Genomic DNA, 56,445 nt, shown 5'->3' on the forward strand with positions numbered 1-56,445 from the left:
TTCGCGGTACCGCCGCCGCACTCCCGGGCACATGGTCGGCGCCCCGCGGGGAGCCACCGGTGCGGCAGCACCACGAGGCCCGCGGGCAGGGCGCCCGCAGCGGGCCGCCGCCGGAAGGCCGGTGCTTCCAGCCCCTCCATCATCCTTCCCCTGCGTGCTCCTCCTCCAGCCGGAGTGTTTCGCCCATGAGGCTCCGGGCCGTGGCATTGATCGGCTGAAGTCGACTTCGTACGATGAGGAAACATGAACCGGCCATCCTCCGTCCGCGGCGACCACTGGACGTTCCTGACGAATCACGCCCGCGTCCTGATCACCCTCGCCCGGGACCAGGACTGCCGCTTGCGCGATGTCGCGGAGCTGATCGGCATCACCGAACGCGCCGTACAACTCATCGTCGCCGACCTGGAAGCGGCCGGGTACCTCACCCGGACCCGGGTAGGCCGCCGTAACCAGTACACGATCGACCCGACCGTCGCCCTGCGCCACCCGGCGGAAGCCGGCCACCCGGTCGGCGACCTCCTGGCCACCTTCCTGCACCGCGAGGACAGCTCGGCCGCCGAGCAGGAGGGCCCCGCCGCCGGGCCGGCCGCCGGCTGACGTTCCGGGGCGACGGCGGGCCACCGCCACGCGCCCCTGCGCGCCCGCCCCGCGCTCCCCCGGCGGGCCGGGCCCACGCGTCCGGACCGAGCCGGACGGCGCGGGCTGCCTGCCGATGGCACTGTGGGCTCATGGACGGCTACTGGTCGACCCTCCTGCTCGTCGGCGCGCTCATCGTGCTCAACGCGTTGTTCGCCGGGAGCGAGATCGCCCTGATCTCCCTGCGGGAAGGCCAGGTCAGACGCCTGGGCCGCAGCGACAGGGCCTCCGCCGCCCGGCTGGTGCGGCTGGTGGAGGACCCGAACCGGTTCCTGGCCACCATCCAGATCGGCATCACCCTGGCGGGCTTCCTCGCCTCGGCCACCGCGGCGGTCGCGCTGGCCGAACCCCTCGTGCCCGCCCTGGGCTTCGCGGGGCGGGCCGCGGAGCCGCTGGCGATCGGCCTCGTCACCCTCGTCCTGACCTTCGCGACCCTCGTCGCGGGCGAACTCGCGCCCAAACGCCTGGCCATGCAGTACGCCGAACGGTGGGCGCTGCTCGCGGCCACCCCGCTGGACGTGCTGGCCACGGCCTCCCGCCCGGTCGTGTGGGCGCTGAGCCGGACCACCGACCTCCTCGTCCGCCTCTTCGGCGGCGATCCGCGCGAGACGGAGGAGCCCCCGAGCGCCGAGGAACTGAGGGACATGGTCGTCGGCCACCGGGGCCTGACCGCCGAGCAGCGGACCATCATCTCCGGTGCCCTGGAGATCCACGAGCGGCCGCTGCGGGCCGTCCTGATCCCGCGCCGCCAGATGTTCACCCTGCCCGACGGCACGCCGGCCGCCCAGGCCCGCGTCGACCTGGCCCGCTCGGGCCACTCCCGCGCCCCGGTCGTCCGGGCCGGGCACGTGGACGAGGTCGTCGGCATCGTCCACCTGCGCGATCTGATCACCGCCGACGACGGCTCGTCCGTCGGCGCCCTCGTCCACCCCGTGCCCTTCTACTCCGACTTCATGAAGGTCTCGGAGGCGCTGCGGCGCCTGATGGCGGCCCGTCAGCAGTTCGCCGTCGTGGTGGACGAGCACGGCTCCGTGGGGGGCATCGTGACCGTCGAGGACCTCCTGGAGGAGATCGTCGGGGAGATCTACGACGAGACCGACCGCGACGTGTCGGCCGTGCGCGCCCAGCGTGACGGCACCCTGCTGCTGCCGGGGGGCTTTCCCGTGCACGACCTGCCCGACCTGGGTGTCGACGTCGGCGACCTGGCCCACGGCCCGTACACAACCGTCGCGGGTCTCGTCCTGGCCCGGCTGGGGCACCTGCCTCAGCGGCCGGGGGAGAGCGTCCGGCTCGGGGACTGGTCCGTCGAGATCACCGGCGTCGACCGGCACGCCGTCACGACGGTCCGCCTCCGGCCCCTGCGCCGCTGACCCGGCCCCTCCCAAGACCGGCGCCCCGCACCCGCGGGCGGCTCCTCGGGGCCCGCGCGGTGTGCCCCGCGGCAGGGCGCTCCCCACGCGACCCTGCTCCGGGCGCGCGCCGCGACCCACCGTACGGCCCGTACGGCACGGCCCTGTGCACGGCCCGCACGGCGTGGCCCACGGCCGGGCCCGCCGTCGGGGGCCGTGCCGGAGGGCAGCCGCGCCCCACGGGGCGCGCGGCGCGCACCGCTCAGCGCGCGGCCTGCTGGTCGGAGTCGTCCCGCTTCTCGGGGTGCGCGCGCAACGAACCGGGGTGTGCCTTGGCCGTCGGGTCCTGCCGGGTCTTGACGAGGCTGGCGACGGTGACGACCGCGAGGACGACGGCGATCACGGCGAGGCTGACCGGGGTGGGGATCTCGGGGACCTGCTCGCTCACGTCGACGTGCGCCCAGTGGAGGATGAGCTTGACGCCGATGAACGCGAGGATCAGCGCGAGACCGGTGGACAGGTAGACCAGCCGGTCGAGCAGCCCCTTGACGAGGAAGAACAGGGCCCGAAGGCCCAGCAGGGCGAAGGCGTTGGCGACGAAGACGATGTAGGCCTCCCGGGTGACGCCGAACACCGCGGGGATGGAGTCGAGCGCGAAGAGCAGGTCGATACTGCCGATGGCGAGCAGGACGATGAACAGGGGGGTCACCATCCGTCGTCCGTCGACGCGTGTGGTGAGTCTGCCGCCGACGTAGTGCGGGCTGACCGGCAGGAGCCTGCGGGCCGCCTTCACCATGACGTTGTCGTCGATGTCGGGGTCCTCGTCCCGGTGCCGGAACAGCTGCACGGCCGTGTAGATCAGCAGCAGGCCGAACAGCAGGAACATGAACGAGAACAGCGCCAGCAGGGTGGCGCCCAGCGCGATGAAGATCGCCCGCATGACGAGGGCGAGCACGATGCCGAAGGTCAGCACCTTGTGCTGGTGCTCCTCCGGCACGGCGAAGGTACTCATGATGATGACGAAGACGAAGAGGTTGTCGACCGACAGGCTCTTCTCGACGATGTAGCCCGCGAAGTACTCGGTGCCGTACTGGCCGCCGTACCGCAGGCCGAACCAGACGCCGAAGCCCACCGCGACGAGGATGTAGAACACCGACCACGCCGTGGCCTCGCGGAACCCGACCCGGTGCGGGCGGACGGCGGCCAGGATCAGGTCGACGGCGAGCAGGGCGAGGATCAGGCCGACGGTGGCGGCCCAGACGGTTGCGCTGATGTCCAGCACCTGTCCTCCATTTGTTGTCCGCTTGTTGTCCGCTTGTTGTCCGCTTGTTGTCCGCGCCAGGTCCCGGGGCCTGGGGCCCGGCTGTGCGCTCGGTCTCGGTGGGTGACGGATCCCGGTTCCCTACCGGTCGACGGGCGGTCGGTCCTGGTCGCCTGTGGGTGGTCGATGTGACCCCGCCGGTCCATGTCTCCGGTCGATGGTCGGTGACCGCCGGTCGTGCCTGCCGGTCGGTCCTGGTCTCCGGTCGGTGCGCGATGACCCGTCAGTCGTGCTCGCCCGTCGGGGCTCGTCACACCGGTCGATGGTGCTCCCCTTCGGTCGCCGATCCGCGGGCGGCCGCCCGCGCCGACCGGCGTCGGTCCGGCCCGGTGACGCGTGTCCCGGTGACAGCCGTCGCGGCGCCGGTCCCGGCTCACCGGGGCCGGTGCCGGTTCACCCGCGAGACCGCCTCCCTGCTCCGCCCCCGGTCCTCATTAACGGCTTCACTCCCGCTGCCCCGGGCGGGCCCGGTCCCCCGGCGGGCCCCCGTCCGGTGGACGCGCCGTGTCCGAGGTGCCGGTCGGTGCGGTGAGCAGCAGGACCACCCCCAGAACCGCCGAGACCACGGATGCAGCAAGGATGCCGACCTTGGCCTGACCGATCAACGCCGCGTCGGTGAAGGCGAGGTCCGTGATGAACAGGGAGACGGTGAAGCCGATACCGCCGAGCGCGGCGGCCCCCAGGATCTCGCGGCGGTGCATGTCGGCGGGCAGGGTCCCCCAGCCCAGCCGCCGCACCGCGTGGGCGACCCCGCCGATGCCGACGATCTTGCCGAGGACGAGTCCGGTGACGACCGCCCAGGTGACGGACTGCCCGAGGGCGTCGCCGAGCGCGCCGCCGCGGAGGTCCACCCCCGCGTTGGCCAGGGCGAACACCGGCACGACGAGGAAGGCGCTGACCGGGTGCAGCGAGTGCACGAGGTCGTTCAGGATGTCGCGTCCGCCGACGGGCCGGGCCGGTGTGAGCAGTCCGAGGGCGACCCCCGCGAGCGTGGCGTGCACCCCGGACTCCAGGGTGGCGAACCAGACCAGCAGCCCCACGGGGACGTACGCCCAGGGCGAGTTGACGCCCGCCCGCCGCATCCCGGCGGCGAGCAGCAGTCCGCCGACGGCGGCGGCCAGCCACCACAGCCCGACGCTCTCGGTGTAGAAGAGCGCGATGACGCCGATGGCGAGGATGTCGTCGACGATGGCGACGCTGAGCAGGAACAGTTTCGCGCCGGTGGAGGCGCGGCGGCCCAGGAGGGCGAGGATCCCGACCGCGAAGGCGATGTCCGTGGCCATCGGGATGCCCCACCCCCGGCCCGCCTCGCCGCCGCCGGCCAGGGCCGCGTACAGCAGCGCAGGCAGTACGACGCCGCCGACGGCGGCCAGTGCGGGCAGGGCCGCGACGCGGCGGTCGCGCAGCTCCCCGACCACCAGTTCCCGCTTGATCTCCAGGCCGATGACGAAGAAGAAGAGGACCATCAGCGCGTCGTTGACCCAGTGCTGCAGGTCGAGGCTGATGCCCGCCTCCCCACCGCCAAGGGTGAACTCCTGCTCCCAGAACTCGGCGTATCCGTCGGCCGCCGGACTGTTCGCCCACACGAGCGCCACCAGCGCGGCGAGGACGAGGACGACACCGCCCGCGCTCTCGGCGTGCAGGAACGCCCGCAACGGGGACAGGACCGCCAGCGTCGCGCGTCTGATGGGACCGGTCACGCCTGCCGTCGCCTCCTGTCACGGTGGTCGCGTTCGCCCGCGCGGGCGGCGCACACGTTCGCTCCGACTTTCACAGAGATCCGTACGGGCCGCAGCCGCGACCCACCGGACGGCGCGGTGGGCGCCCCGCGCGTCCCGCGCATGGACGCAGGGACCGGCGGCCCCGCCCTCCGGTCACGCGGGCGGCAGGCGCATCGGGAGGGCCGGGGCCGACACCCCACCGGGGGTCCGGCGCAGGGAATCGCTCCGCTTCGGCAGCAGTTCCCGTCGGTGCCGCGCGGCAGCCTGTCCGCGGCTCGGGCCGCCCGGTGCCGGTGACATCCCGCTCGCACGCGGCCGGTCGCCGCCGCGGGGCTCCGCGGCAGGACGCGGGCGGTGGACGCACCCGTGGGGGCGGCCCCGCCGATCCGGCCCGCGCCCCGTCATGGGATGACCAGGGCGTTCAAGCCCTGGTGACGGGCGGTACGGGTGCTGACTGCCGGGGGCGCGACTCCCCTCCGGACCAGGTGGGCCTGGCGGTGGGCATGGCGCACCCGGGGGCGCCGTGGCGGGTCCGCCGGGATCTCGGCCCGGCCTCGCCGGACGCTCTACGCCGAAGGCAGCGGCAATCGGCGGACGACGGTCCTGGACGCTTGGCCGGCTCCGCCGGAACCGAAGGGGGCGCGCGGCGCGGCGTACCCGCGCAAGGGGGCGGCAGGCCGTGCCCGGCCCGCGCTCGGGTCGTCGGCGAGGAGGAGCGGCGAGCCCGCCGGGCGGGGTCAGGCGCCGTACGGGCGGTGCTCGGCCGCCAGCCCGAAACGCGGGTGCCCGCCCGGTTCGCCGGGGGGGGCGGGGCGGCACGTGATCGCCCGGTTCGTGCACCCGGAGCACGCGGCGCCCACCGAGGACATCGCGCTCTACGGCAACTCCCACGGTGTGGCCCCGTCACCGCCATGACCGCCGTCCACGACGTGATGCAGACCCTCACCTGCGACGTGGCGGCCTTCTGCGTCGGCCGGGCCGCGTCCACGGCGGCCGCGCTGCTCGCAGCCGGCGCCCCCGGCAAGCGCCATGCGCTCCCCGGGGCGCGCGTGGTCCTGCGGCAGCCTTCCCTCGAAGGCCCGCTGCGCGGGCGACCCGTGGACCTGGACGCCCATGCCCGTGAGCTGCTGCGCCGGCGGGAGCAGATGGCGGGTCTCCTCGCCTGGCACACCGGGCGGGAGCCCGATCGGGTGCGTGCGGACCTCGCGCGTGACCTGGTGCTCGACGCGACCGGCGCACAGGCGCACGGCATCGTGGACGAGGTGCTCGCCGCCCGCGGGGAGGCGGACCGGTGACCTCGCCCCGCCCCTCGGAGCCGCCGCCCCTGCCCGCACTGACCCGGGCGGAGGGAGCCTACGTCGACGGCTACCTGGACGTCGTGGACCTGCCGGCCCGGCTCAGTCCCGCCCGCTGCTCGCACACGTACGGCGCACTGCGGGCGGCACAGGCGCTGGCCGCACGGGCCGCCGCGCTGCGCGACGCCCCGGCTCTGATGCACGAGCGGGGCGAGCACGAGGTGCACACCCCGGCCCTGGCGCGTGCGCTGCGTGCGCTGGACGGTGAGCGGCGCACCGGTCGCGTGACGCTGCCTCAAGATCCCTTGCGCTGACCGGTTTCAGGCCCGTCCGTGCGACGGGCCCTCGCCCGTTCGGCCGACGCAAACGGACGAACTTCGTACGGCGCGACTTGCGGGCGCAGTGGACGCAGTCGGCGGCGCACGGCCGCTCCGCCGCTGGTACGGGGCTCAGCAGCCCTACGCCACGGGCCCGTACGGAAGCGCTGTCCACCTGATCGGACCATTCGTGACGAGGCTCACACCGCCCATTTCGCTCTCGGGATTCCGGCGTCCGACGGGAAAGATCCGTCTCGACGACAAGCCCCCGCCGGCCCGGCGGGGCGGTCCGGGCGGACGCCGAGTCCTGCCGCCGCACGGACGCCAGGTCGACACCAGTGGATCGGCAGGAGTGGAGGACCCGAGCAGTACGGGACGGCCGACCGCGCACCAGCGGGGCCGGTGTCCCTTGGGGTGAAGCCGCGTCAGCGGCCGGGCATCTTCGTCCTGTCCGAACCCGACAGGCAATCCTTCACAGGCGGACTGACGAAGGGTACTGCCGTGCCGACGCAGAATCAGGTCCCGTCCCCCCTCGCCCCCGAGTCCCCCGCGGCGCCGCCCCCCGCGGAGGGAGCCGCGCAGCGCACCGGTGGCCACCACACCACCGGCCACCACTCCACCACTGCCCGGGTCGCCCGCGCCCTGTCCGCGCTCACCCTCGCCGCCGTGGGCGGGACACTGCTGACGCCCGGCGCCGCACCGGAGGCGCAGGCCGCCCCGGCCGCGGCGCACAAGGCGCTGAACGTGGCCGCGTCCAGGAAGGGCTCCCCGTACCAGTGGGGCGCCACGGGCCCCCACCGCTTCGACTGCTCGGGGCTGACGCTCTACTCGTACAAGCGGGTCGGCAAGAAGCTGCCCCGCACCGCTCAGGCGCAGTACAACAAGACGCGCCGGATCTCCAAGAACCACCGCCGCAAGGGCGACCTCGTGTTCTTCCACGGCCGCGGCGGCGTCTACCACGTGGGCATCTACGCCGGGAACAACAGGATCTGGCACTCGCCGAAGCGCGGGTCGTGGGTGAAGCTGGACCGCATCTGGTCGCGATCGGTCTCGTACGGCCGCGTGCGCTGACCCCGCGGACACAGTCGGCGCCCTGCCGAGCGGTACGGGGGCACGCGGGGGCACCGCCCCGCGAACGCCCCCGTGCCGTCGAGGTGCGACGCCGTGCCGGGCAGCAGCGGTAGCCGGCGGCTACGGCACGGGGGCGGGCCAGGGCAGGGCGATCCACACCGTCTTGCCGCCCTCGTCGGTCGGGGTGACCGACAGGCGGCCGCCGCGCTCGGCGGCCAGCCACCGGATGATCACCATGCCGCGTCCGTTGTCCTGTTGGACGGCTGCCGGGAGCCGCTGCGGCCAGCGCGGGTGGCTGTCGGTGACCCCGACGCGCAGCCGCTCCTCCCGCTCCAGGCGTACGTCGACGGTGAACGTGGGCGACTGGCCGAAGGTGTGCTGCACGGCGTTCGTGGCGAGTTCGGAGACGATCAATCGGACGGCATCACCGATGTCGGCGCCTTCCGGCAGGCCCCAGTCGGCCATGACGTCGCTGACGTATCTGCGAGCGGCGGACACCGAGGCCGGATCGCTCGGCAGAGTGACGGACGCTTCCTGGTGATCTGCCATGGCGACACTGTCCCTTTCCCGCCGGGGCCGGGTCTGCCACGCGACTGCGGGGGCTGGCACCATCGGCCTCGGACTGTGTGCTTCGCGTCGTCAGACTGCCACCGATGTCACCGGGGCGAGGACCGATCCACCAAGATATGCGGACGTCTGTCGCTCGATGCGGTGAACTCTGCCACGCGCGAGCGGATTCGCCGGATCCTGCGACCAGAAACGGAATGACGAGTTCCGTCCCTGCTCCCAGCCGGGAGTCACGTCACGTGCGGACCGGCGGCCCGGCGCGCCCTGCGGACCGCGGTGCGGCTTCACCCGCACGTGCCGGCACCCAGGCGGCCGGGCCCCGTTCCCGCCCCGGGACACGCGGCGCGGCGCAGGCCGCTCAGTCGAGGACGTGCCGCAGATAGGCGTGCGGCGCGGCGAGGAAGCGGCGCCAGTGGTCGACGAGTTCCAGTTCCCGCCAGGCCACACGGCGCATGCCGTGCACCCCGACCTCCACGATGTCCGCACCGGGCAGCGCGGTCAGCAGCGGGGAGTGGGTGGCGCACACGACCTGGCCGCCGTTGCGCACGAGTCGGTCGATGTGGCCGAGCAGTTCCAGGCAGGACGTGAAGGACAGCGCGGCTTCCGGCTCGTCCATCACGTACAGCCCCGGCGCCGCGAACTTGCTCCGGAACGCGGCGAGGAACCCTTCGCCGTGACTGACCTCGTCCGGCCCGACCCCTTCGCGCTCCAGTGCGTCGAGCGCCGTCTCGGCCCTCAGGAAGAATCCCTTGCGTGCGGACCAGCTGCCCAGCATGCGCCGACCCCCCGGGGCCGCGTCGAAGCGGATCCGCTCGCCCAGCACCGACTTGGGGCGGTGACTGGCGTAGCGCCAGCCGTGCGACCCGCCCCAGGAGTCCAGGCCGAAACCCTCCGCGAGCGCCTCGACCAGGGTGGACTTGCCCGAGCCGTTCTCCCCGACGAGGAAGGTGACCGGAGCACTGAACCGAAGACCGTCCTCCAGCAGTGCCCGCACACACGGCACCGACCAGGGCCACTCGCTCTCGTCACGGTCGGCCACATGTACGTACGCGTGTTCGATGATCACTGCCGGATTCTCCCACAAAGCAGGACGAGAACGTCCGGTGCGCTTGACCCGGACCCTCCGCCGACGGGACCCGGCGCGGTCGCGCACGCGCGCGGGCCGGGCGGAACCGGCCACGGGGCGGCTCGACCGCCGCCGGGATCGCGTAGGCGTGGGAGACCGGGACGCGGCGCGGGGCCCGGCGGTGCTGCTCGGCGGTCAGGCGGGGACACCGGCCCCGTTCAGGACAGCGGCCATCTCGGCCGCGGGCAACGCCGGGTTGGCGCCCGCGCTGGAGGCCAGTTCCGGGATATGGAGCGCCTCCCGCAGCCGGCGGAGCGGCAGGCGGGGGTCGCCGACCGCCGTCTGCCGCGTCCGGACCTCGGGGTCATGGCTGAGCCGTTCGATCAACGCGGGCGTGGCGGCCGGGTCCCGGACGGCCAGCCGGCGGTGGTTCCCGTCCGGGTGGTCCGCACAGCGTGCGGCGAGACCCTCCCGGGGGAAGCGAGGGTGCCCTTCCGCCATCCAGGCGGAGAACGTCCCACCGAGCCGTGCGAACACACGCATCAGGACCTCCTCCGGGGTGCCGGGATGGTGAACGCTGAGGCGGTTCTCCACCACCGGGTCCTCGACGCGTGCGAGGAGGCGCACCAGGTCGGGCGGCAAGTGGGGGCTCCGGGCGGCGGCGCGCCGGAGCAGCGGGTGGGCGGAGGTCGCGGCTCGACGCAGCACCTCGGGGTCGGCGAGCCCGTCCTGCACCCACTGCACGCCGTCGCCCCGGTCGAGGTCCCCGACCGTGAAGTCGATCGCCGCGCGCCGGGTGTCGTCCAGCTCGGGCCTGAGAGAGACCGCGAGCCGTACGGCTTCGTCGGGGTCGACGGCGAGCCGCTCCACGAGGTCGGCGGGCAGCGACGGGTTCTCGGCGAGGGCCGCCAGGTGCGTCCGCTCGGCGACGCACCGCTCGGCGACGGCACGGACGAGGAGCCCTCGGCGCAGCGCCTCGGCGGCGGCCTCCGGATCGCGGAGGAGCCGGGCGGTGACACGGGCGTCCCGTCGACACTCCCGCTGTGCGGCGGCCCGCCGTACGTCGGGGTCGGGGTCGGCCAGAAGAGCCGACCGCTCCCCCGGTGCCAGCTTCTCCCAGGCGCGCGCGGCTCTCCGGCGCGCTGCGGGATCGCCGTGCGCGGCCAGGGAGGCCACGAACTGCGGGGTCAGGTGGGGCGAGTCCAGCAGGGCCGTCCGCACGGCACGGTCTGGATCGTCGAGCAGGCGAGCGCACACGTCGTCCGGTAGCGGCGCGACCGTCGTCCGCGGGTCCCACCACTCGGGTCCGTACGCGAGGGCGGCCCGCACCGCGGGGGAAGGGTCGTCCACGAGGCGGGCCCGCTGGGCGGGCTCCGCCCCCGTGCTCCTCGCGAACGCGATGCGAGCGCCCGTGTGCGGATGGGTCAGGATCACCGCGACGGCCGGCTCGGGGAGTGCGGCCCGCTGGAGTGCGTGGCGGGGCGGGCCGTCACCGCCGCCGTCGAAGGCGAGCAGGCGCAGCAGCAAGGGTGCCGGGAGCGCAGGGTTGCGGGCGACTCCGTCCAGTGCGGACTCGTGGAACGCGGTCACGCCCCCTGCTCCTGTCCCCGTCGGCTGGTCCACGACCGCGGTCGGCCACCCCGTCGGGCCGTCCGGTGGGCGGGCTGCCGCGATCGGCCGGACAGCGACCCCGTCCGTCCGGCCGGGTTCTCGGTATGCCGGGTGCTCACCGCAGGTCGCGCCGAGCCGGCCTACGCGCAGGGCGACGTACGCAGGACGACAGCCACGGCCTCATCGATCAGCTCCTCCGTCAGGTCCGCGCGTGCGGTGAGGCGGAGGCGCGAGATGCCGTCGGGGACGGACGGGGGGCGGAAGCAGCCGACCGCGAGGCCCCCGGCCCGGCAGCCAGCGGCCCAGCGCACCGCCGCCTCCGGGGACGGGGCGTGGACGGAGACCACCGCCGCGTCGGGGCGGGCAGCCGTCAGCCCTGCCGCGGTCAGGCGGCCGTGGAGCCCTGCCGCCACCGCGCGGGCGCGCGCCGCGCGCTCCGGTTCGCGGCGCAGCAACCGCAGGGCGGCGAGGGCGGCGGCCGCCGCGGCGGGGGCGAGGCCGGTGTCGAAGATGAACGTGCGGGCGGCGTTCACCAGGTGCTCGACGACGCGGGCAGGACCCAGCACCGCTCCGCCCTGGCTGCCGAGCGACTTGGACAGGGTCACCGTGGCCACGACGTCCGGGGCGCCGGACAGGCCGGACGCGTGGGGGGCGCCCCGCCCGCCGTCGCCGAGGACGCCGAGGCCGTGTGCGTCGTCGACGAGCAGCGCGGCGCCGTGCTCGCGGCAGACGGCGTGGAGCGCGCCGAGCGGCGCCGCGTCGCCGTCGACGGAGAACACCGAGTCGGTGACGGCGAGGGCACGCCGGCCGGCGTGCGCGGCCAGGCTCTTGCGCACGGCGTCGGGGTCGGCGTGCGGGACGACCGCGGTCTCTCCCCGGGCGAGCCGGCAGCCGTCCACGAGGGAGGCGTGGTTGTCGGCGTCGGAGACGATCAGGGACCCGGGGGCGCTCAGCGCGGTGACGGCGGCCAGGTTCGCGGCGTACCCGGACGAGAAGACGAGGGCGGCCTCGAAGCCGCAGAAGGCCGCGAGTTCCCGCTCCAGGTCGGCGTGCAGCTCCGTGGAGCCGGTGACGAGCCGGGAGCCGGTGGCGCCCGCGCCCCAGAGGCGGGCCGCGTCGGCAGCGGCGCCGGTCACTTCGGGGTGGCGCGCCAGGCCCAGGTAGTCGTTGCCGGCGAGGTCCAGCAGGCCGGTGTCGGCGGGGCGGGGCCGCAGGGTGCGGACGAGCCCGGCGTGGGCGCGCCGGGCTGCCTCGTCGGCGATCCACGCGAAGGCGCCCCCGCCCCGTTCCCGGTCTGCCGGCGGCCCCGGGGGGTCGTGCGGCTCGTACGGTCCGCTCGGCTCCTGCGGCTGCTGCGGCATGCGCCCGGTCCCTTCCTGCGGCCTGCTGCCCCGGCATGGCGTCCGCGTGGCGGGTTTGTAGGCAGCGCACAGACCCTAGCGAACGGCAGGCCCGGTCAGAGTGTGGTCATCCACACACCCCGTGTGGGCCCTGTTGTGGGTTTCCACCTTGGCCCGGGGGTACGGCATGGGTCAGGATCAGCGCCATGGACCTGTTGAACACGCTGGTGGACAAGGGGCTGCGGCGTGAGCTGCCGAGCCGAGATGAGGCGCTCGCCGTGCTGGCGACCTCCGACGACGAGCTGCTGGACGTGGTGGCCGCGGCCGGGAAGGTGCGGCGCCACTGGTTCGGGCGGCGGGTGAAGCTCAACTACCTGGTGAACCTGAAGTCCGGACTGTGCCCCGAGGACTGCTCGTACTGCTCCCAGCGGCTGGGTTCCAAGGCGGACATCCTCAAGTACACCTGGCTGAAGCCGGAGGACGCCTCGAAGGCGGCCGCGGCGGGGGTCGCGGGCGGCGCCAAGCGGGTCTGCCTGGTCGCGAGCGGCCGGGGCCCCACCGACCGGGACATCGACCGCGTGTCGAAGACGATCGAGGCCATCAAGGAGGAGAACGACGGCGTCGAGGTCTGCGCCTGCCTCGGCCTCCTCTCCGACGGCCAGGCGGAGAGGCTGCGCTCGGCGGGAGCCGACGCGTACAACCACAACCTGAACACGTCCGAGGGGACGTACGGGGAGATCACGACCACCCACACGTACGCGGACCGGGTGGACACGGTCACCAAGGCGCACGCCGCCGGCCTGTCCGCCTGCTCGGGCCTGATCGCGGGCATGGGCGAGACGGACGACGACCTCGTCGACGTCGTGTTCGCGCTGCGCGAGCTGGACCCGGACTCCGTGCCGGTGAACTTCCTCATCCCGTTCGAGGGCACCCCCCTCGCCAAGGAGTGGAACCTGACGCCGCAGCGTGCGCTGCGCATCCTGGCGATGGTCCGGTTCGTCTGCCCCGACGTGGAGGTCCGGCTGGCCGGCGGCCGCGAGGTGCACCTGCGGTCCCTGCAGCCGCTCGCCCTGCACCTGGCCAACTCCATCTTCCTCGGCGACTACCTGACCAGCGAGGGCCAGGCGGGCAAGGCGGACCTGGAGATGATCGCCGACGCTGGCTTCGAGGTGGAGGGCGCCGACACGACGACGCTGCCCGCGCACCGCGCGGACGCCGTGGGCGGCGGCTGCGGCTCCGGTGGCGGCTGCGGCTCGGACTCCGGCGACGTGTGCGGCACCGCGCCGGACGCCGCCGCGGGCTCGGTGCCCGAGCCGGCCGACGGCGCGGCGCGGGCGCAGGACGCCGGGGCGCAGACCGCCCCGGGCACCGCCCGGACGGACCTCGTCGCGGTGCGCCGCCGCGGCGCGGGCACCGACCTCGCCCCCAATGCCTGAGCCGTCCTACGACCCGGCCCGGCTGATCGCGCTGGACCGGGAGCACGTGTGGCACCCGTACGGTCCGATGCCCGGACGGGCCGACCCGCTGGTGGTGGCGTCGGCGTCCGGGGTGCGGCTGCGGCTCGCGGAGCCGGTCCACGGCCAGGCCGAACTCGTCGACGGCATGTCGTCGTGGTGGTCGGCCGTGCACGGCTACAACCACCCCGTGCTGAACGAGGCCGTGCGCGGCCAGCTGGACCGGATGAGTCACGTCATGTTCGGCGGGCTCACCCACGAACCCGCCGTCCGGCTGGCCACCCGTCTGGTGGAGATCACCCCCGAGCCGCTGCGGCACGTGTTCCTCAGCGACTCCGGCTCGGTGTCCGTCGAGGTCGCGGTCAAGATGTGCCTCCAGTACTGGCGCTCCACCGGCCGCCCGGCCAAGCAGCGGCTGCTGACCTGGCGAGGCGGCTACCACGGGGACACCTGGCAGCCGATGTCGGTGTGCGACCCCGAGGGCGGGATGCACGAGCTGTGGTCGGGGGCGCTGCCGCGGCAGGTGTTCGCGCCCCCGCCGCCGGCGGTGTACGAGGAGGGGTACGCGCGGGAGCTGCGCGCCCTGATCGCCCGGCACGCCGACGAGCTGGCCGCGGTCATCGTGGAGCCGGTCGTCCAGGGGGCGGGCGGCATGCGGTTCCACTCCCCGGCGTACCTGCGGGTGCTCAGGGAGGCATGCGACGCCCACGGTGTGCTGCTGGTGTTCGACGAGATCGCGACCGGGTTCGGCCGCACGGGCACGCTCTTCGCCGCGGACCAGGCGGAGGTGTCCCCCGACGTGATGTGCCTCGGCAAGGCCCTGACCGGCGGCTACCTGTCGATGGCGGCGACGCTGTGCACGTCGCGGGTCGCCGACGGCATCTCCCGGGGCGAGGTCCCGGTGCTGGCGCACGGCCCGACGTTCATGGGCAACCCGCTGGCGGCCGCCGTGGCCTGCGCGTCCGTCGACCTGCTGCTCGGCCAGGACTGGGCGGGCGAGGTCAAGCGGATCGAGGCGGGTCTGGCGGAGGGCCTGGCCGGCGCGCGGAAGGCACCCGGCGTACGGGACGTCCGGGTGCTCGGCGCGATCGGGGTGGTCCAGCTCGACCACCCGGTCGACATGGCGGCGGCGACGGCGGCCGCCGTGCGGGAGGGCGTGTGGCTGCGCCCCTTCAGGGACCTGGTGTACGTCATGCCGCCGTACGTGACGGGCGACGACGACCTGGCGTTGATCTGCCGGGCCGTGCGCGCGGCGGCGGAGGAGGGCTGAGATGGCATCTGCACACGGCGTCGTCGTGGTGACCGGCACCGGCACCGAGGTCGGCAAGACGGTGGTGACGGCGGCGCTCGCCGCGGTGGCGGCGGCGCAGGGCCGGTCGGTGGCGGTGCTGAAGCCGGCGCAGACCGGCGTGGGTCCGGGCGAGCGGGGCGACGCGGACGAGGTCGCACGGCTGGCCGGGGACGGGGTCGTCGGCCGGGAGCTGGCGCGCTACCCGGAGCCGCTCGCCCCGGCGACGGCGGCCCGCCGCGCCGGGCTGGCTCCGGTGCGGCCGCGGCAGGTCGCCGAGGCGGCGGAGAAACTGGCCGCCGAGCACGATCTGGTGGTGGTGGAGGGGGCCGGCGGGCTCCTGGTGCGCTGGGACGACGAGGGGAGCACCCTCGCGGACGCGGCCCGGCTGCTGGGCGCGCCGGTGCTCGTGGTGGCCGCCGCGGGTCTGGGCACCCTCAACCTCGCCGCACTGACCGGCGAGGCGCTGCGGGCACGGGGCCTGGAGCAGGCGGGCGTGGTGGTCGGCAGTTGGCCGGCCGCTCCGGGGCTCGCCGAGCGCTGCAACCTGTCCGACCTTCCGGTCGTCGCGCAGGCCCCGCTGCTGGGAGCGGTGCCGCAGGGCGCGGGCGCCCTCCCGCCCGGGTCCTTCCGCGCCGCCGCGCCCGCGTGGCTGGCCCCGGGCCTGGGCGGCACCTGGAGCCCGGACGTGCTGACGGCCTGACCGGGCCGCCCGGTGGCCCCCGTGGGCGGGGCGCGGAGGCGCGGGCGGTCCGCCCGGGCCCCGGGCGGCGGCCGGGACGGTGCCGGCGACGGGGGGCGGCGGGACGTTCGCCGTCGCGGATGCCTCAGCCGCCTCCCGAGGCATCGCGTCATGGCCGCGGGGTACGACGGCCGCGCCGTCCGCACGGCGCCGCGGCTCCGGTCGCGGCCCTCGGCGAGCGGCAGGTACCGGCACTCTCACCAGGGGCGTGGGAGAACGGACATCAGCGGTGGCCCAGCACGTTGACCACCCGCCCGCCGGGGTCACGGACGAAGAATCGCCGCACACCCCACTCCTCGTCCTGCAAAGGGTGGACGATCTCCGCTCCGCTCTCCCGCATGACCGCGTAGGCCGCGTCCACGTCGTCCACCTCGATGCTCATGTCGGGGGCGACCGGCGCGGTCCTGTCGTCGGTCATGAAGCTGATCTGCGCTGCCGGGCTGGACGGGGAGGCGAGCGTCATGATCCAGCCGTGGTTCATGACCTCCTCGAGGCCCAGCAGGCCGTAGAACTCCCGGCTCTCCCGCACAGCCCGGGACCGGACGGTGGGCACGACACGGCGAACGGCCATCGATGACTCCCCACGGGAACGCGCCTGCTTTCTGGTCCGTCCAGGAGTACTACGGCACGCCCGCGGCCGCACGCGCTTTCGGCACATGAACCGGCCTGCTCTTCCGCCCCGGGCGTCCAACGGCTCCTCGTACCCGGCCGTCCGGTCTGCGTCCGAAGTCCTCCGGCACGGCCACCGGCCGGGCCGCCGAGGCCGCATGGGCGGTGTCCGCTCAGGGATTCACAGCCGGGGGTTCACAGACCGGGGTTCACAGCCGGGGGTTCACGGTCCTGGCACCGCCGCGGCACCGAGGGCAGGGCCCCGGGGACGACCATCCGGATGAACCTGTGTGTCGGCAAGTCGCCACCCCCTCCAGGTGCCGCGGCCGGTGCGAGGCTGGTGACCGTGATCAACCGTCGTACGTTCTTCAACATCTCGGGTGTGGCGCTGACCGGTACGGCAGCCGCGACCTCCCGGCCCGGCGTCGCCTCGGGTGCAACGCGAGGGCCCGACTCCGGCAGCGCACGCTCCGAGGCCGCTCTCACCATGGCCCGTCGCGTGCTCCTCACGGACAGCGCCCACACGGATCTGACCCTGCAGTACCTGAGGCTCCTGACGGGAAACGCCCGCCTCCCCGGCAGGAGGAAGCGACGGGTACTGGTCGTGGGCGCCGGCGTCGCCGGGCTGACCTGCGCCCGCCTGCTGACCGCGGCCGGGCACGATGTCCGCGTACTGGAGGCGAACAGCAACCGGATCGGCGGACGCATCAAGACCTTCCGCGGACACACCTGGCAGGATCCGCGGCTGCGCGCCGAGGCCGGGGCCATGCGCGTCCCCTCCACCCATGTGCTCACCCTTGCGCTCGCGGACTCGCTCGGCGTGGCGCGCAGGCCGTTCCACCTGACGGACGTACCCCCCTCCCCCGGCATCGTCTCGGGGGACAGCCGGGTCTCCTACCGCTCCTGGACCGGGGAGGTGTTCAGCACCGGCACCAAGGAGCCGTACAAGGCCGCAACGGGGCGGGGAAGCCGATTCGTGCACGTCAACGGCCAGACCCTGACCAAGGCGGAGTACCTGCGCGATCCGCGTCCGGTCAACAAGAGCTTCGGGTGGGACAGCGCGACGTCGTCGTCCCAGGCATGGGCGGAGGCACTGGAGAGGACCCGCTCCTACACCCAGACGCGGAACGCGGACGGAACGTGGTCCGACAAGCCCATCGTGGACCGTGTGGAGGGCATGGCCCAGCTCCTGGACGACCTGGGCGACATGTCACTGCACCAGTACCTCACCGACGTCGCGGGATGGGACACCGCCCAGATCCAGGCTGTGGGCACTCTGGAGAACCTCACCAGCCGGCTCTCCTACGGGCTGCTGCACTCCGCCTTCGGCGCGGTGAACATCAACCCCTCCATGACCTATTTCGAGTTCAGCGAAGGCACCGACAGCCTGACCCGGGCCCTGGCCCGCGGCCTCCGCATCGAAACCGGCCGGGTCCTGACCGGGGTGTCCTGGCACGACCGCGGGGTCACGATCCACGCCGCGCCCGAAACTGGACCCGAGGACGAGGCGTTTCACGGGGGCACAGGAAAGACGAGGTACACCTACGACGCCGAAGCCGTCGTCCTGGCCGTTCCCTTCGCCGCGCTCCGGCACGTCACGTTCGACCCGATCCTGCCCTACGGGAAACGGCGCGCCATCATCGAACTGCACCACGACACCGCGCACAAGGTGCTCATCGAGTTCACCCGTCGCTGGTGGGAATGGGACGAGGACACCTGGAAGGCAGAGCTCGGCAGCGCCTACAGACCCGCCCCCCACGGCCCGGCCGTGCCCGCCGTCGGAGGAGGCTGCGTCTCCGACGAAGCCAGCAGGTTCGTGTACTTCCCTTCCCATCCCTCCGACGACGGGTCTCCCGGAGGGGTGGTCCTGGCCGCGTACAACTGGGCGGGCGACGCGCTGCGCTTCGACGCCCTGACGCCCGGTGACCGGCGCACCGAAGCCCTCGACCACCTCGCGGCACTGTACGGCGCACGCATCCGCCGCTTCGCCACCGACCGCTGCGTCTCCCAGTCGTGGCTGCGCAACCGCTGGGCTCTGGGCGAGGCCGTCATCGAGACCCCGGGACAACTCCTCAGCCTCGGACCGCACGTCTTCCCGCCTGTCGGCGACAGCCTGTACTTCGCCGGCGACCACTGTCAGCCCCGCTACCACGCCTGGATCGCGGGAGCCGTCGCCTCGGGAACCGAAGCAGCCCTCCAGGTCGCCCATGCCCACTGACAGCGGCCGGAGAGACGACACAGGCCGCGCGTCACATCAGCCGCAGTGCACGCCGGACGACCCGTCCACACCGTCCCCCACACCGACGCCCCCCGCATCCCCCACACCGCCACCGCCGTCATCCACGTCGCCGCCCCCTTCACCCACGTCGCCGCAATCGTCGCCCACACCCACATCCCCACCCACATCCACCGCGGTGCCCTCCGTGACGCCCACCGCGGTGCCCTCTCCCGCACCCACCCGGCAGGCGCCGTCCCCTACCGCGCCGGCCGGGCCCGGCACCAGCCCTCCCCCGCTCGATCCCGCAGCCCCGCCCGACGCTGTCGCCCCTTCACCGGCACAACCACAGCTGTCACCGGTTCCGGTGGCCCCCGCTCCCGCCGCCGCGCCACCACGCCCCGCCCTTGTCCGTGGCCTCCCGGCCGAAGTGACCGAGGCGGAGGTCCCGCGCGCCGCAGATCCCCCATCCGCGCAATCCGCGAGCTCCGACCCCGCACGGGCCGAGGAGGAAACGCCGACGCCGGCCGAGGCGGACCCGGCGCCGACAGCACCACGGACACCGGTCATCGCGACTCCGCCCGCACAAGTCGCGCAACCCCGGGAAACGTCCGGGCCCGATCTCCTGACCATCCTGGTCGTGCTCCTGCTGATCGCCGTCATCATTCCCGCCGTGGCCGCCGCGGCATCGTCCGCAGGAGGGGGGAAGAAACGTTGATTCTGGTTCTCACCCTGGTCCCCGTCGTGGCGGTCCTGTACAGCGTCGGGCTGCTCCTCGCGATCGGCAGGCACCCCGACGACGACTGTGCACCGCACGCAGCCCTCACCGCGGTCCCGAACGTCCTGTCCGCGGTCTTCATCCTGCTGTCGAGTTTCGAGGTCGTCACCGGCTGGGCCAACCGCACCGCGGCCCAGCCCATCAAGCCTCCGGGAATCGTCTTCGCCGTGGACGTCCTGGCCGCCGGCGTGCTCCTCGCCTACCCCGCCCTCGCCGGGCTCCCGAACACCCGTCGGCACCAGATCCTGCTGGGCCTGTTCGCCCTGCCGGTCGGCGCGATTCTGAGTCTCGCCTGGTACCTGCAGAACTGATTCCCCCAGGACCAGCACGGACGTACGCATCTTCTCGGGGGCTGGGCAGACGCCCGGACGAAGGCCGCTTCCGCGTGGCCCGAGTACCGCCCCCTTTCGACAGCACACGTGGAGGATCAGGCCGGGCCTCACGGCGGGGAGGCGCCGGGGAGCGCTCCCCGGTGCGCCCGGACGCGCCGGCGTGAGCGTGCAGGCGCCGGAACGCCGCGGGCACGGGCGCGGATGCCCTACGGCGGGCGTGAAGCACGGGCGCGGGCGGCATAGGGTGCCCGCATGCGAGCCACCGTGAGCGAGATCGTGTTCGACTGCGCCGACCCTGCGGCGCTGGTGCGCTTCTGGGCCGGGCTGCTCGGGGGCGACCCCGTGGACCGGGGCCCGGACTGGTCGTACGTGGAGCCGCCGGGATTCGTGCGGGTGGCGTTCCAGCGGGTCCCTGAGGGCAAGTTCGCGAAGAACCGGCTGCACCTGGACCTGGCCGCCGGGGACGTGGAGGCCGCCGCGTCCGAGGCGGTGCGGCGCGGTGCGGAACGGGTCGGCGGCGTCGTCGGCGACGAGCAGGGGCCGTTCCAGGTGCTCCGCGACCCGGAGGGCAACGAGTTCTGCTTCGTGGGCGGCTGACCGCACGCCGGCGGGGAGGACACGGCGCACAATCCGGGTATCGCCCGTGTAGCCGCCGTGTCTCCCGAGGAGGTCGCGATGACGGACCGCAGGACCAGGGCCGCCCGCACCCGCGGGCCCGTCCACCATCCGCTGTTCGCCCGGTTCTACGCGCGCGTGAGCGTGCTCGGCGAGACGAAGGCCGGGATCGGCGCACACCGCAGGGAGCTGCTGGACGGTCTGGCGGGCCGGGTCGTCGAGGTCGGCGCGGGCAACGGCCTGAACTTCGCCCACTATCCGTCGGCCGTCTCCGAGGTCGTCGCCGTGGAGCCGGAGCCGGTGCTGCGCCGGATGGCCGTGGAGGCGGGGCTGCGGGCGGACGTACTGGTGGACGTGGTGCCGGGGGTGGCGGAGGCGCTCCCGCTGAAGAGCGAGGCGTTCGACGGGGCCGTTCTGTCCTTGGTGCTGTGCAGCGTGCGGGACGTGCGGCGGTCCCTCAGCGAGGTGCGGCGGGTACTGCGCCCGGGCGGGGAACTGCGGTTCTACGAGCACGGCAGGGCTCCGGGACGGGCCCTGGCGACGGCTCAGCGGGTGCTGGACGCCACGGTGTGGCCGCGCCTGCTCGGCGGGTGCCACACCGCCCGCGATCCGCTGGCGGCCGTCGAGGCGGCCGGGTTCGAGGTGGTGACCTACCGTCGGCTGCGGGTGCCCGGGCAGGGCGCGCTGCTGCCGACGTCGCCGCACGTACTGGGCGTGGCGCGGCGCCCGCTGTCCGACGGCTGACCGCCGCCCGGAGCCCTCCGGCCGCCGGACCGGTGATGAGTGCTGCCTACAATCGGGCATGGATGCGCGGAGGATACGTTGACGTCGCCCGCTGCCCGCCTCGACGCGGGGAAGGACCTGCCGGGGAGGGCCGCGGCCGCCCAGCGCCGGGTGCTGGCCGTGCTCGTCGCGGCGCAGGTGCTCAGCGGCGCCGGCCTGGCAGCCGGTATCACGGTGGGGGCGCTGCTGGCGCAGGAGATGCTGGACTCGACGCGCCTGTCGGGGGTGCCGAGCGGCCTGTTCACGGCGGGCTCCGCGGTGGCCGCGGTTCTCGTGGGGCGGGTGTCGCAGCGCCACGGGAGGCGGCCGGGGCTCGCCGCCGGGTACGCAGCGGGCGCCGTGGGCAGCGCCGGAGTCATCGCGGCCGCCGTGGCGGACAGCGCCCCGCTGCTGTTCCTCTCCCTGTTCGTGTACGGCGCGGGCTCCGCCACGAACCTCCAGGCCCGGTACGCCGGGGCGGACCTGGCGGACTCCCGGCACCGGGGCCGGGCCGTGAGCACCGTGCTGGTCGCCACGACGCTGGGCGGGGTGGTCGGCCCGAATCTGGCGGCTCCCACGGGGGCCGTGGCGCAGGCCCTGGGCCTGCCCCGGCTCGCGGGCCCGTTCCTGCTGGCGGGCGCCGCGTACGCCGCGGGGGCGCTGTTCCTCGCGGTGTGGCTGCGGCCCGACCCCCTGCTGCTCGCACGCGAGATCGCGGCGTCCCCGAAGGAACCGGAAGGGCCCGCCGAGGGCGCCGCCGACCCGCCGGACACGGTCGCACCGCCCCGCCACGGCCTGCCCCTCGGGGCAGGGATCATGGGCCTGGCCCAGCTCGTCATGGTGGCGATCATGACGATGACGCCGGTCCACATGCACGCCCACGGGCACACCACCGCGGCCTCCGGCCTGGTGATCTCCCTTCATGTGGCGGCGATGTTCCTGCCGTCGCCGCTGACCGGGTGGCTCGTCGACCGGGTGGGCCGGCTGTGGACGGCGTGCGCGTCCGGGGTGGTCCTGCTGGCTGCGGGGCTGCTGGCGGCGAGCGCCCCGCCGACCTCGCTGCCGTTGCTGGCGGTTGCCCTGGTGCTGCTGGGGCTCGGCTGGAACCTGGGGCTCATCAGCGGCACGGCACTCATCACGGACAGCGCGGCCCTGGCGACCCGGGCCCGTACGCAGGGCATGGTCGACGTGGCCATCGCGGTCTCCGGGGCGGTGGGCGGCATGGCGTCCGGGTTCGTCGTGGCGGACGCCGGCTATCCGGTGCTGGCGGCGGTCGGCGGGGCACTGGCCCTGACGCTGCTCCCCGCGGTCGCCCTCGCTGGCCGGGCCCGCAGCGCGCCGCACGGTCGGGCCTGAAGCCCGGGACACGCAGCAGCGCGACGGACGGGCGGACGCGAGGCTCATGCGCGGCGACTGCCGTGCGGGCCGGGGACGTGCACACGACGGCTCCGTGCGGGCCCGGGGCCGAAGCGCGGGGACGCCCACGGAGCTGCCCACTCCGCAAGCGGGAACAGGGTGCCGGGCCGGACGCGCAGCCGCCAACCGGACGAGGCGCCCCGCTGCGGCTGCCGTACGGGCGAGGGACATGCACGCGACACTGCCGTGCGGGCCCGGGGCCGAAGCGCAGGCCACCCGCGCGGCTGCCCACGGGGCGGACAGGCTCAGAGTGCAGGCCCCGACGCGCGGCCGCCAACAGAACGAGGCGCCCCGCTGCCTCTGCCGTGCGGGCGAGAGCGGATGCGTGGCTCGGCGACGCGTGGCTCGGGGTGGGGCGGGCTCGCAGGAGTTCGGCCGCCGTACGGGCCTGTGTCGCCGACGCGCGCGGGCCGCCGCCTCACCGGCCCCGTACGCCCGTTCCTCACCGGCTCCGGCGCTCGGCCGCCGCGTGCCACCAGCCGGGCGGTGAGGGCCCGTCGACGCGGGCCGTGGGCTGGTCGGGGTGGAGTCCGAGGCGCCACAGCGCCTCGGGCAGGATCCGTACGTCCCACCAGCCGCGCCAATGGCCGTCGGCCCCGGGCGCGCAGGCCAGCCCGAAGGACACCTCGTCGTAGGGGAAGGGCATCCAGTCGATCCCGCGTTCCCGCAGTCAAGCCCTCAGGGCGGCGCGCGGGCCGCGGGCGCCGGGGGCGTTCTCGTGGCGGAGGACGGTGATCCAGTCGGCGTGCGGGTCGCGGTACGGGGAGGTGGCCATGACGTCATGATGCCGCAGCGGCCGGCGGTGCGCGCCGGCGGCTCCGCGGGGTGCCTGAGGAGTGGGCGGGCGGCCCGCGCCGGCGTGGGCCGCCCGCGCCCGGTGGGCTACAGGGTCCAGCGCTTCAGTTCCGTGGCGATGGCCCGCACGTCGGCACGGCCGCTCTTGACGAGCCGTGCCAGGTCGCGGACGCGCTCCGGTGACGTGGCCACGCGGAGTCCGGACGCGACGAGGTAGCCGTGCGCGACGGCGCAGGCGAACAGCGCGTTGGAGTGTTCGAGCGCCGGGACGTGCAGGAGCAGTTGGAGCAGGGCGGCGGCGCGAGTGTGGGGCTGGTCGTAGACCGCGATGTCGAAGATCTTGGCGTCGTGGCGGCTGACGGCTGCGACCAGGGCGCCCCAGTCGGCGACCTGCGGGTCACCGGGCGTCTTCTGCTCCGCGACCATGAGCAGCCAGGCGAGGTCGATGGTCGGGTTCATGCGGGTCGGCCGCGCTCCGGGGCGGAGGCCGCGGGCCGGGGCGTCCCCGTCCCCGGCCGGGGCGGCGGTGCGGCCGTCACCGGCCGGCCTCGGGGCGGGGCGCGGGCCCCCGGCTCGTGTCGCCGTGGAACTCCTCGGCGAACACCGCCTCGTACTGCTTCATGAAATCGGCTGCCGCCTCCACGAAGGTGCGGCCGGTCTCGCCGACGTCGCGGCGGACGAGTTCCTCGATGTACCGGTTCACACTGACCCCCCGCTGCTGTGCCATCCGGCGGGCGGCCTCGGCCGTGGCCTCGTCCACCCGTACGTTCAGCTGAGTCTTCGCCATCCCTCCACGCTAGCGCCGATGCGCTAGCAGAACAAGGGTGAGGGTGCTGCGGAAACCCGGTCGACGGGACGCCCCGGCGGTGCTGGGATACGACCGTGAATGATCTCCGACTGCGTATACGGGCAGCCGCACCCGAGGACCTGGACCGCGTCCTGGCGTTCTGGCGGACGGCTGCCGAGGGCACGAGCATCAGCGACGACCGCGACGGCGTCGGCAGGCTGCTGGCCCGCGACCCGGAGGCACTCCTGCTGGCGGAGGAATCCGGCGACGGCACCCTGCTGGGCACGGTGATCGCCGGGTTCGACGGCTGGCGGTGCCACCTGTACCGGCTCGCAGTGCACCCCGACCTGCGGCGTCGCGGCATCGGGACCGCCCTGCTCACGGCCGCCGAGGAACGGTTCGTCCGGCTCGGCGGCCGCCGCGGGGACGCGATGGTCCTGGACGGCAACGAACGGGCGCACCACGCGTGGCGCGCGGCGGGGTACACGCGGCAGCACGAGTGGAGCCGCTGGGTCAGACCGCTGACGGACTGACCGGCGGCCGACCGGTCGGCCGTCGGCTGGTCGGGGCCGCGCTCCTGACCGATCATGGGACGGAGGTGAACCGATGACGGAAGTGCTGCTGCTGCTCGTGGCGCTGCTGCTCGCCCTGGCGTGCGGCGGGTTCGTCGCGGCCGAGTTCTCCCTCACCACGGTGGAGCGCGGCGCCCTGGAGGCGGCCGCCGAGCGCGGTGAGCGGGGAGCGCTCGGCGCGCTCAAGGCCGTGCGCTCGCTGACGTTCCAGCTGTCGGGGGCGCAGCTCGGCATCACCGTCACCAACCTGGTCGTCGGCATGCTGGCGGAGCCGTCCGTCGCGCGGCTGCTGAGCGGTCCGATCCGCGGCCTCGGGCTGTCGGCGACCGCGGCGTCGTCGCTGGCCCTGGTGGTCGGCACGGCGCTGTCGACCGTCGTACTGATGGTGGTCGGCGAGCTCGTGCCGAAGAACTGGGCCATCTCGTCACCGCTCGCCGTCGCCAAGGTGGTGGGCACGCCGCAGCGGCTCTTCAGCACCGCGTTCAAGCCGCTGATCAGCCATCTCAACAACACCGCCAACCACACGGTCCGCAGGATGGGCCTGGAGCCCGCGGAGGAGCTCGCGTCCGCGCGCAGCCCTCAGGAGCTCGTGGCGCTCGCCCGGCACTCGGCCAGGGAGGGCGCGCTGGAGGCGGACACGGCGGAGCTGTTCGTCCGCACGCTCAACCTGGCGGAGCTCACCGCGGAGAACGTGATGACCCCGCGGGTGCAGGTGACCGCGCTGGAGGCACAGGCCACCGCCGAGGATGTCGCCAACGCCACGCGGGCGACCGGCCTGTCCCGCTTCCCCGTGTACCGCGGCAGCCTCGACACGGTCATCGGCACGGCCCACATCAAGGACGTCCTGGCGATCCCGGCCGAACGGCGCCCCCGCACACCGGTCGTCGACCTGCTGCAGGAGCCGGTACTGGTGCCCGAGACGCTGACGGTGGACCGTCTGCTCGACCGGCTGTACGGCAGGGCACCGATGGCCGTCGTCATCGACGAGTACGGCGGCACGGCAGGCGTCGTGACGATCGAGGACATCGTGGAGGAGGTCGTGGGCGAGGTCCGCGACGAGCACGACCCGCACGAGACGCCCGACCTGGTGCGCGCGGGCGTGGACGCCGACGGACGGGCCCTGTGGTCGGCCGACGGCTCGGCCCGCGCGGACCAGTTGCGGTCCATCGGGATGCGCATGCCGAACGGACCGTACGAGACCCTGGCGGGGATGGTCGCGACGGCACTGGGACGGATCCCGGTCGCGGGGGACGGTGTCGAGGTCGCCGGCTGGCGGCTGGACGTCGTGGACGCCACCGGCCACCGCGCCGCGCGGATTACGCTGCACGCCCCGGCACCGGGCCCCGGCGGCAGACTCGGCGGCGGCGACCGCGACGACGGCGCGGAGGCCGGGGACGCCCACGGGGACGACGGCGGGGAGGTGGCGCCGTGACCGCGGTCCAGCTGCTGATCGGCTTCCTGACGCTGGTGCTGAACGCGTTCTTCGTCGGCGCCGAGTTCGCCCTCATCTCGGTGCGGCGCAGCCAGATCGAACCGCAGGCCGAGGCGGGGAACCGGCGGGCCCCCAGCGTCCTGTGGGGCCTGGAGCACGTGTCGGCGCTGCTGGCGGCCGCGCAGCTCGGCATCACGCTGTCGACGCTGGTGCTCGGCATCGTCGCGGAGCCGGCCATCGCGCACCTGCTGGAGCCGCTCTTCGAGGCGCTCGGCGTGCCGCACGGGCTGGTGCACCCCATCGCGTTCGTGATCGCCCTGACCGTGGCGACGTACCTGCACATGCTGCTGGGCGAGATGATCCCGAAGAACGTCGCCCTGGCCGAACCGGTCCGCACGGCGCTGCTGCTGGGGCCTCCGCTGGTGGCGGTCGCCCGCACTCTCCGCCCGGTCATCTTCACGGTCAACGCGTTCGCCAACGGACTGCTGCGGCTGCTGCGGGTGGAGACCAGGGACGCGGTCACGGCGACCTTCTCCGACGACGAGCTGGCCCGGATGGTGACCGACGCCGGGGACGCCGGACTGCTGGACGACCGGGCCGCGGAGCGCCTGCACGACGCGTTGGAGCTGGGCCGCCGACCGGTGCGGGACGTGGTGATGCCCGTGGAGCGGGTGGTGTACGCGCAGCGGGGCGTCTCGGCGGCGGACCTGGAGGGGCTGTCGGCGCGGTCGGGGTTCTCCCGCTTCCCCGTGGTCGACCCGCATCGCCGCATCCTCGGCTACCTGCACGTGAAGGACGCGCTGGACATCGTGCCCCGGGAGCTGCCGCTGCCGGACGCCGCGCTGCGGCCGATCGCCAGGGTGCGGGCGGCGACCCCGCTGGACGACGTGCTGACGGCCATGCGCCGCAGCCGCACGCACCTGGCGGCCGTGCTCGACGACGACGGGCGGATGGCGGGCCTGGTCACGATGGAGGACGTCCTGCGGGAACTGGTCGGCGGCCGCCCCCCGGCGGAGTGACGTCCCCGGCCGGACACCCGACATACCGCACGGTATGATCGCTGGGCCATGAAGACCACTGCCACCTACACGAGTTTCGTCGCGGTCGGCGACAGCTTCACCGAGGGCATGTCCGACCTGCTGCCGGACGGCACCTACCGGGGCTGGGCCGATCTGCTGGCGGCCCGCCTCGCCGCACGCTCCCCCGACTTCCGGTACGCCAACCTCGCCGTGCGCGGCAAGCTGATCGGACAGATCGTCGACGAGCAGGTGGCTCCCGCCGCCACGATGCGCGCCGACGTGGTGACGCTCGTGGGCGGCCTCAACGACACCTTGCGACCCTCGTGCGACATGGGGCGGGTGCGGGCCCTGCTGGAGGAGGCGGTGGAGCGCCTCGCGCCGTCGTGCGGCCGACTCGTCCTGATGCGCAGCCCCGGCCGCCGCGGCCCGGTCATGGAGCGCTTCCGGCCCCGGATGGAGGCACTCTTCTCGCACATCGACGAGCTCGCCGCCCGGCACGGGGCCGTGGTCGTCGACCTGTACGGCGCCGAGGCGCTCGGCGATCCGCGGCTGTGGGACGTGGACCGGCTCCACCTGACGGCGGAGGGCCACCGGCGGGTCGCCGAGGCGGTGTGGCAGGCGCTGGGCCTGGCGCCGGAGGAGGACTGGCGGGCGCCGCTGCCCCCGGCGCTGCGGCCGCCCTGGCTGGAGCGGAGGGTGGGCGACCTCCGGTTCGCGCGGGAACACCTGGGGCCGTGGATCGGGCGGCGGCTCACCGGCCGCTCGTCGGGGGACGGCCGCCCCGCCAAGCGCCCGGACCTGCTGCCGTACGAGGCGCCCGCGTCGTGACGGCGGCGCGGCGGGCCCGCAGGTCCGGCACGTGACGGGGCTCTCGTAGCAAGCCACAATCAAGGGCGCCGCGCCGGCCTGCACGAACCGCCAGTAGAATGCGGTCACGTGACTGCCAAGCCCCGCATCCCCAATGTCCTCGCCGGCCGCTACGCCTCCGCCGAACTCGCCGTCCTGTGGTCCCCCGAAGAAAAGGTGAGGCTGGAGCGGCGGCTGTGGCTCGCCGTGCTGCGCGCCCAGAAGGAACTCGGGATCGAGGTGTCGGACGCCGCCCTCGCCGACTACGAGCGCGTCCTCGACCAGGTGGACCTGGCGTCGATCGCCGAGCGTGAGAAGGGCACGCGGCATGACGTGAAGGCCCGGATCGAGGAGTTCAACGCGCTCGCCGGCCACGAGCAGGTCCACAAGGGCATGACCTCGCGCGATCTGACCGAGAACGTCGAGCAGCTGCAGGTGCGGCTGTCGCTCGAACTGGTGCGGGACCGCACGGTCGCGGTGCTGGCCCGGCTCGGCAGGCTGTCCGCCGAGTACGGCGAACTGGTCATGGCGGGCCGCTCGCACAACGTGGCCGCGCAGGCCACCACCCTCGGCAAGCGCTTCGCCACCGCGGCGGACGAGCTGCTGGTGGCGTACGCGCGCCTTGAGGAGCTGCTGGGCCGCTACCCGCTGCGCGGCATCAAGGGCCCGGTCGGCACGGCGCAGGACATGCTGGACCTGCTGGGCGGCGACGCGGGCAAGCTCGCCGAGCTGGAGGACCGGATCGCCGGCCACCTGGGCTTCGGGCAGGCGTTCACGTCCGTCGGCCAGGTCTACCCGCGCTCGCTGGACTACGAGGTCGTGACGTCGCTGGTGCAGCTGGCCGCGGCACCGTCGTCGCTGGCGAAGACGATCCGGCTGATGGCCGGGCACGAGCTGGTGACCGAGGGGTTCAAGCCGGGCCAGGTCGGCTCGTCCGCGATGCCGCACAAGATGAACACCCGCTCGTGCGAGCGCGTCAACGGCCTCATGGTGGTGCTGCGCGGATACGCGTCGATGGCCGGCGAGCTGGCGGGCGACCAGTGGAACGAGGGCGACGTGTCCTGCTCCGTGGTGCGCCGCATCGCCCTGCCCGATGCGTTCTTCGCCTTCGACGGGCTCCTGGAGACGTTCCTGACCGTGCTCGACGAGTTCGGCGCGTTCCCCGCGGTCGTGGCCCGGGAGCTGGACCGTTACCTGCCGTTCCTGGCCACCACCAAGGTGCTGATGGCGTCGGTGCGGGCGGGCGTGGGCCGCGAGGAGGCGCACGAGGCGATCAAGGAGAACGCGGTGGCGTCCGCGCTGGCGATGCGCGAGCAGGGCGCGGAGCGCAACGAGCTGCTGGACAAGCTGGCGGCGGACTCCCGCATTCCGCTGGACCGGGCGGGCCTGGACGCGCTGATGGCGGACAAGCTGTCCTTCACCGGCGCGGCCGCCGGCCAGGTGGGCGCGGTCGTCTCCCGGATCGAGGAGGTCGTCAAGCAGCGGCCGCAGGCAGCCGCCTACACGCCGGGCGCCATCCTCTGACATGTCCTCACGCGGGACCCCCCGCCGCTCCGGCGGGGACGCACCCCCGGCCGTACGCGGTCTGCCCCGGGCGGGACTCGCCTCGCCCGGGGGCGCCGCCGCGGTCCCCGACGTGGTCGCGCGCGGCCTCTCCGTGCTGTTCTGCGGCATCAACCCGAGCCTGATGTCGGCGGCCACGGGCCACCACTTCGCACGGCCGGGGAACCGCTTCTGGCCCGTGCTGCACCTCGCCGGCTTCACCCCGCGGCAGCTGCGGCCGGCGGAGCAGGAGGAGCTGCTCGCGTACGGGCTCGGGATCACGAACCTGGTCGCGCGCGCCACGGCCCGGGCCGACGAGCTGGGCGCCGCCGAGTTGCAGGAGGGCGGCCTACTGCTGGCGGAGAAGGCGGAGCAGCTCCGTCCGCGGCGACTCGCGATCGTCGGCGTCACCGCGTACCGGACCGCCTTCGGCGAGAAGAAGGCCCGCATCGGGCCGCAGGAGCGGCGGATCGGCGGCACCCGGGTGTGGGTGCTCCCGAACCCGAGCGGGCTGAACGCGCACTGGACGGCGCGGACGATGGCCGAGGAGTACGCCAGGCTGCGTGCGGCCGTCACGGAGGATCCGTCTCGGTGACGACGGCGAGGAGCTGGAAGGGCAGCTCGGTGTCCCACTGCGAGACGCCGAGCGCCGCCCAGCGGCCGTCCACCCGCCACAGGTGCAGGTCCGGTACGTGGTTGCTCAGAGCGGCCCACGGCTCCGGAACGTCCTCGCCCTCCAGGGTGCGCTGGAACACCGACCAGAGGCTGAACACCTGGGGCGCTCCCCAGCGGGCCGCGAGCAGGGCGCTGAGAGCGTCCCGCTCCGCCTCGTACTGCTCGGCGACCTGCTCCCGACGGCTCACGTCCTCCCAGAGGTCCTCGCTGGTGGCGAGCTCCGCTATGTGGTAGCCCGGGCCGCTCTCGCCCATGCTCGATCTGCCGCGCCGCCTGGGGAAGGGCAGGAGGCGCAGCGCGTCGACGGTCGCGAGGTGCCGGGCGGTGGTCATGCGTCCAGTAAAGCGGCCGCCACTGACAACTGGCGTCGCGTCAGGTCGCCCACCGACTGCCTGGGCGCGCCCACCCGCGGGCCGGGCCGCGGGCAGGACGGGTGCGGGTCGCGGGCAGGACGGGTGCGGGGCACAGCGCGGGCCGCGGCCCGGATCCCGGCCGACACCGTGTGCGTCACGGGTCCGCGGGACCGGGACGGACGCGCGGGACCGGTACGGGGCGCGGCGCGGGGGCGGTGAACGGCGCCGGGCGGGCGGTGAACGGTGCCGGGCCCGGCGGTGGCGCGCGGCGGCCTCCCATCCCGTGCGGAACCCGTGCCGGGCTGGCGCGGCCGTGGCCCGGGTCGCCGCCGGGCAGGGCATTGAGTACGATCCGCCAGACACCCGACAGGCGACCCGCGGAACGGGGCACGAGCTGGGAGGACACACGGTGGGGCGGCTGACCGGCGGGGACCCGTCGCTGCTGCGGCGGATCAACTCCGCGGTGGTACTCCATGCGCTGCGGAACGGCGAGGCCCGCACGCTGACCGACCTCTCACGTCTCACGGGCCTCTCCCGCCCCACGGTGGAGGGGGTGACCGAGGGCCTCGTCGAGGCGGGCCTCGTGATGGAGGCGGCACCGGAGGAAGGCGAGGTGCGGCGCCAGGGGCGGCCCGCCCGCCGCTTCCGGTTCCGCGCCGAGGCGGGGCACCTGCTGGGCGTCGAGATCGGCCCGCACCGGGTGTCGGCGCTGCTGTCCGGCTTGGACGGGCGGATCATCGGCGCGGGCCAGCGGGCGGTCGCGGAGTCCGCCTCGGCGGACGAGCGGCTGGACCGGGTCCGTACCGTGGTCGCCGACGTGCTGCGCCGTACGGGGGTGCCCCGGGGCGGGCTGCGGGCGGTCGGCGTGGGCACGCCCGGCATCGTGGAGGCGGACGGGCGGGTGCGGCTCGGCACGGCGCTGCCCGGCTGGACCGGGCTGGCGCTGGGCGACCGGCTTCGGCGGTCGTTCCGCTGCCCCGTGCTGGTGGAGAACGACGCGAACGCGGCGGCCGTGGCCGAGCACTGGAAGGGCGCGGGCATCGACTCGGACGACATCGTGTTCGTGCTGGCCGGGCTGAGCCCGGGCGCGGGTTCCCTGATCGGGGGACGACTGCACCGGGGTTTCGGCGGGGCCGCCGGGGAGATCGGGGCGCTGCACCTGCTGGGTCGGGGGGACGCGCCTGAGGCCCTGCTGTCGACGACGGACGAGCCGCTGCACCCGCTGGACGAGCAGGCGGTGGCGGAGGTGTTCGCCCGTGCGCGTACGGGCGACGAGCGGGCGCGGGCCGCGGTGGACCGGTTCACGGAGCGGCTGGTGCACGACGTGGCGGCCCTGGTGCTGGCGCTCGATCCGGAGTTGGTGGTGGTCGGCGGGTGGGCGGCGGGCCTGGACGGGATCCTTCCGCCGTTGCGGGAGCAGTTGGCGCGTTTCTGCCTGCGGCCGCCGAGAGTGGAGCTGTCGCTGCTGGGCGAGGCGGCCGTGGCGACGGGTGCGCTGCGGCTCGCGCTCGACCACGTGGAGGAGCAGTTGTTCGCCGTGGAGGGGACGGTGACGGCGCGCCGCTGAGGCCCGCCGGCGTCAGGAGGCGATCTGGAGGTCGCCGACGTCCCCGAAGGTCAGCCGGCAGGTGTCGGCGCGGTAGGTGGCGACGGACACGGCGGCGGTGCGCCCGGCGGAGAAGTAGCGGGTGGTGACGACGAGGACGGGGGCGCCGGGGAGCCGGTCGAGCTCCTTGGCGTCGTCGGCGCGGGCGGAGCCCAGCTCGACGGCCCGGTCCTGGCCGTCCAGGGGCAGCAGCTGGAGTTCCCGCAGCACTCCCCGGGCGAGTGCGTCGCCCGGGGTGCTGCCGGACGTCACGAGGGCCGGGACGGACACGGCGGGAACGTAGAGCTGTTCGGCGGCCACGGACTGGCCGTGGGTGGCACGCAGCCTGCGGATGGCGTACACGGACCGGGCGTCGTCCCCCTCGCAGTCCAGGAGGCCGGCCACGGCGGGGGGTGGTGCGATGACGGAGCAGTCGACGGCCTGCCAGCTGCCGTCGCCGGTCGCAGGCCAGTGGTGGCGGGCGGTGGAGACGTCCACGCCGACGCGCGGCGGGGCCACGGTGGTGCCGACGCCGCGGCGGCGCTGGAGGCGCCCTTCCAGTTCGAGCTGCTCCAGTGCCTGGCGCAGCGTGGCACGGGCGACCCCGAAACGCGCCGCGAGCTCGCGCTCGTTGGGAAGGATCTGGCCGACTTCGAACTCGGAGTCGAGCGCTTCGCTGATCACGGTCTTCAGGTGCCAGTACTTCGGCTCCGGCACCGACTCCAGCTGTGTGGTCCCCACCCTGATCCTCCGCGATCGCCGTACCCGGAACGACTTTCCGCGACGTTCTTTATTAAAGGTTCCTTCACTAACCCTTGGACCATAGGCCCGGGGCCCGACTTGGTCAAGACCAATCGTCGGCCCTCCGCGCGTCGGCGGGGCGCAATCCGGACAAGGGGCCCTTGAACTCCTGGCTACCAGTCGGTAATTCTTGCTGACGCGCAGGTGGGCGCGGCAGACGGAGGGGCGGGCAGCATGTCCAAGGAGATCTCGTTCACGGTGGACGCCCCGGTGGGGCGGCGGATCGTGTCCGTGCGGTACGAGCGGCTCGGTGCCGGCGACCCCCTGCTGCTGTTGCACGGCATCGGCCACCACTGGCAGGCCTGGCGGCCCGTGCTCGACCTGCTGGCCGCCGAACGGGACGTCGTCGCCGTCGACCTGCCCGGGTTCGGGGCGTCGTCGGCCCTGCCCGACGGCATGGTGTACGACCTGGGCACGTTCGGACCGGTCCTCGGCGGGCTCTGCACGGCGCTGGGCATGGAGAAGCCCCACGTGGCCGGAAACTCCCTGGGCGGCCTCCTGGCCCTGGAGATGGGGCGCATGGGACTCGCCCGCTCCGTGACGGCCCTCTCCCCGGCCGGCTTCTGGTCCGAGGGCGAACGGCGCTATGCCTTCGGGGCGCTGCGCGCGCTGCGGGCGGGCGCCCGTGCTCTTCCGGTGCCGTTCATCGAACGGCTGTCCCGTTCGGCGGCGGGACGCGCCGCCCTCGCGGGCACGATCTACGCGCGCCCGGGGCGCCGGGCACCGGAGGCGGTGGTCGCGGAGACCCTGGCCCTGCGGGGCGCGTCCGGCTTCGAGTCGGCGCTCGCCGCGGGCCGGGGCGTGCTCTTCTCCGACGGCCTGCCGGCGGTCCCCGTGACGATCGCCTGGGGCTCACGGGACCGCCTGCTACTGCCCCGGCAGGGCGTGCGGGCCAAGCGCGTGCTGCCCGGCGCCCGGCTGGTACGGCTGCCGGGGTGCGGGCACGTACCGATGAACGACGACCCGGCGCTGGTGGCGCGGGTGATCCTCGACGGCAGCCGATGACCGTGCGGCCCGTCCGACCGTGCGGCGGGCCCGCCCCGCCCGGCGCGGAGGCAGGGCGGGGCGGCGGGTCCGAGAGCGCCGCAGCCAGCAGACGCGGATTCGGATGGCCCGCACCGTAACGCACCCCTCTGACAACGACCCGCGTGCCGACGACGGCCCGCGCGGCCACGTCGGCGGTCTCCCGGCCCTCGGCGACGCCTGACCGCCGGGCGGGGGACTGCGCGAAAGGACATGGGTCCGCAGGGTCGGGGCCGGGAAGTGCGGGACGACGTTCCAGGCCGACCGGGGGCCGAGGACCCGGGCCCGGGGCCCGGACACGGCCGGGGCGGCGGCCGGTTCACGACACGGACGGCGCCCGGGCGGAGCCCGAGGGCCGGGGCGCAGCCAGGGCCCCGGCAGCGGCAGCACCGTTGGCGCGCGTCACACGGGCGGTTCGGCGTGCGGCCCGCGCCCCGCGATGCCGGCGCGGGCGCCGCCGCGAGTGCGGCGCCCCGACCCCGGCGCGGCCCCCGGCCACGCGGGCTCCCGCGGCGCCGGGCGTACTGGAAGGTGCTCGCCTCACGGCGCTTCCATCCCGCGAGCTGCCCTGCGAGCGGAGGTCGCGCGCGGTCGCCGAGATGCCGCGGTACGGCTGGGGTCTCACCGGCGAGGCGAAGCGGTGGATCACGGAGGCGCTGCGGGAACGGGCTTCGCCCTGGGCGCGGTTCCCGCCCGGACTGCGATCCTCGGAGCGTCTGGGGCAAGCGCCGCTGGACCGCTGCCACCACCGGGGCGACCGCGGCGGCCCCCGGCGGCGGTGCTGCGGGGTGCCGTCACAGTACGCCTGCCGTGCGCGCGGGCGGCGGCCGGCGCCGCATCGCGGGGCGGTGCCGCGGTCCTGCCTCAGCCGGCGGAGGCGGGCGGCGCCACCAGGCCCCGACGCCACCGGCCTGGGCCGCGGTTGGGACGCACGGGATCCCGTGACCGACTGACGGCATGGAGGCACTGTTGGTGCTGGTGCGCGGGGCAGGCGGGCGCAGGGCTGCTCGGCGGGGACCCGGCCCCGTCGAGGACTGGCCCGGTGCGGTGAAACCGGTGGGCGGACGTGCTGCGGACAGCGGGGTGACGGGCGTACGCCCCGGTGCGCCGCTCCCCCACCGCTGACGGCGGGCGCACCGCCGCGCGGTCTGAGGAACGTCCCGGGGGCTCCCTGGAGATCGGCGACCGCTGCGGGGTCGGCCACTGCACCGTCCGCCCGGGGCAGCGCGCCACCGGGCGGTGAGGCGCCGGCGCGGCGCCCGCCTCGCGGTGGGTCACGGAGGCGAAACCTGGCGCGAACACCCTGCTCGCCTGCGGAGACACACCCCTCAACCAAACGGCGTCAATGGGTGACAAATCAGCCAGTTCCCCGCTTAACCCATCAGTCACAGGCCGTTCGTGATCACGCAACACCACTGAGCAACAGTGGCGCCATGACCCGTATGACTGACGTGAACGTCACCCCCGCGAAGCAGACCCGTCGCCACCACTGGCGGCGGGACGCCGTCGAACTCGCCGCGCTGTTCACCGCCGTGGCGGTCGCCGACGCCGTCGCGAACACCATCGCCCACGGGCCGGACGGCCCCTACCTGCTGATCGTCTCGGCGGTCGTGCTCGTGGCCACCGCCGCCTTCCACACGTGGTGGTCACGCAGGCACAGTCACGCACCACCCGCCGCCCCTACGGCCCCCGCGCCCCTGCCCGACGGCGAACGGTCCGACACCGGAGGCGGCACCGTGCTGTGGCGCATGCGCACCACCGTACGGGACGAGCCGGGCAGTCTGGCCGCCCTGTGCGGCGCCCTCGCCGACCTGCGCATCGACATCCTGACCCTGCAGACACACCCCCTGGCCGACGGCACCGTCGACGAGTTCCTGCTGCGGGCACCGGAGTCACTGCGGACGGGGCAGCTCACCCTCCGGGTCGCCGCGGCCGGCGGCACGCACACGTGGATCGAGCGGGCGGACGCCCACGACCTGGTGGACGCCCCCACCCGGATCCTCGGTCTGGCGACCCGTACCGCCCTGGACACCGCCGAACTCCCGCTCGCGCTGCGCCGGCTGCTGGGCCGCTGCACCATCAGGTCGGTGCCGGCCGTCTCCCCCAGCGGCCGGCCCACGGGGCGGACCGCGCCCGTGGAGGGCGCGCTGGAACGGGACGACACGGTGATCCTGCTGCGCGACCCGCACGGCGGTGTCATCACGGTGGAGCGGCCCTACCTGCCGTTCACCCCGACCGAGTTCGCCCGGGCCCGCGCCCTGGTGGAGCTCGACGCACGGCTGGGGCCCCGGGTGCCGGGCGGCCACGACGTGCTGACCCTGCCGGAAGGAGCCGAGATCACGGTGCGGCGCGCCGACCAGGGCGACCTCCAGGCCGCCCGCGCCATGCACGACCGGTGCTCCGAGCGCACGCTGGGGCTGCGCTACCACGGGCCGGTCGCGGACGCGGACCGCTACCTCGCCCACCTCCTGAGCCCCCGCTTCGGCCGCACGCTGGCCGTGGAGACCGCTTCCGGCCGGCTCGTCGCCCTCGGCCACCTGCTGTGGGACGGGGACGAGACCGAGGTGGCGCTGCTGGTGGAGGACGACTGGCAGGGCCGGGGCATCGGCTCCGAGCTGCTGCGCAGGCTCGTCGCCCTCGCCGTGGAGGCCGGCTGCGACCACGTGTACGCCGTGACCCAGGCGTCCAACACCGGCATGGTCGCCGCGATGCGGGGGCTGAACCTTCCCCTCGACTACCAGATCGAAGAGGGCACACTCGTGATCACCGCGCAGGTGCGGCCACTGCGGGCCCCCCGAGACGAAGGCCAGGACGCCGTGCGCACGGACGAGGGCGCCACCGGCACCCCGGCCGCCGGGGCGGCGCGGCCGTCGGTCCGTCCGTAGCCGTCGGCCACCCGGCTGAGGACCGGCGTGATCCAGCCAAAAAAACCGGTTGAACGGTACGCGGCCCGCCCCGGCCACCGGATGGGGCCCCAGGGTGTTCCCCGGCCGGGGCCACCGCTCCGCCGGGCCTCCCGTGCCGGGGCACCGCCCGCGCTCCCCGGGCCCGGGGCTCGCCGCCGGCGGACCCGGTAAAGGCGTCCACCAGGGGACTTTTCCTCCCCGGGAGCATCGCCGGACACCCCGACAAGGCGGCAGTCCGAGCGGACGCGGGGCAGAGCGAGCCGGGGACTGCGGCGGGCGGCGGCCACCGTGGGGAAGAAGGGGAGGGGATCACTCCCGTCCCGCACGTCCCGGGAGCCCTCGGTGGCACGCGCAGCAGCCGCTCATTTGTCAGCCGACTGTGATCGACTGAGGTGGCAGGAGGCCGTCGCGGCGTATCAGGATGGGGGCCATGCCAGACACCCCCAGTGCTCTTCCCCGCCAGGTCGCGGACGCCTACGTCGACGCACTCGTCGAACTCGACCCCGTCACGGGTACGTACCTGGGCGTCCAGGAGAGCCATGCGCTCCTGCCCGACTACTCCCCCGCAGGCCAGGAGGAACTGGCCGTACTGGCCCGCGAGACCCTGGCCCGGCTCGACGCGGCGGAGCGCCTGCCCGGCGCCGACACCGACGTGGAGCGGCGCTGCGCGCGCCTCCTGCGGGAGCGCCTCACCGCCGAACTGGCCGTCCACGAAGCCGGGGAGGGCCTGCGGACCGTCAGCAACATCCACTCCCCCGCCCACAGCCTGCGCATGGCCTTCACGGTGACGCCGACCGGCACCCGCGACGACTGGTCGGCGGTCGCCGAACGGCTGCGCGCCGTACCCGCCGCCCTGGACGGCTACCGCGAGTCCCTCGCCCTCGGCCTGGAGCGCGACCTGCCGGGCGGTCCCCGCGCCACGGCCACCTTCGTCGAGCAGCTCACGGAGTGGGCGGGCGGCGCCGAGGGGAACCGGCGCGGCTGGTTCGAGGAGTTCGCCGCGGAGGGCCCCGCCGACCTGCGCACCGAACTGGACACGGCCGCCCGCGGCGCCACCGCGGCGGTCGCGGAGCTGCGGGACTGGATGCGGGACGTGTACGCCCCTGCCGTGAAGAACGCCCCCGACACGGTGGGCCGCGAGCGGTACGCCCGCTGGTCGCGCTACCACAACGGCACCGACCTCGACCTGGACGAGGCCTACGCCTACGGCTGGGAGGAGTTCCACCGGCTCCTCGGCGAGATGCGCCAGGAGGCCGACAAGATCCTCCCCGGGTCGGGCCCCTGGGAGGCGCTCGCCCACCTCGACGTGCACGGACAGCACATCGAGGGCGCGGAGGAGACCCGGGCCTGGCTGCAGGGCCTGATGGACGAGGCCATCGAGGCCCTCGACGGCACGCACTTCGAACTGGCCGACCGGGTCAGGAAGGTGGAGTCCCGGATCGCACCGCCCGGCAGTGCGGCCGCGCCCTACTACACGGGCCCGTCCGAGGACTTCTCCCGGCCGGGGCGGACGTGGCTGCCCGTCGACGGCGAGACCCGGTTCCCCGTGTACGACCTGGTGTCCACCTGGTACCACGAGGGTGTTCCCGGCCACCACCTGCAGATCGCGCAGTGGGTGCACGTCGCGGACCGGCTGTCGCGCTACCAGGCGACGGTGGGCCAGGTGAGCGCCAACTCCGAGGGCTGGGCGCTGTACGCCGAACGGCTGATGGACGAGCTGGGCTTCCTGCCGGACCCCGAGCGCCGGCTCGGCTACCTGGACGCGCAGATGATGCGCGCCTGCCGGGTCATCGTGGACATCGGCATGCACGTGGAGATGGAGATCCCGGCGCACTCGCCGTTCCACCCCGGCGAGCGGTGGACCCCGGCGCTGGCGCAGCGGTTCTACCAGCAGCACAGCAGCCGGCCGCCCGCGTACGTCGAGAGCGAGATGGTCCGGTACCTGTCGATGCCGGGGCAGGCGATCGGCTACAAGCTGGGCGAGCGGGCGTGGCTGCTGGGCCGAGAGAAGGCGCGGGCCGCGCACGGCGCCGCGTTCGACGCGAAGAAGTGGCACATGGCGGCGCTCTCACAGGGTTCCCTCGGCCTGGACGACCTGGTCGACGAGCTGTCCAGGCTCTGAGCGGAAAGCCCGCCCGGGCCCGGAGAGCCGCTGCCCGGCCCCGCCACGGGGCCGGGCGTCCGGGGCCGCCTGCGCGGCGGCCCCGTGAGCGGGCACCCCCGCAGCCCGGGGCTGCCGCAGCCGTGTCCCGGTCGCCCGGTGACGTCGCCCGTCGGAGGGCGACGGCGGGGCGGGCGGCGCCGACACCGGTCCTCGGGCGCGGAGCCCTCGGAGCGTGGCCGGCCCCGCAGCCGCAGGACCTGCACCGGATCCCCGGGGCGGGGAGCCGGAGGTGCCGCACACGACATCCCCCGGCGCCTCGGACGCAGAGGCGGCTCCCCGGGGCGCCGGCACACGGCGCGGCGGCCGTGGCCGAGCCGCGGACCGGCGGTCGGGGCGGCGGGCGCAGTTCCCGTACGGCTCAGCCGTCAGCAGCCGCAGTCATCGGCGCCGACCGGCGCGGTGAGGGGGTCGGCCTCCTGCCGACGCGGCCCCTCCCACGTCTCGTACGGGAGGCCCTCGCGGGCCCAGTACTCGAAGCCGCCCAGCATCTCCTTCACCTGGAAGCCCAGTTCGGCCAACGCGCCGGCGGCACGGAGGGCGCCGTTGCAGCCGGGCCCCCAGCAGTAGGTGACCACCGGGACGGCCTTGTCGAGCAGGTGCTCGGCGCGCTCGGGGATCACGGCGTTCGGCAGGTGCAGGGCACCGGGGACGTGCCCCTGGTCCCACGCCTCGGTGGAGCGGCAGTCCACCAGGACGAAGCCGGGGTCGCCGCCACCCGCGAGCGCGGCGGCGACATCCGACACGTCCGTGTGGAAGGCGAGGGCCGCCGCGAAGTACGCGGCGGCAGTAGCAGCGGGGGCGGGCGGCACCCGCAGGACCGGGTTGTGGGCGAGAGGCGCGTCAGTGCGGGAGGTCGTGGTCGTCATGTCCGAAAATCTACGGCCCGTGATCACCACGGTGAAGTGATGATCCCCGGCAGATCCCTTGCTTCGCCGGGGAATCCCCTGTTAAGAGTGGACCATGACGGGATACTCACCGGACACGACGGACTGGCGCATCCTGAAGGCCCTCCAGGAGCAGGGCCGAGCGAGCTTCACCGACCTGGCGCGGACCGTGTCCATGTCCGCCAGTGCCGTGACGGAGCGGGTGCGCAGGCTGGAGGAGGCAGGAGTGATCGCCGGATACACGGCCGTCGTCGAACCCACCCGCCTGGGACTGCCGATCATGGCCTTCATCCGGCTGCGCTATCCGCACGCCAACTACAAACCGTTCCACGACCTGTTGGACGTGACGCCGGAGATCCTGGAGGCACACCACGTCACCGGGGACGACTGCTTCGTCCTGAAGGTCGCCACCCGGTCGATGAGCCACCTGGAGGAGGTGGCCGGCAAGGTCTCCTCCCTCGGTTCGGTGACGACGAGCGTCGTCTACTCCTCCCCCCTGCCGCGCCGCGCCGTCACCCCGTGACCTCGGCCCCCCGCAGCCGCACCCGCGAGCCGTCGCGGCCCTTCACCACCTCCAGCTGGGCGGGGATGCGGCGGCGCAGGTCGGGGACGTGGCTGACGATGCCGACGCTGCGGTCGCGTTCGCGCAGGCCGTCCAGGACGTCGAGGACCTCGTCCAGGGTGTGCTCGTCGAGGCTGCCGAAGCCCTCGTCGATGAAGAGGGTGTCGAGGCGGACGCCCCCGGCCTCGTCCGTGACGACGTCGGCCAGGCCCAGCGCGAGGGCGAGGGACACGAAGAACGTCTCCCCGCCGGACAGCGTGGCCGTGTCGCGTTCCGTGCCGGTCCAGGCGTCGACCACGTGCAGGCCCAGGCCGGAGCGCTTGGTACCGGCGCGGGCGTCGGAGTGGACGAGGGTGTAGCGGCCGGCAGACATGCGCTGCAGGCGCGCGGTGGCGGCCGCGGCGACCTGTTCCAGTCGGGCTGCGAGGACGTAGGTCTCCAGGCGCATCCGCCGCTGGTTCTCGGCCGACGTTCCGGCGGTCAGTGTGGCGAGCCTGGCCAACCGGTCGTGATGGTCGCGCAGTGGTCCGAGGCGTCGCACCTCACGCTCCGCCTGGGCGGAGAGCCGGTCCAGCGCGGTGCACCGGTCGCGTGCGGCGGCAACGGCGGAGGCCGCGGCGCGGGCGGCGCGCTCGGCGGTCTCGTAGGCGGCGCGGGCCGCTTCCGGGTCGGGCTGCGGGCCCTCCGCGGCGGGCCGTGCGGTGTGCTCCGCGAGCCGGTCCGCGATGGCGGCGGACTCCGCCTGCCAGGCGTCGAGCCGGTGCTGCAGGTCGCGCTGCCGCCCGTCGTCGAGGAGCGCGGCGGCTGCCGCGTCGGGGGTGGCGAAGCCGGCGCGGTACGCGGCGTCCGCGAGCCGGTCGTCGGCTTCCTTCAGTCTGCGTGCCGTCTCCTCCACGGCGCGTACGGCGTCGGCGGCCCGCGCCACCGCCTCGATCTGCCGCTCCAGCTCGGCCGAGCGCTCGGCGACGGTGGTGGCCGCGGTTCCGAGGGCGCGCGCCAGGTCGGTGTCCAGGACGGCCTGCTGCCGGTCGAGGGCTTCTCGGCGGGACGTGGCGGCCGCGAGGGCGAGGCGGGCCTGCTGCCGGGCGTCGAGCCGCAGGCCGTGTTCCTGCTCCGCCCGGCGGAGCTCTTCCCGCAGGGCGTGGCCGGTCGAGGCCAGCGCCCGTGTCTCGGCGTGCTCCGTCTCCAACACGTCTACGTGGTGGGCGAGTTCCGTCACGGTCGGTCCGGTGGGTACCGGCTCGCTCCCGGTCGGCGCCGCGCCGGCCGGTTCTGGTGCGGCGCGCTCGGGCGACTCGCCGGCGGCTTCGGCGGCCGCCGCGCCGTGCGTCTCCCGGAGGACGGCGAGACGCCGCTCGGCGTCCGTGCGTGCCGCGTCGGCACGCGTGTGCTGTTCGTACGCCGCGTCCTCGGCCGCCCGGTCCACGTGGCCGTCCGCGGCAGCGGCGGGAGCCGGGTGGGTGGGGGATCCGCACACCGCGCAGGGGGCGCCGTCGGCCAGCTGGGCCGCGAGTTCGGCGGCGATGCCGCGCAGGCGGCGCTCACGGAGGTCCAGCCAGGTCTCGTGGGCGCGGTTGGCCGCCTCACGTGCGGTGGCGAGGCGCTCTTCGGCGGCCGTGACGTCCTCGGCGAGGGCGTCACGGCGGCGCGCGGCGGCGAGCCGGCGGCGGGCCGGCTCCAGACGGCCGGCCAGGAGCTCGGCGCGGGTCGCGGCGTCCTGCGCTGCCTCCGCCTGCTCCTGGAGCTCTCGCCGTCTGGCCTCCCAACCGGCCAGCCAGGCGTCGGCGTCCCGCAGGACCTCCTCGTCGGCGCGGGCCCTCCGGTCGAGTTCGGCGCGTTCCCGCACGATCTCGGCCCGGCGCTGCTCGGCGACCCGGGCCGCTTCCACGGCGGCGAGCTCCTGTTGGAGTGCCCGGTCGCGTGCGGCGAGCCAGTCGGCCCCGGCGTCGGCCGGCTCGCCCGGGAGGGCGGCTGCGGCGCGGGTGCGCGCGGTGTCGGCGGCGCGGTGGGCGCGCTCCGCCTCGTCGCGCAGGGCGAGCGGCTCACCGATGCGCTCGGCCCGGCGCGCCTCTTCCAGGCGGGCCTGCCACATGTCCCGCTCGCCGCGCCGGGCGTCGAGTGCGGCGGCGCGCCGGAGGGCGTCCTCGTGGCGCTGCCTGCGGGCGGCCCGCTCCTGCTCGTCCTCCAGGGCGCGGTGCGCGGCGGCCTGCCGGGATTCCGCCGCGCTCAGGGCGAGTTCGGCCGCGTCGCGGGCCTCGCGGGCCCCGGAGCGGGCCACGGCGGCCCAGGTCAGCACGGCGGCGGCGAGGCCGGGGTCGCCGGGCGTGCCCTCGGGGGCGGGCCAGCCGTCGGCGGCGCCTCCCGCCGCCTGGGCCATGCGGTGGGCGACGGCGAGGAGTTGCCGGTCGCCCGCCTCGACCTGCTGCGCGGCGGCGCGCCGCTGCTCGGCGAGGCGTTCCTCGACGGCAGCGAAGCGGCGGGTGTCGAAGAGCCGGCCGAGGAGTCTGCCGCGGGCTTCGGCGTCGGCGCGCAGGAAGCGGGAGAAGTCGCCCTGCGGGAGCAGCACCACCTGGCAGAACTGTTCGCGGTTCATGCCGAGGAGCTGGCCGATCTCCTCGCCGATCTCCTGGTGGGAGCGGCTGAGCCCCTTCCAGGTGTCGGTCCCGGGGTCGTGTGCCTCCAGCAGTGACTGGGCCTTCTCGGTGGTGAAGCCGCCGCCGCGCCTCTTGGGGCGGGGCTGGGCGGGGCGCCGCGTGAGCCTCAGCCGCCGTCCGGACACGGTCAGTTCGAGGACCACCTCGGTGGGTGTGCCGACGGGTGCGTGGTCGCTGCGCAGCGGGGCGGCGGGCGACTGGCGGGCGCCGGGCACGGAGCCGTAGAGAGCGAAGCAGACGGCGTCGAGTATGGACGTCTTTCCGGCGCCGGTGGCTCCGTGGAGCAGGAACAGCCCGGCGGTGGAGAGCGCGTCGAAGTCGATGTCCTGGCGGGCGCCGAAGGGGCCGAAGGCGGTGACCTGGAGTCGGTGGAGCCTCATCGGGCTGCCTCCCGGACGGGGTCTGCGGCCTCGCGTGCGGCGAGGTCGGCGCGTACGTCGGCGAAGGCTCCGTGCAGTGCGGCGCGTTCGCGGTCGTCGGGGGCGGACCCGCCCCGCACGTGGGCCACGAAGTCCTCGGCGATCTGGTGGTCGGTGCGCCCGTGGAGCCTGCGCGCGTAGGAGAGGTGCCGTTGTCCGTCGGCGCCGTCCTCGGGCGCGAAGACGAGACTGAGGATGTGCGGGAAGCGCCGGGCGAGGCGGGCCATAGGCTCGGCGGGCCGTACGGAGTCGGTGAGGGTGGCCTCCACCCAGGCGTCCTCGTGACGGTCGTGGGCGGGATCGTCGAGGAGGTCGGCGAGGGTGCCGCGGAGGCGGGCCAGCGGTCGGGGCACGGGGCAGTCGACGCGTGCGGCGGTGATCTCTCCGGTGGGCCCGAGGTCGACGAGCCACATCGTCTTGCGGTGGCGCCACTCGGAGAAGGAGTAGGCGAGCGGGGAACCCGAGTAGCGGACGCGATCGGTGAGCGTCTGGCTGCCGTGCAGGTGGCCGAGGGCCACGTAGTCGACGCCGTCGAAGACACCGGCGGGCACCGCGGCGACGCCGCCGACGGTGATGTCCCGTTCGCTGTCGCTGGGCTCTCCACCGGCCACGAAGGCGTGGGCGAGGACGACGGAGCGGGTGCCGGCCGGGCGGGTTGCCAGGTCGGCGCGGACACGTTCCATGGCGGCGGTGAGCACCGCCTCGTGTGAGGCCCTGCGGGCGCCGAGGCGCTGGCGCACGAGGGAGGGTTCCAGGTACGGCAGCCCGTAGAAGGCGACGTCGCCGTGTGGCGCGTCGGGCAGGACGACGGGTGTCCCGATGCCGTCGGGGTCGGTGCGCAGGTGGATCCCGGCGTGCTCCATGAGCCCCGAGCCGACGCCGAGGCGCCGTGCGGAGTCGTGGTTGCCGGAGATCATCACGGTGGGCACGCCGGCGTCGGCGAGGCGGTGCAGGGCACGGTCGAAGAGCTCCACGGCGGTCAGCGGCGGTACGGCCCGGTCGTACACGTCCCCGGCGACGACCACCGCGTCCACCTCGTGGTCGCGCACGGCGGACACGAGGTGGTCGAGGAAGGCGGCCTGGGCGTCGAGGAGGCCGACACGGTGGAACGACCGCCCCAGGTGCCAGTCCGACGTGTGCAGGAGTCTCATGATCGGTGAGGGTAGCGGCCGGGTCTGACAGCGGGGCCGCATCGGCCGACCGGGGCTGGGTATCGACGGTGCGGTCCACGTGGCGCGGGCACCGGATGGGGCTTCTGGTGCCGGTGTTGAGGGCAGGGCGGGGGCGGTGCCCGGCGGCGCAGGTGCCGCGGGCGACGCGGGGTCGGCGGCTGCGGTGCAGGGACCGGCCGGGGTCGGCGCCCCGATGCACAGGTGCTCCCGGCCTCGGGGGGCCGGGACGGCTGCCGGGGCCGCTCGCAGGACGGTGGTGCGGGCAGCGCCGCCGTGCGGGGAAAGACCGCGGGGTGCGGGAGGGCCGCGGGGCGCCGACCGGGTCGCTTACGAGCGAGGGGGAGCGGGCCCCGGTGCCCGGCCTCCTCGTGGTCGGCGTGGAGGATGTGGCGGGGCTCATGCCTCGCCGTATGCTTCGCCGCCGAGCTCGCAGGTGGCGGTGCCGGCCGTGGTGTCGGCGAGCCAGCTGCGGAAACCGTCCACGTCCGCCTCCGGCAGCCCGATCTCTATCCGGACCGCGTCGCCGTACGACACGTCGCGGACGGCGCGTCCGGTGGCCCGCAGGTCGTTCTGGAGCTTTCCCGCACGCTGGTGGTCCACGGTCACGGTGGCCAGGCGGTAGCGTCGGCGGGTGACGGTGCCGAGGGCGTCGAGCGCCTCGCCCACCACACCGCCGTACGCCCGGATCAGACCGCCCGCGCCGAGCTTGACGCCGCCGTAGTACCGCGTGACGACCGCCGCGACGTACCGCACGTCGCGGCGCAGGAGCATCTGGAGCATGGGGACGCCCGCGGTGCCGCCGGGTTCACCGTCATCGGATGCCTTCTGCACGGAGGCGTCGGCTCCGACCACGTAGGCGTAGCAGTTGTGGGTGGCGGTCGGGTGCTCCTTGCGGATGCGGGCGACGAAGTCCTGCGCTTCCTGCTCCGTCGCCGCGGGGGCCAGCGCGCAGAGGAAGCGCGAGCGGTTGATCTCGGTCTCGTGCACGCCCTCGCGGGCCACCGTCAGGTACTGCTCCTGCATCCGGCCACCCTAAACCCGCGGGTCTCACGGCCGTCCCGCGGCGTCGGCCGCCGCCTGTTCGTCGAGGCGCCGGCGGGCTTCGCTCCAGGCGACCGGCAGGTCTTCGGCGGCCGCCTCCCAGAAGGTGAAGGTGGAGGCGCGCATGGCGGGGCGGAGGTCCCGCATGGTGCCGCGGTGCGGCTCGGCGCGGGCGTACGCGTAGAGGGCGTCGCGGTCGCGCCAGGCGGAGAGGGTGAGGAAGGTGCGCCGGAAGGGCTGCGCGACGAGGGAGGCCCCGTAGGCGCCGGGCGCGCGCTTCACCTGCCGCCAGGCGGCAAGGGACCTCAGGAGGAAGCCGGGCACGTCCTTGAGCGAGCGGACTTCGAAGCGGGAGGCCATGACGTAGACGGGGGCGCGGGGCGGGGCGGGGTGGGGTGTGATCCAGGGCAGGGCGGGCATGCCGGTCTCCTCCAAGCGGATAGTGGCACTATCTATTTCTAGATAGTGCCACTATCCGCTCTGGAGGCCAAGCCCCTTCTCGGCCCGGACCGCGGGAAGGATCGCCTCGGGCGGAGCACACCGGCGGGCTTGGCCGCGCAGGGAAGGGCGTAAGGAATGCGACACGGGCGCGGGTGGTTGGCCAGAACGGAAGATCAGGGACGAGGATCCGTGGCCGGCAGCATCCCGGCCGTTCAGGAGGCGGCACATGTCCACGCACGCGGAGAGGGCCACCGGGACGGGCGACCGGGAGACGGCACGCAAGATCCTGAGGGAGCTGGGTGACACCTGGGCCGTCGTGGGGCTGTCCGAGAACCGCGCCCGCGCGGCGTACGGGGTGGCACAGCTCCTCCAGACACTGGGCAAGAGGATCGTGCCCGTGCACCCGAAGGCCGAGACCGTACTGGGCGAGCAGGGGTACGCCTCGCTGGCCGACATCCCGTTCCCGGTGGACGTGGTGGACGTGTTCGTCCGCAGCGAACTGGCGGGCGCCGTGGCCGACGAGGCCGTGGCGAAGGGTGCGAAGGCGGTCTGGTTCCAGCTCGGCGTCGTGGACGACGACGCTTACGCCCGCACCCGGGCGGCGGGACTGGACATGGTGATGGACCGCTGCCCCGCCATCGAGGTCCGGCACCTCGACTGAGGGGTCCCTCGCGAGCCGGGGAGCGGCAGGCGGGCTGAGCGATTGGCCTGGGGGCCGCACGGGTCGGACCCAGGACCGGCCGTGCTCGTCCGGAGCCGTGGCCCCGACGGGCCAGGGGGATGCGCGCCGCCGGCGGCCCGGCCCTCGGGGGGCGGGTCGATGGCTCAGGGGAAGTGGGCGGCCCTCCGCGGCCGGCCGGTCCGCCCTCCGGCCGGCCGCCCGCGTCGCGGAACCACCGCAGCACCGCCCCGCGCACCGCGCCACCCACCGCGGCGCCACCGGAAGCGGGCTGTCCCAGCCGCCGGCCCCAGACCGCGGGGTCCACGTTCCAGACGTCCGGCAGTACGCCGCCGCAGAAGACACAGCCGCAGAAGACACAGAAGAGGTCGCCCTCACGGACGATGCTGTGCTCCTGGCAGGCCGGGCAGCGACGGAAGACCACCTCGCGGGTGAACCCGGACGGAGGGTCGGTCCCGACCCGGTCCAGGGCGTCGGCGACCGACCCCCAGGACCCGGCGACGCCGTGCGGCATGCCCGGCGGTGGGATGGGTGACGCCGCGCCCGGAGGCCCTCTCGGGCGGCAGGCCGTGATCACGAACTCCGTCGCACCGGTCCCCGGCCGGCGGCGAACGCGACTCAGTCGGCCAGCGAGCCGGCGAAGATCTGCCAGGCCAGCAGCGACTTCGCCACGAGGCTGAGGACCAGGTACGCCTTCTCTCCGTACGCGTAGTCGGACCAGCGGCCCACCCCGCGGTACTGGAGCCACTGATTGAGGCCGAAGCTGAAGAACAGGGCCGCCTGGACGAGGACGATCCCGTAGACGAAGCCGGGCACGGTCTCGGCCGCGAGGACGTTGTACGCGATCGAGACCCACGGCGCCACGCCGACCAGCGTGCCGAACCAGAACGGGAGCATCGTGGTCGCCGTCCGTCCCGGCGGGTTCATCACCTCCTCGATCCAGCCGAAGAGAATCATCCCGATGTTCGCTCCGGCGACGGCGATGACGGCGTTGACACCGGTGACGCCCGCGTAGAAGCCGATGAGGAGGACCATCAGGGTCGCGCTGAGCGCGTACTCCGCCCACCGGAAGCGGTTGACGCCGCGCCTGAGGTCGCGTTCGTAGGTGCCGCGGCACACGGTCGCCGTCAGCAGGTGGTCCAGTGCCGCGAGAGCGAGGAAGACGGCGACGGCCCAGCCGACCGGCACGTCGAACAGCGCCTCGGGGACGGGTGCCGCCGTCCCGGGCGGCCCCTCCGGCACGGACGACGTCACCGTGATCGAGAAGCTCCCGGCGAGCAGGACGACCGCCGCGGCCTGCACCAGGTGCAGCACGGTGAGGCCCAGGTTCCACGCGCGCAGCCCGGCGAGTCGTTCCGGTGTCACACCGGTGGCCACCGGTGTGGGGTCCGTCGTGCTCACGATTCCTCCAGGGGCCGGCGCCGCACCACCTCCGCATGCTCGTAGCGGTCCGGGCGTCGGTCACGGCTGCCGGGCCCCGCCACGCCGGAAGTCCCCCGAGTGGCGCCCCGGGCCGCCGCCGCACCGGCGCCCGTGACGCCGCGCCCTCAGCGCAAGGCCGGGCGGACAGTCGCGCGAGCGCGGGCAGCGGCGGCGTGGACGGCGCGTGGCCGCGTCCGGGGGCGCGCGTCGGCAGGCCGCAGCGTGCCGCCCGTACGGCGGGCGGGGAGACCGCCGCAGGCAGTGACGCCTCCGCCGCCCGAGTGGCTCAGCGGACCGGCGGGACCGAGATCGCCATGGTCATCTCGACCGGTTCCCCTCCGTCGTTGCGGTAGGCGTGGGGCACATGGGACTCGAAGACCGCGGACGTGCCGGCCGGCACCCTGTGTTCCACCCCGTCTACCACCAACGTCAGCACGCCCGCCGTGACGTGCAGCAGTTCCGTCGTGCCCTCGCGGTGCGGGTCGGAGGGGCTGGCGTCGCCGGGCGCGAGCGTCCACGCCCACAGCTCCAGCGGACCCCGGGCTTCCGTGCCGACCAGGAGGGTTGTGCGGCTGCCCGCCTCGGTGGACCACATGCGGACCGCCTGCTCCGGCGGCACCAGCCGGACCTGCGGCCCCCGTTCGTAGTCCAGCAGGGTCGTGAGGGACACGCCCAGCGCGTCGGCGAGCTTCACGGTGGTGCCGACGCTCGGGTTCGTCCTGGCCTGCTCGATCGCGATGATCATGCCCCGGCTGACACCCGCGCGGGCGGCGAGGGCGTCCAGCGTGAAGCCCCGCTCGCCGCGCCAGTGCTTGAGGTTGCGGGCGAGCGACTGGGTGAGCTGATCGAGGTCAGACACATTCCGTCCAATATTCTGGATGACAGAGTTCAATGGAGTGCACTACGGTGCACTGCACCCACTGTTCACCGCACTGTACTGCGAGGCCCCATGACCGCCCTGTTCGCCCTGGCCACCAGCCTGCTCTGGGGGCTGGCCGACTTCGGCGGCGGGCTGCTCACCCGCCGCACACCGGCCCTGACCGTGGTCGTGGTCTCCCAGACCCTGGCCGTGGTGGTGCTCGGCGCGGTCGTCGTGGCGACCGGCGGCTGGACCGAGGCCGGCCCCCGGCTGTGGTTCGCCGTGGCCGCGGGCGTCCTGGGCCCGGTGGCCATGCTCGCCTTCTACAAGGCCCTCGCACTCGGCCCGATGGGTGTGGTGTCCCCGCTGGCCTCGCTGGGCGTCGTCGTCCCCGTGTCGGTCGGCCTGGCCACGGGCGGCGGGCCCGGGCCCGTCCAACTCGCCGGGGTCGCCGTGGCCGTGGCCGGCGTGGTGCTGGCCGGCGGACCGGAGCTGCGCGGGGCACCGGTGCAGCGGCGGACAGTGCTGCTGACCCTGGTCGCGGCCTTCGGCTTCGGCGGGGTGATGGCGCTGATCGCCGAGGCGTCCACGACCCTGACCGGCCTCTTCCTGGCGCTCTTCGTGCAGCGGGTCACGAACGTCGCGGTCGGCGGCACCGCCTTGTGGCTGTCCGTACGGCGCGGCGGCCGTGCCCTGCCGGAAGGCGCCGGGAGCCTGCGCGCGCTGCGGGGCTCGCTGCCCGCGCTGGCGTTCGTCGGGCTGGCGGACGTGGCCGCCAACGGCACGTACGCGATCGCCGCCCAGAGCGGCCCGGTCGCCCTCGCCGCGGTCCTCGCCAGCCTCTACCCGGTGGTGACGGCGCTCGCCGCGCGCGGTGTCCTCAAGGAGCGGCTGCGCGCGGTCCAGGCGGCGGGCGCGGGGCTGGCCCTGGCGGGCTCGGTGCTGCTGGCCACAGCCGGCTAGGTACGGGCGGCCCCGGGGGCCTGGCTGGGCCGGACCTGCTGCTCCCAGGCGGCGAGCGCGGCCAGCTGGGCGGCCGTCACATGGTCCGGTATCGGCTCGGGAGCGGGCGTGCGCAGCGGCGGCTGCCAGCCGTCGCGGGGGTCCCAGCGCCGTACCACCCGGGCCGGGGCGCCGGCCACCACCGCGTGGTCGGGGACTTCGCCCCGCACGACGGCGCCGGCCGCCACCACGACGTTGCGGCCGAGCCGCGCGCCGGGGAGGATCACCGCGCCGGTACCGAGCCAGCACCCGGAACCGATCTCGACGGGGGCGGAGCGCGGCCACTGCCGGCCTATGGGCTCGTCCGGGTCGTCGTAGCTGTGGTTGGTCGACGTGATGTAGACGTACGGGCCGCAGAAGGTGTCGGCACCGATCACGACGGGCGCGTCCGCGACGACGTGGCTGCCGCGCCCGAGGACGACGCCGTTGCCGAGGGTCACCACGGGGTCGGGTCCCAGGTCGAGCCCGGGGAGCATGCCGGCGCTGAGCGTGACCTGCTCGCCGATGATGCAGCACTCCCCCAGTTCGATCCACTGCTCACCGAACACCGCCCCCTGGGGGAAGGCCAGCTTCGTGCCCGCGCCGATGCGCCGGAACCGCAGCGGTCCCGGGCGCTCCGCGGTCACCGCGCCGGTCTCCTGCACCCACCGCCAGCCGCGGTGCACCGCGCGGGACAGGGTGCGCCGGCGCCAGGCGGCGAGCGTCGCGGAGGAGAACACGTTTCTGTTCCTGGGCACCCGGACACCGTAGTGGGCCCGATCGTCGCTGGTCAGGCCACGGGCTTGTGATGTTCGCCCCACCGCGCCGCGGGCGTTGTGCGGCGCGTGGCATACGGTTCGGTCGGGCGCGACGTGGTGGCGCGAACACGAGGAGTGGGGGCCGACGATGACGGAACGACCGCTGATCGCCGCGGTGGGCGGCAAGGAACCGCAGGTGGACGGGGGCGCCTTCGCCGCGCCGACATCCGTGGTGGTGGGCGAGGTGACGTTGGCCCGTGGGGCGAGCGTCCGGTACCACGCCGTGCTGCGCGCCGACTGCGGGCCGATCACCCTGGGCGAGAACAGCAACATCCAGGACAACTGCACCGTCCACGTGGACCCCGGGTTCCCGGTCACGGTGGGCGCCGGGGTGTCCGTCGGCCACAACGCGGTCCTGCACGGCTGCACCGTCGAGGACGACGTGCTGATCGGCATGGGGGCCACGGTCCTGAACGGCGCCCACATCGGGGCGGGCTCGCTGGTCGCCGCACAGGCGCTGGTACCCCAGGGGATGCGGGTCCCGCCCGGGTCGCTGGTCGCGGGGGTGCCGGCCCGGGTGAGGCGGGAGCTGACCGAGGAGGAGCGTGAAGGCATCCGGCTGAACGCGGCGATGTACGGAGAACTGGCCCGCGCCCACCGGGAGGCCCACGGCTCCTGAGGCGCCGCCCGGGGCTGAACGCGCCGACGACGGACACGGGGTGGCGGACACGCGGCCCTTACGCGGCCCCGCGCGGCTCCCCCGGCGGCCGTACGAGACCGCGTGCGGCGACGCGGCCCTGGCGCTGGGCCCCCCTACCCGCGGTAGGCGGCGGGCCCGGTGCCGTGGGGCCGGTGCGGCGCGTTCAGTCGGTGCCGACGGCCGCCGGTACGCGCCCCCCGCCGTCCGAGGGGTTGCCCTCCGCGGCAGCGCGCTCGCCGGTCGACCGGACGCCCTCCGCGGCGCTGCCGGACGGCGCCCCGGCCTCGGCGGTGGCCCCGCTGCCCGAGCGCGCGCCGGCCGCGGGGGCCGGTGCCGTCGCGGCGTGCTGCGCCTCCGTCGTGGCCGCGGCGGCCTTCTTGGCCCGGTGCTTGAGGACCAGCAGTGACGTGAGCCCGACCGCCACCGCCAGTACGAGGCCCAGCCAGGAGAACCGCTTGAGCCATGCCTCGGCGACGACGCCGACGGAGTAGACGACGGCCGTCGTGCCGCCCGCCCACAGGATGCCGCCGAAGACGTTGGCGAGGAGGAACTTCCAGTACGGCATGCGGAGCACGCCGGCCAGCGGGCCCGCGAAGATCCGCAGCAGGGCGACGAAGCGGCCGAAGAAGACGGCCCACACGCCCCACTTCTCGAAGGACCGCTCGGCCATCGCGATGTTGGCCTCGCCGAAGTGCTTGGGGAACCTGGTGCCCAGCCGGGCGAGCAGTGGCCGCCCGCCCTTGCGACCGATGGCGTAGCCGATCGAGTCGCCGATGATCGCCCCCGCCGTCGCGCAGGCGCCGAGCACGTACGGGTCGATGTCGCCGTGCTGGGAGGCCAGGAGGGCGGAGCTGACGAGGACGATCTCACCGGGCAGGGGGATGCCCAGGCTCTCCAGTCCGATCACCGCGCCCACCAGGACGTAGATGGTGAGCGGGGGGACGGTCTCCAGCCACTCCTGGACGTGCAAGGCCGGTTCCTCCGTCTGTCTGCCTGCGGGATGAGGTGGTGATCGCTGATGCGGTCGTCCGGTGCGAGCCGCGCCTGCCGTGCGGGCGGGTCCGCTGCGGGCCGCCGCCCGGCTTTCGACGGCGCCCCGGCGCGTACCGGGCCGTGACCACCGGGGAAGACGGGCGGAGCACCGCCGGGGTTGCCCCGTACGGGAAAGATACCGGCCCCCGTCACCGGCCGGGGGGCGGTGACGGGGGCCGAAGGGCCGGTCGGGGTCCGCGGCGGTCGGCAGCGGAGGCCGGGGCGTCAGGCGTTCGGGCGCAGGGTCCAGGTGATGACCATCTCGCCCGTCACGGCCCCGTCCTCCCGGGTGATCGCGATGTGCACGGGGAACTCGGGGCGCTGCCCGGCGTCCAGTTCGGCGAGGACCTCGTCCCGGGTGCGGCCCAGGGTGGCGGTAGCGGTGACGACGCCCATCGCGAGCTTCTTGTAGGCGATCTCGGCCTTGACGGCGAGTGGCACGGCCCGCCCCATCTGGTCGCCGAACGCGCCGATGACGATGGCGCCGCTCGCGGACTCGCCGAGGGTGAACATGGCGCCGGCGTGCGGGCCCCCGACGTGGTTGTGGAAGTCCTTCTGGTCGGGCAGGCGCAGCACCGCGCGGTCGGCGGTGGCCTCGACGACGTCCAGGTTCAGGGTCTTGGCCATGGGAACGGTGGCCAGCAGCATCTCGCCGATGTTCGGCAGCGTCTCGGACATGGGCCGAAGTTACCAGGCGGTAGCATCCGTGCATAACCCTGCTCCGTGCCGCTGCCCGGGGGCGGCCGTGGCACGCGTCACCCCTCCCTCTATGGTTACTGGCCATGTGGCCAGGACAGCAGCCGCCCGGGGGCGAGCAGAACCCGCAGGACCAGAACGCGCCGAACCCCTACCAGCAGCAGGGGTACCAGCAGCCGAACCCGTACCAGCAGCACCCGGGGTACCAGCAGCCCGGCTACCCGCAACAGGCGGGCTACGGCCAGCCGAACCCGTACCAGCAGCCCACCGCCCCGCAGTACGCCGTGCCCGGCCAGCCGCCCGCGGCCGCGCCGCCGGCCTCCGGCAGCCGCAGGACCACGGTGGTCGTCGCGACCGCGTCCGCCCTGGCCGTCCTGACCACCGCCGGGGTGACCGGGTACGTGGTGCTCGGCGACGACGGCAAGGAGCCGGTCGCCAAGCCCGGCGCGAAGCCCGCGGCGAGCGTCTCCGCTCCGGCCGACCCGACCCCCTCCGCCGTCGACAACCCGCGCGCGGGCGACGGGGCGGCGCAGCCGACCATCCCCGGGTGGAAGGTCGTCTACAACCCCAAGTACGGCACGCTGTTCGACGTGCCGGGCGACTGGGAGGTCAGCGGCTCCGGCAACATGCACATCGTGACGGACGAGAAGGAAGGCGGCGCCGCCGCCTTCAACGTCATGTCGGCACCGGCGTACTACAAGAGCGAGTGGTGCTCCTACGACGCCGAGAAGGACGGCACCGCCGACACGTGGGGGCTCGCCTCGACCGGCACCAAGGGCGGCCAGGGCGCCAAGGACACCGGCAACGCCGCGCTGAACGAGGCCGGCACGTGGGCCTGGTCCCAGGCGCAGGACGAGCCCAAGGAGAAGGTCAAGCTCGGCAAGCCCGCCCCGTACACCACCACGTCCGGCCTGACGGGCCACGTGGCCACGGCGAAGACCGAGAACACCAAGCACGAGCACAAGTGCGACACGGAGACCAAGGCCATCGCGTTCTCCTTCAAGAACGCGAAGGGCGACTTCTCCACCTGGTGCCTCTACGGACCGACGGGCGTCAAGGACGAGCTCCCGGAGGCCACGATCCAGAAGATCCTGAGCACCGTGCGGCTCGCGGACGAGCAGCCGAAGCAGTAGGCGCCGCGCCCGCGGGCCCCGGGTGGACGGCCGGCGAGAGGCCCGAAGCGGCACCGGGCCCACGGGAGACCACCGGGTGCGCCACCGGCGAGCGAGTCCCGCGGGATCCCGCCGCCTGACAGGTATTCCGTTTGGCGGCGGGCCCCCGCACGGGCGATAGTCCGCGTGTGAGAAAGCCCGCCGCCCAGCGCAACTACCTGCTGCTGACCGCCTCCGCGGTCGTCACCAACCTCGGCACGCACGGAGCCCTCATCGCGGCGGCGTTCGCGGTGCTGGAGACCGGCGGCGACGCCGGGGACGTCGGGCTCGTGGCCGCCGCGCGCTTCCTGCCGCTGGTCCTCTTCCTCCTCATCGGCGGCGCCGTCGCCGACCGGCTGCCGCGGCACCGGGTCATGGTCGCGGCCAACACCCTGAACTGCGTGTCGCAGGCGGTCTTCGCGGCCCTCGTACTGTCCGGCACCGCCGAGCTGTGGCACATGATGGTGCTGACCGCGCTGTGCGGCACCGGACAGGCGTTCTTCAGCCCCGCGGCCGAGGGCATGCTGATGTCCAGCGTCACCGGGGAGCACGCGGCCCGGGCGTTCGCACTGTTCCGGATGGCGATGAACGGCGCCACCATCGGGGGCGCCGCGCTGGGCGGCGCCCTGATCGCCGCCTTCGGACCCGGCTGGGTCCTCGCCGTCGACGCGGCCGCCTTCGCCGTGGCGGGAGCCCTGCGCGCCTTCCTCGACGTGAGCCACATCCCCGAGCGGACGCCCGGCGGCGGTCTGCTGGCGGACCTCCGGGAGGGCTGGCACGAGGTCGCGAGCCGTCCCTGGCTGTGGTCCATCGTGGCCCAGTTCTCCGTCGTCGTGGCCGTCGTCGGCGCCGCCGAGTCCGTGTACGGGCCTCTCGTCGCCCGCGACGCCCTGGGCGGGGCGCGGCCGTGGGGCATCGCCCTGGCCGCCTTCGGCGCGGGCACCATCGGCGGTGCGCTGCTGATGCTGCGCTGGAAACCGCGGCGGATGCTGCTCGTCGGCACGCTGTGCGTGTTCCCTCTGGCGCTGCCGTCGGCGGCGCTGGCCGTGCCCCTCCAGCTGCCCGGCCTGATGGCGGCGATGTTCGTGTGCGGAGTGACCCTGGAGGTGTTCGGCGTGGCCTGGATGACCGCGCTGCACCAGGAGATACCCGAGGAGAAGATGTCCCGGGTCACCGCGTACGACTGGTTCGGCTCCACCGCCATGCTGCCGCTGTCGACCGCGCTGGCCGGCCCCGCGGAGGAGCTCTTCGGGCGCCCGCAGGCGCTGTGGGGCTGCGTGGCGCTGATCGTGCTGGTGACCGCGCTGGTCCTGCTCGTCCCCGACGTGCGGAACCTGACGCGGCGGACGAAGGAGGTCGCGGCGGGCGTCGGGGCGCCGGCCGGGGCCGTGTCAGCCGATGCCGAAGGCGCCGCCGGGCGGGACCGGTGACGCCACGGCGTCCGCGTCCCTGACCACGGGTGCATCGCCCATGAGGCGGGCCAGCGGCTCGCCCTCCTCCACGCGCGCGGGGAACGGGTCCCCGGCGGCCCGCCGCGCGAGCCGCGCGGTGTCCTGGGGGGTGTGGGACGCCAGCAGCACGACGTTTCCGAAGCGGCGGCCGCGCAGGACCGCGGGCTCGGCGATCAGCGCCAGCTCGGCGAAGACGGCTCCGAAGGTGGCCAGTTGCGAGCGGAGGAACGGGAAGGGCGCGCCGTCCGCGAGGTTCGCGGCGTAGCAGCCGCCCGGCCGCAGCACCCGCCCCACGACGTGCGCGTACTCCACGGACGTGAGGTGTGCCGGCACGCGGGAGCCGCCGAAGACGTCCCCGACGACGAGGTCCGCGGAGCGGGCGGGAGCGGCCTCCAGCCAGGCCCGGGCGTCCGCGGCGTGCACGGTGATGCCCGCGTCGGCGGGCACGGGCAGGTGCTCGGCGACCAGGTCGAGGAGGCCCCGGTCCGCTTCCACCACGTCCTGCCGGGACCCCGGTCGGGTCGCCGCCGCGTAACGC

General features: G+C 74.6%; 51 protein-coding genes, 1 pseudogene and 1 riboswitch (1 of these 53 running past the window's edge). Of the genes and pseudogenes, 29 read left to right on the top strand and 23 right to left on the bottom strand.

Annotated elements, in window-relative coordinates:
• Positions 1-243: 243 nt before the first annotated feature.
• Together BJP40_RS14460 and BJP40_RS14465 are read left to right on the top strand one after the other, a co-directional pair.
• Positions 244-597 carry a winged helix-turn-helix domain-containing protein gene (locus BJP40_RS14460; RefSeq protein WP_071280711.1) on the top strand — a complete coding sequence of 118 codons (354 nt, stop codon included), beginning with the start codon at positions 244-246 and terminating at the stop codon, positions 595-597.
• A 131-nt stretch (positions 598-728) separates the two neighbouring features.
• The gene (locus BJP40_RS14465) at positions 729-2,006 is read left to right on the top strand and encodes a hemolysin family protein (RefSeq protein WP_071280712.1); all 1,278 of its coding nucleotides are present in this window, start codon (positions 729-731) and stop codon (positions 2,004-2,006) included.
• Between the two features lie 241 nt (positions 2,007-2,247).
• On the opposite strand, the gene BJP40_RS14470 is transcribed toward BJP40_RS14465, so the two are convergent.
• Positions 2,248-3,267 carry a TerC/Alx family metal homeostasis membrane protein gene (locus BJP40_RS14470; RefSeq protein ID WP_071268337.1) on the bottom strand — a complete coding sequence of 340 codons (1,020 nt, stop codon included), beginning with the start codon at positions 3,265-3,267 and terminating at the stop codon, positions 2,248-2,250.
• 482 nt (positions 3,268-3,749) lie between these two features.
• Positions 3,750-5,006 (bottom strand): Na+/H+ antiporter NhaA, encoded by a 1,257-nt coding sequence (gene nhaA / locus BJP40_RS14475; protein WP_226962790.1) that lies wholly within the window; start codon positions 5,004-5,006, stop codon positions 3,750-3,752.
• A 932-nt stretch (positions 5,007-5,938) separates the two neighbouring features.
• Here nhaA and BJP40_RS14480 point away from each other — a divergent pair.
• The 3 genes from BJP40_RS14480 to BJP40_RS14490 all read left to right on the top strand — a co-directional run bounded on the left by BJP40_RS14480 (position 5,939) and on the right by BJP40_RS14490 (position 7,710).
• Entirely contained in the window at positions 5,939-6,322 is a 384-nt protein-coding gene (locus BJP40_RS14480) for an ATP-dependent Clp protease proteolytic subunit (protein ID WP_226962789.1), read from the top strand.
• Entirely contained in the window at positions 6,319-6,636 is a 318-nt protein-coding gene (locus tag BJP40_RS14485) for a hypothetical protein (RefSeq protein ID WP_071280713.1), read from the top strand. Before BJP40_RS14480 ends, BJP40_RS14485 begins: the two co-directional genes overlap by 4 nt.
• Before the next feature lie 320 nt (positions 6,637-6,956).
• Positions 6,957-7,137: riboswitch (cyclic di-AMP (ydaO/yuaA leader) on the top strand.
• Between the two features lie 144 nt (positions 7,138-7,281).
• Entirely contained in the window at positions 7,282-7,710 is a 429-nt protein-coding gene (locus BJP40_RS14490) for a C40 family peptidase (RefSeq protein WP_071280791.1), read from the top strand.
• A 120-nt stretch (positions 7,711-7,830) separates the two neighbouring features.
• Here BJP40_RS14490 and BJP40_RS14495 read toward each other — a convergent pair whose 3' ends face one another.
• From BJP40_RS14495 to BJP40_RS14510, 4 genes are all read right to left on the bottom strand, one after another.
• The gene (locus BJP40_RS14495) at positions 7,831-8,259 is read right to left on the bottom strand and encodes an ATP-binding protein (RefSeq protein ID WP_071280714.1); all 429 of its coding nucleotides are present in this window, start codon (positions 8,257-8,259) and stop codon (positions 7,831-7,833) included.
• Positions 8,260-8,635: 376 nt separating this feature from the next.
• Positions 8,636-9,343: an AAA family ATPase gene (locus tag BJP40_RS14500; RefSeq protein ID WP_071280715.1), complete on the bottom strand. Its 708-nt coding sequence runs from the start codon at positions 9,341-9,343 to the stop codon at positions 8,636-8,638.
• Between the two features lie 195 nt (positions 9,344-9,538).
• Positions 9,539-10,933, bottom strand: coding sequence for a Mucin-2 (locus BJP40_RS14505; RefSeq protein ID WP_071280716.1), 1,395 nt, complete (start codon positions 10,931-10,933; stop codon positions 9,539-9,541).
• Positions 10,934-11,094: 161 nt separating this feature from the next.
• Complete coding sequence (locus BJP40_RS14510) at positions 11,095-12,315, bottom strand: 8-amino-7-oxononanoate synthase (protein WP_079171171.1); 1,221 nt, start codon at positions 12,313-12,315, stop codon at positions 11,095-11,097.
• 185 nt (positions 12,316-12,500) lie between these two features.
• Between BJP40_RS14510 and bioB the strand changes: the two genes are divergently transcribed.
• From bioB to bioD, 3 genes are read left to right on the top strand one after another with little or no spacing between them, the layout of a single operon-like run.
• Positions 12,501-13,730 carry a biotin synthase BioB gene (gene bioB / locus BJP40_RS14515; RefSeq protein ID WP_071280717.1) on the top strand — a complete coding sequence of 410 codons (1,230 nt, stop codon included), beginning with the start codon at positions 12,501-12,503 and terminating at the stop codon, positions 13,728-13,730.
• Complete coding sequence (locus BJP40_RS14520) at positions 13,723-15,018, top strand: adenosylmethionine--8-amino-7-oxononanoate transaminase (RefSeq protein ID WP_071280718.1); 1,296 nt, start codon at positions 13,723-13,725, stop codon at positions 15,016-15,018. The genes bioB and BJP40_RS14520 overlap by 8 nt, the downstream gene beginning before the upstream one ends.
• A gap of 1 nt (position 15,019) precedes the next feature.
• Complete coding sequence (bioD, locus tag BJP40_RS14525; RefSeq protein ID WP_071280719.1) at positions 15,020-15,739, top strand: dethiobiotin synthase; 720 nt, start codon at positions 15,020-15,022, stop codon at positions 15,737-15,739.
• A gap of 262 nt (positions 15,740-16,001) precedes the next feature.
• Here bioD and BJP40_RS14530 read toward each other — a convergent pair whose 3' ends face one another.
• Positions 16,002-16,349: a VOC family protein gene (locus BJP40_RS14530; protein ID WP_071280720.1), complete on the bottom strand. Its 348-nt coding sequence runs from the start codon at positions 16,347-16,349 to the stop codon at positions 16,002-16,004.
• 384 nt (positions 16,350-16,733) lie between these two features.
• On the opposite strand from BJP40_RS14530, the gene BJP40_RS14535 reads away from it, so the two are divergent.
• The 5 genes from BJP40_RS14535 to BJP40_RS14560 all read left to right on the top strand — a co-directional run bounded on the left by BJP40_RS14535 (position 16,734) and on the right by BJP40_RS14560 (position 22,445).
• Positions 16,734-18,605 carry an NAD(P)/FAD-dependent oxidoreductase gene (locus BJP40_RS14535; RefSeq protein ID WP_177204383.1) on the top strand — a complete coding sequence of 624 codons (1,872 nt, stop codon included), beginning with the start codon at positions 16,734-16,736 and terminating at the stop codon, positions 18,603-18,605.
• Positions 18,606-19,316: 711 nt separating this feature from the next.
• Entirely contained in the window at positions 19,317-19,691 is a 375-nt protein-coding gene (locus BJP40_RS14545; RefSeq protein ID WP_071280722.1) for a hypothetical protein, read from the top strand.
• Between the two features lie 273 nt (positions 19,692-19,964).
• Positions 19,965-20,309 (top strand): VOC family protein, encoded by a 345-nt coding sequence (locus BJP40_RS14550; protein ID WP_071280723.1) that lies wholly within the window; start codon positions 19,965-19,967, stop codon positions 20,307-20,309.
• A 78-nt stretch (positions 20,310-20,387) separates the two neighbouring features.
• Complete coding sequence (locus tag BJP40_RS14555) at positions 20,388-21,071, top strand: class I SAM-dependent methyltransferase (RefSeq protein WP_071280724.1); 684 nt, start codon at positions 20,388-20,390, stop codon at positions 21,069-21,071.
• Positions 21,072-21,149: 78 nt separating this feature from the next.
• Entirely contained in the window at positions 21,150-22,445 is a 1,296-nt protein-coding gene (locus BJP40_RS14560; protein ID WP_226962788.1) for an MFS transporter, read from the top strand.
• Positions 22,446-22,947: 502 nt separating this feature from the next.
• Here the strand turns inward: BJP40_RS14560 and BJP40_RS14565 are convergent.
• The 3 genes from BJP40_RS14565 to BJP40_RS14575 form a co-directional block, all read right to left on the bottom strand.
• The gene (locus BJP40_RS14565) at positions 22,948-23,151 is read right to left on the bottom strand and encodes a hypothetical protein (protein ID WP_071280725.1); all 204 of its coding nucleotides are present in this window, start codon (positions 23,149-23,151) and stop codon (positions 22,948-22,950) included.
• Between the two features lie 236 nt (positions 23,152-23,387).
• Positions 23,388-23,759 carry a fic family toxin-antitoxin system, toxin component gene (locus BJP40_RS14570; RefSeq protein WP_071280726.1) on the bottom strand — a complete coding sequence of 124 codons (372 nt, stop codon included), beginning with the start codon at positions 23,757-23,759 and terminating at the stop codon, positions 23,388-23,390.
• 76 nt (positions 23,760-23,835) lie between these two features.
• Positions 23,836-24,087, bottom strand: coding sequence for a toxin-antitoxin system HicB family antitoxin (locus BJP40_RS14575; protein WP_071269237.1), 252 nt, complete (start codon positions 24,085-24,087; stop codon positions 23,836-23,838).
• A 95-nt stretch (positions 24,088-24,182) separates the two neighbouring features.
• On the opposite strand from BJP40_RS14575, the gene BJP40_RS14580 reads away from it, so the two are divergent.
• The 6 genes from BJP40_RS14580 to mug all read left to right on the top strand — a co-directional run bounded on the left by BJP40_RS14580 (position 24,183) and on the right by mug (position 30,093).
• On the top strand, positions 24,183-24,620 hold the full coding sequence (locus BJP40_RS14580; RefSeq protein WP_071280727.1) for a GNAT family N-acetyltransferase: 438 nt from the start codon (positions 24,183-24,185) through the stop codon (positions 24,618-24,620).
• A gap of 73 nt (positions 24,621-24,693) precedes the next feature.
• Positions 24,694-26,091 carry a hemolysin family protein gene (locus tag BJP40_RS14585; protein ID WP_079171173.1) on the top strand — a complete coding sequence of 466 codons (1,398 nt, stop codon included), beginning with the start codon at positions 24,694-24,696 and terminating at the stop codon, positions 26,089-26,091.
• Positions 26,088-27,110: a hemolysin family protein gene (locus BJP40_RS14590; protein WP_071280728.1), complete on the top strand. Its 1,023-nt coding sequence runs from the start codon at positions 26,088-26,090 to the stop codon at positions 27,108-27,110. The genes BJP40_RS14585 and BJP40_RS14590 overlap by 4 nt, the downstream gene beginning before the upstream one ends.
• A 48-nt stretch (positions 27,111-27,158) precedes the next feature.
• Complete coding sequence (locus BJP40_RS14595) at positions 27,159-27,938, top strand: SGNH/GDSL hydrolase family protein (RefSeq protein ID WP_071280729.1); 780 nt, start codon at positions 27,159-27,161, stop codon at positions 27,936-27,938.
• Positions 27,939-28,046: 108 nt separating this feature from the next.
• The gene (gene purB / locus BJP40_RS14600; RefSeq protein WP_071280730.1) at positions 28,047-29,480 is read left to right on the top strand and encodes an adenylosuccinate lyase; all 1,434 of its coding nucleotides are present in this window, start codon (positions 28,047-28,049) and stop codon (positions 29,478-29,480) included.
• A gap of 112 nt (positions 29,481-29,592) precedes the next feature.
• Positions 29,593-30,093: a G/U mismatch-specific DNA glycosylase gene (mug, locus tag BJP40_RS14605; RefSeq protein WP_226962955.1), complete on the top strand. Its 501-nt coding sequence runs from the start codon at positions 29,593-29,595 to the stop codon at positions 30,091-30,093.
• Here the strand turns inward: mug and BJP40_RS14610 are convergent.
• Positions 30,071-30,505 (bottom strand): hypothetical protein, encoded by a 435-nt coding sequence (locus BJP40_RS14610; protein WP_071280731.1) that lies wholly within the window; start codon positions 30,503-30,505, stop codon positions 30,071-30,073. The genes mug and BJP40_RS14610 overlap by 23 nt on opposite strands.
• Before the next feature lie 430 nt (positions 30,506-30,935).
• On the opposite strand from BJP40_RS14610, the gene BJP40_RS14615 reads away from it, so the two are divergent.
• Positions 30,936-32,093 (top strand): ROK family transcriptional regulator, encoded by a 1,158-nt coding sequence (locus BJP40_RS14615; protein WP_071280732.1) that lies wholly within the window; start codon positions 30,936-30,938, stop codon positions 32,091-32,093.
• Positions 32,094-32,105: 12 nt separating this feature from the next.
• On the opposite strand, the gene BJP40_RS14620 is transcribed toward BJP40_RS14615, so the two are convergent.
• Positions 32,106-32,852 carry a GntR family transcriptional regulator gene (locus BJP40_RS14620; protein WP_071280733.1) on the bottom strand — a complete coding sequence of 249 codons (747 nt, stop codon included), beginning with the start codon at positions 32,850-32,852 and terminating at the stop codon, positions 32,106-32,108.
• Between the two features lie 234 nt (positions 32,853-33,086).
• Here BJP40_RS14620 and BJP40_RS14625 point away from each other — a divergent pair, with 234 nt between their 5' ends.
• From BJP40_RS14625 to BJP40_RS14635, 3 genes are all read left to right on the top strand, one after another.
• Positions 33,087-33,917, top strand: coding sequence for an alpha/beta fold hydrolase (locus BJP40_RS14625; RefSeq protein ID WP_071280734.1), 831 nt, complete (start codon positions 33,087-33,089; stop codon positions 33,915-33,917).
• 1,460 nt (positions 33,918-35,377) lie between these two features.
• Positions 35,378-36,820 (top strand): GNAT family N-acetyltransferase, encoded by a 1,443-nt coding sequence (locus BJP40_RS14630; protein WP_071280735.1) that lies wholly within the window; start codon positions 35,378-35,380, stop codon positions 36,818-36,820.
• A gap of 451 nt (positions 36,821-37,271) precedes the next feature.
• Positions 37,272-38,963 (top strand): DUF885 domain-containing protein, encoded by a 1,692-nt coding sequence (locus BJP40_RS14635; RefSeq protein WP_177204384.1) that lies wholly within the window; start codon positions 37,272-37,274, stop codon positions 38,961-38,963.
• Between the two features lie 407 nt (positions 38,964-39,370).
• On the opposite strand, the gene BJP40_RS14640 is transcribed toward BJP40_RS14635, so the two are convergent.
• Complete coding sequence (locus BJP40_RS14640) at positions 39,371-39,871, bottom strand: rhodanese-like domain-containing protein (RefSeq protein WP_071280737.1); 501 nt, start codon at positions 39,869-39,871, stop codon at positions 39,371-39,373.
• Between the two features lie 94 nt (positions 39,872-39,965).
• On the opposite strand from BJP40_RS14640, the gene BJP40_RS14645 reads away from it, so the two are divergent.
• Complete coding sequence (locus BJP40_RS14645) at positions 39,966-40,412, top strand: Lrp/AsnC family transcriptional regulator (RefSeq protein ID WP_071269224.1); 447 nt, start codon at positions 39,966-39,968, stop codon at positions 40,410-40,412.
• On the opposite strand, the gene BJP40_RS14650 is transcribed toward BJP40_RS14645, so the two are convergent.
• From BJP40_RS14650 to BJP40_RS14665, 4 genes are all read right to left on the bottom strand, one after another.
• Positions 40,402-43,485, bottom strand: coding sequence for an AAA family ATPase (locus BJP40_RS14650; protein ID WP_071280738.1), 3,084 nt, complete (start codon positions 43,483-43,485; stop codon positions 40,402-40,404). The genes BJP40_RS14645 and BJP40_RS14650 overlap by 11 nt on opposite strands.
• Entirely contained in the window at positions 43,482-44,675 is a 1,194-nt protein-coding gene (locus BJP40_RS14655; protein ID WP_071280739.1) for an exonuclease SbcCD subunit D, read from the bottom strand. Before BJP40_RS14655 ends, BJP40_RS14650 begins: the two co-directional genes overlap by 4 nt.
• 417 nt (positions 44,676-45,092) lie before the next feature.
• Positions 45,093-45,719 carry a YigZ family protein gene (locus BJP40_RS14660; protein ID WP_071280740.1) on the bottom strand — a complete coding sequence of 209 codons (627 nt, stop codon included), beginning with the start codon at positions 45,717-45,719 and terminating at the stop codon, positions 45,093-45,095.
• 24 nt (positions 45,720-45,743) lie between these two features.
• Positions 45,744-46,157 carry a DUF3291 domain-containing protein gene (locus BJP40_RS14665; RefSeq protein ID WP_071280741.1) on the bottom strand — a complete coding sequence of 138 codons (414 nt, stop codon included), beginning with the start codon at positions 46,155-46,157 and terminating at the stop codon, positions 45,744-45,746.
• 247 nt (positions 46,158-46,404) lie between these two features.
• On the opposite strand from BJP40_RS14665, the gene BJP40_RS14670 reads away from it, so the two are divergent.
• Positions 46,405-46,839 (top strand): CoA-binding protein, encoded by a 435-nt coding sequence (locus BJP40_RS14670; RefSeq protein WP_071280742.1) that lies wholly within the window; start codon positions 46,405-46,407, stop codon positions 46,837-46,839.
• A 636-nt stretch (positions 46,840-47,475) separates the two neighbouring features.
• Here BJP40_RS14670 and heR read toward each other — a convergent pair.
• Positions 47,476-48,258 (bottom strand): heliorhodopsin HeR, encoded by a 783-nt coding sequence (gene heR / locus BJP40_RS14675; protein WP_226962787.1) that lies wholly within the window; start codon positions 48,256-48,258, stop codon positions 47,476-47,478.
• 307 nt (positions 48,259-48,565) lie between these two features.
• Positions 48,566-49,138: a helix-turn-helix domain-containing protein gene (locus tag BJP40_RS14680; RefSeq protein WP_071268942.1), complete on the bottom strand. Its 573-nt coding sequence runs from the start codon at positions 49,136-49,138 to the stop codon at positions 48,566-48,568.
• A 90-nt stretch (positions 49,139-49,228) separates the two neighbouring features.
• Here BJP40_RS14680 and BJP40_RS14685 point away from each other — a divergent pair, with 90 nt between their 5' ends.
• Positions 49,229-50,101, top strand: a complete 873-nt coding sequence (locus BJP40_RS14685; protein WP_071280743.1) for an EamA family transporter — start codon at positions 49,229-49,231, stop codon at positions 50,099-50,101.
• Here BJP40_RS14685 and BJP40_RS14690 read toward each other — a convergent pair.
• Positions 50,098-50,877: a DapH/DapD/GlmU-related protein gene (locus BJP40_RS14690; RefSeq protein ID WP_071268940.1), complete on the bottom strand. Its 780-nt coding sequence runs from the start codon at positions 50,875-50,877 to the stop codon at positions 50,098-50,100. The two genes, BJP40_RS14685 and BJP40_RS14690, sit on opposite strands and share 4 nt — an antisense overlap.
• A 148-nt stretch (positions 50,878-51,025) precedes the next feature.
• Here BJP40_RS14690 and BJP40_RS14695 point away from each other — a divergent pair, with 148 nt between their 5' ends.
• The gene (locus tag BJP40_RS14695; RefSeq protein ID WP_071280744.1) at positions 51,026-51,556 is read left to right on the top strand and encodes a gamma carbonic anhydrase family protein; all 531 of its coding nucleotides are present in this window, start codon (positions 51,026-51,028) and stop codon (positions 51,554-51,556) included.
• 355 nt (positions 51,557-51,911) lie between these two features.
• Here BJP40_RS14695 and BJP40_RS14700 read toward each other — a convergent pair.
• Positions 51,912-52,547: pseudogene (locus BJP40_RS14700) on the bottom strand (DedA family protein); the annotation flags it as partial.
• A gap of 287 nt (positions 52,548-52,834) precedes the next feature.
• Entirely contained in the window at positions 52,835-53,287 is a 453-nt protein-coding gene (locus BJP40_RS14705) for a DUF4442 domain-containing protein (protein WP_071280745.1), read from the bottom strand.
• A gap of 104 nt (positions 53,288-53,391) precedes the next feature.
• Here BJP40_RS14705 and BJP40_RS14710 point away from each other — a divergent pair, with 104 nt between their 5' ends.
• The gene (locus tag BJP40_RS14710) at positions 53,392-54,438 is read left to right on the top strand and encodes a hypothetical protein (RefSeq protein ID WP_071280746.1); all 1,047 of its coding nucleotides are present in this window, start codon (positions 53,392-53,394) and stop codon (positions 54,436-54,438) included.
• Between the two features lie 167 nt (positions 54,439-54,605).
• Positions 54,606-55,886, top strand: coding sequence for an MFS transporter (locus BJP40_RS14715; RefSeq protein WP_071280747.1), 1,281 nt, complete (start codon positions 54,606-54,608; stop codon positions 55,884-55,886).
• Here the strand turns inward: BJP40_RS14715 and BJP40_RS14720 are convergent.
• Positions 55,848-56,445: the 3' portion of a spermidine synthase gene (locus BJP40_RS14720; RefSeq protein WP_071280748.1), read on the bottom strand. The gene runs 248 nt beyond the window's last position; 598 of the gene's 846 nt are visible here — the last part of the coding sequence; the start codon falls outside the window, past its right edge; it ends in the stop codon at positions 55,848-55,850. The two genes, BJP40_RS14715 and BJP40_RS14720, sit on opposite strands and share 39 nt — an antisense overlap.

This window comes from Streptomyces sp. CC53 (assembly GCF_001865245.1).
Lineage (GTDB): Bacteria > Actinomycetota > Actinomycetes > Streptomycetales > Streptomycetaceae > Streptomyces.

What these genes read in the sequence shown, in the direction of transcription:
- BJP40_RS14460 (WP_071280711.1), top strand. Translation starts at nt 244, where the DNA reads ATGAACCGGCCATCCTCCGTCCGCGGCGACCACTGGACGTTCCTGACG.
- BJP40_RS14465 (WP_071280712.1), top strand. Translation starts at nt 729, where the DNA reads ATGGACGGCTACTGGTCGACCCTCCTGCTCGTCGGCGCGCTCATCGTG.
- BJP40_RS14480 (WP_226962789.1), top strand. Translation starts at nt 5,939, where the DNA reads ATGACCGCCGTCCACGACGTGATGCAGACCCTCACCTGCGACGTGGCG.
- BJP40_RS14495 (WP_071280714.1), bottom strand. Translation starts at nt 8,259, where the DNA reads ATGGCAGATCACCAGGAAGCGTCCGTCACTCTGCCGAGCGATCCGGCC.
- BJP40_RS14510 (WP_079171171.1), bottom strand. Translation starts at nt 12,315, where the DNA reads ATGCCGCAGCAGCCGCAGGAGCCGAGCGGACCGTACGAGCCGCACGAC.
- bioB (WP_071280717.1), top strand. Translation starts at nt 12,501, where the DNA reads ATGGACCTGTTGAACACGCTGGTGGACAAGGGGCTGCGGCGTGAGCTG.
- BJP40_RS14520 (WP_071280718.1), top strand. Translation starts at nt 13,723, where the DNA reads ATGCCTGAGCCGTCCTACGACCCGGCCCGGCTGATCGCGCTGGACCGG.
- bioD (WP_071280719.1), top strand. Translation starts at nt 15,020, where the DNA reads ATGGCATCTGCACACGGCGTCGTCGTGGTGACCGGCACCGGCACCGAG.
- BJP40_RS14530 (WP_071280720.1), bottom strand. Translation starts at nt 16,349, where the DNA reads ATGGCCGTTCGCCGTGTCGTGCCCACCGTCCGGTCCCGGGCTGTGCGG.
- BJP40_RS14550 (WP_071280723.1), top strand. Translation starts at nt 19,965, where the DNA reads ATGCGAGCCACCGTGAGCGAGATCGTGTTCGACTGCGCCGACCCTGCG.
- BJP40_RS14555 (WP_071280724.1), top strand. Translation starts at nt 20,388, where the DNA reads ATGACGGACCGCAGGACCAGGGCCGCCCGCACCCGCGGGCCCGTCCAC.
- BJP40_RS14565 (WP_071280725.1), bottom strand. Translation starts at nt 23,151, where the DNA reads ATGCCCTTCCCCTACGACGAGGTGTCCTTCGGGCTGGCCTGCGCGCCC.
- BJP40_RS14570 (WP_071280726.1), bottom strand. Translation starts at nt 23,759, where the DNA reads ATGAACCCGACCATCGACCTCGCCTGGCTGCTCATGGTCGCGGAGCAG.
- BJP40_RS14575 (WP_071269237.1), bottom strand. Translation starts at nt 24,087, where the DNA reads ATGGCGAAGACTCAGCTGAACGTACGGGTGGACGAGGCCACGGCCGAG.
- BJP40_RS14585 (WP_079171173.1), top strand. Translation starts at nt 24,694, where the DNA reads ATGACGGAAGTGCTGCTGCTGCTCGTGGCGCTGCTGCTCGCCCTGGCG.
- BJP40_RS14595 (WP_071280729.1), top strand. Translation starts at nt 27,159, where the DNA reads ATGAAGACCACTGCCACCTACACGAGTTTCGTCGCGGTCGGCGACAGC.
- BJP40_RS14610 (WP_071280731.1), bottom strand. Translation starts at nt 30,505, where the DNA reads ATGACCACCGCCCGGCACCTCGCGACCGTCGACGCGCTGCGCCTCCTG.
- BJP40_RS14625 (WP_071280734.1), top strand. Translation starts at nt 33,087, where the DNA reads ATGTCCAAGGAGATCTCGTTCACGGTGGACGCCCCGGTGGGGCGGCGG.
- BJP40_RS14630 (WP_071280735.1), top strand. Translation starts at nt 35,378, where the DNA reads ATGACTGACGTGAACGTCACCCCCGCGAAGCAGACCCGTCGCCACCAC.
- BJP40_RS14635 (WP_177204384.1), top strand. Translation starts at nt 37,272, where the DNA reads ATGCCAGACACCCCCAGTGCTCTTCCCCGCCAGGTCGCGGACGCCTAC.
- BJP40_RS14640 (WP_071280737.1), bottom strand. Translation starts at nt 39,871, where the DNA reads ATGACGACCACGACCTCCCGCACTGACGCGCCTCTCGCCCACAACCCG.
- BJP40_RS14645 (WP_071269224.1), top strand. Translation starts at nt 39,966, where the DNA reads ATGACGGGATACTCACCGGACACGACGGACTGGCGCATCCTGAAGGCC.
- BJP40_RS14650 (WP_071280738.1), bottom strand. Translation starts at nt 43,485, where the DNA reads ATGAGGCTCCACCGACTCCAGGTCACCGCCTTCGGCCCCTTCGGCGCC.
- BJP40_RS14655 (WP_071280739.1), bottom strand. Translation starts at nt 44,675, where the DNA reads ATGAGACTCCTGCACACGTCGGACTGGCACCTGGGGCGGTCGTTCCAC.
- BJP40_RS14660 (WP_071280740.1), bottom strand. Translation starts at nt 45,719, where the DNA reads ATGCAGGAGCAGTACCTGACGGTGGCCCGCGAGGGCGTGCACGAGACC.
- BJP40_RS14665 (WP_071280741.1), bottom strand. Translation starts at nt 46,157, where the DNA reads ATGCCCGCCCTGCCCTGGATCACACCCCACCCCGCCCCGCCCCGCGCC.
- BJP40_RS14670 (WP_071280742.1), top strand. Translation starts at nt 46,405, where the DNA reads ATGTCCACGCACGCGGAGAGGGCCACCGGGACGGGCGACCGGGAGACG.
- BJP40_RS14685 (WP_071280743.1), top strand. Translation starts at nt 49,229, where the DNA reads ATGACCGCCCTGTTCGCCCTGGCCACCAGCCTGCTCTGGGGGCTGGCC.
- BJP40_RS14695 (WP_071280744.1), top strand. Translation starts at nt 51,026, where the DNA reads ATGACGGAACGACCGCTGATCGCCGCGGTGGGCGGCAAGGAACCGCAG.
- BJP40_RS14705 (WP_071280745.1), bottom strand. Translation starts at nt 53,287, where the DNA reads ATGTCCGAGACGCTGCCGAACATCGGCGAGATGCTGCTGGCCACCGTT.
- BJP40_RS14710 (WP_071280746.1), top strand. Translation starts at nt 53,392, where the DNA reads ATGTGGCCAGGACAGCAGCCGCCCGGGGGCGAGCAGAACCCGCAGGAC.